Raw genomic sequence first — 55,186 nt, 5'->3', positions numbered from 1 at the left:
GTTGACCAAGGTAATGTGCCCGTCGACCAGCTGCGCCATGTCCTTGTCGCCGGTGGAAATCACCACCGGACGGTCGGCGGCCGCGCTGCTGCGGGCCAGGGTGCCGATCACGTCGTCCGCTTCGACGCCTTCGACGCACAGCAGCGGGAAGCCCAGGGCGATCACGCTCTGGTGCAGCGGCTCGATCTGCACGCGCATGTCATCGGGCATGCTCGCGCGGTTGGCCTTGTATTCGGCGTACAGCTCATCGCGAAATGTCCCGCCCTTGGCGTCGAACACCACCGCGAACGGACTGTTCGGGTATTGCTTGCGCAGGCTTTTGAGCATGTTCAACACGCCCTTGACCGCGCCGGTAGGCAGGCCTTTGGAAGTGGTGAGCGGCGGCAGCGCGTGAAAGGCGCGGTACAGGTAAGAAGAACCGTCCACCAGGACGAGGGGGGCTTGGCTCATGAGCAGGATCAACCTTTTCGGCGGGTCAGGCGCTAGAATAGCCGGACCAATGACGACAAAGGGACAAGGTTATCATGCGTACAGTAAATCGCTTGTTGTTGACCGGCTTGATTGCACTCACTCCGATGGTGGCCATGGCGGCAGATACTGCCCCTTCGGGCGACCCGGAAGTCACCATTCGCACGGAAGGCGACAAGACCATTCAGGAATACCGCCAGAATGGTTTCCTGTACGCAATCAAGGTGACCCAGAAAGGCTTTCCGCCTTACTTCCTGGTGCGCGCGGACGGAACCGATGCGAACTTCATCCGCTCTGACCAGCCGGATATGCTGATCCCGTCATGGAAGATCTTCGAATGGAAATGATTTCTTAACTTTAATCGGCGCTGCTCCCCGCAGCGCCCGTAACGGCAGTTTTAACCATGTCTGTGTTCACCCCCCTGGCTCGGCCCGAGCTGGAAACCTTTCTTGCCCCTTACGGGCTCGGCCGCCTGCTTGATTTCCAGGGGATTGCCGCTGGTAGTGAAAACACCAATTTCTTCATCAGCCTGGAACAGGGCGAATTTGTCCTGACCCTGGTCGAGCGCGGCCCCGTGCAGGAAATGCCGTTCTTCATCGAACTGCTGGACGTGCTCCACGACGCTGATTTGCCAGTGCCTTACGCCCTGCGTACCACCGACGGCGTGGCCTTGCGCGAGTTGGCGGGCAAACCGGCGCTGCTGCAACCGCGCCTGGCGGGCAAGCACATCAAGGACGCCAACGCCCAGCATTGCGTGCAAGTGGGCGAATTGCTCGGGCACCTGCACCTGGCCACCCAAGGCGAGAAGGTGTTGGAACGCAAGACCGATCGCGGGCTGGACTGGATGCTCAGCGAAGGCGCGCAACTGATTTCGCACCTCGACGCGGAACAACGCGGCCTGTTGCAAGCGGCGCTGGATGAGATCGAGGCGCACAAGGCGCAGATCCTCGCGCTGCCCCGGGCAAACATCCACGCCGACCTGTTTCGCGACAACGCGATGTTCGAAGGCACGCACCTGACCGGGCTGATCGACTTCTACAACGCCTGCTCGGGGCCGATGCTGTACGACGTGGCGATCGCCCTGAACGACTGGTGCTCGGACGCCGACGGCGTGATCGACGGCCAACGGGCGCGGGCGTTGCTGGGGGCTTATGCGGGCTTGCGACCGTTTACCGCCAAGGAAGCGGAGCTGTGGCCGACCATGCTGCGTGTGGCCTGTGTGCGGTTCTGGCTGTCACGCCTGATTGCGGCGGAATCGTTCGCCGGGCAGGACGTGCTGATTCACGACCCGCGCGAGTTTCAGGTGCGCTTGGCGCAACGCCAGCAGGTCAAGACCCCGCTGCCGTTCGCGCTGTAAAGATCGTACGCGATCAAAATGTGGGAGCGGGCTTGCTCGCGAATGCGGAGTTTCAGTCACCAGATGCGCTGGCTGATCCACCGCATTCGCGAGCAAGCCCGCTCCCACAGTGGTTATGCGGCGTCTGTCAGAGCGACTCCAGGCACCCAGCCAGGTCATTCCCCAGCTTCTCCAGCACCTGCTCATACCCCTGGGCGGAGGCCGGCGTGTAGCCGCCCAACGCATCCAGCTCCGCCAGCTTCACCGGCAAACCCGCCACCAGCGTTTCCGCAAGGCGCGGGCGCAACGGCGGCTCGCTGAACACACAAGTCTTGCCCACTTCCTGCAAACGCGTACGCATCGCTGCCACATGCTGGGCGCCCGGCTGCACTTCTGCGGCCACACTGAACACCCCGGTGTGCTTGAGGCCGTAGGCATCTTCGAAGTAATCGAAGGCTTCATGGAACACGAAGTACGGCTTGCCGGCGACGTCCGCCATACGTGCCTTCAAGCGCGCGTCCAGTGCATCCATACGGCCATCAAAGGCCTTCACGTTGCTCTGGTAACGCTCGGCGTTCGCCGGGTCGGCAGCGCTGAGATCCGCCGCCATGCGGTTCGCAATCACCCGGGCGTTGACCGTCGACAGCCACAAATGCGCATCCAGGCTGCCTGGGCGATGGTCATGATCATGTTCGTCGGCATCTTCAGCATGGGAGTGGCTATCTTCGGCGAACCGACGCAGTTTCATTCCCGGAAGGTCCTGCACCGCAACCGTCGGCAAGCTGCGGCCTTTCAAGACACGCGGCAGAAAGCTTTCCATGTCCGGGCCGATCCAATACAGCAGGTCCACCGACTGCACGCGCCGTACGTCGGAAGGGCGCAACGCATAGTTATGCGGCGAAGCGCCCGGCGGCAGCAATACCTCGGGAATCGCCACGCCATCCTGCACAGCAGCAGCAATCAGTTGTAACGGTTTGATACTGGTCAGCACCCGAACCTCCGCCTGAGCGGCACCGGCAAGCAGCAAACTGGTGACAAATACGACAAAAACGGGAAAAAGTCTGGACACGATGACCACTCAAGGAGGCAGGAACAGGTAACATAATAACGTCTCTCACAAATATCTGTCGCCGCTCATGCCTAAAACACCGCTTGCCAGCCGTCCCCATGACCACTCTCACTGCGTGCACAGCGCACTGTCAGAGGCCGACGCACTGTGCGCGCGCCAAGGGCTGCGCCTGACCGCCCTGCGTCGCCGGGTGCTGGAGCTGGTGTGGCAAAGCCACAAGCCGCTGGGTGCCTACGACATCCTCGGCGTGCTCAGCGAGCAGGACGGCCGCCGCGCCGCGCCGCCCACGGTGTACCGCGCGCTGGACTTCCTGCTGGACAACGGCCTGGTGCACCGCATCTCATCGCTCAACGCCTTTGTCGGCTGCAACCACCCGGAACACGCGCACCAGGGCCAGTTCCTGATTTGCCGCGAGTGCCACGCCGCCATCGAACTTGAGCAAAAAAGCATCAGCGACAGCATCATCAAGAGCGCCGGCGACGTCGGCTTCAAGGTCGAAGGGCAAACCGTCGAAGTCGTCGGTGTGTGCTCGGGCTGCCAGGGGGCTTGATGAGCACTGCGTTAATCCGCCTGGAGCAGGTCGGGGTCACGTTCGCCGGGCAAAACGTGCTGGACAACATCGACCTGAGCGTCGAGCCAGGTCAGATCGTCACGCTGATCGGCCCCAACGGTGCCGGCAAGACCACCCTGGTGCGCGCCGTACTCGGCCTGCTCAAGCCCGACAGCGGCAGCGTGTGGCGCAAGCCGAGGCTGCGGGTCGGCTACATGCCGCAGAAGCTGCATGTGGACCCGACCTTGCCCCTCTCGGTGCTGCGCTTCCTGCGCCTGGTGCCCGGTGTCGACCGTGCCCGCGCACAGTCCGCCCTCAAGGAAGTGGGCGCCGAACAGGTGATCGACAGCCCGGTGCAAAGCATCTCCGGCGGCGAAATGCAGCGAGTGCTGCTGGCCCGCGCCCTGCTGCGCGAGCCGGAATTGCTGGTACTGGATGAACCCGTGCAGGGCGTCGACGTCGCCGGCCAGGCCGAGCTGTACAGCCTGATCACCCGCCTGCGGGACCGCCATGGTTGCGGCGTGCTGATGGTCTCCCACGACCTGCACCTGGTGATGAGCACCACCGACCAGGTGGTGTGCCTCAATCGCCACGTGTGCTGCTCCGGCCACCCGGAACAGGTCAGCGGTGACCCGGCTTTCGTCGAGCTGTTCGGCAAGAACGCCCAGAGCCTGGCGATCTACCACCACCATCACGACCACGCCCATGACCTGCATGGCGCCGTAGTCGATGACTCCACCGCATCCCACACCCACGTTCATGGAGATAGCTGCAAGCATGGCTGATTTTCTGCTCTACGCCCTGCTGGCAGGCTTGGCTCTGGCGCTGGTGGCGGGCCCACTGGGCTCGTTCGTGGTCTGGCGGCGCATGGCCTATTTTGGCGACACCCTGTCCCACGCTGCGCTGCTGGGCGTGGCCATGGGATTTCTGCTGGATGTGAGCCCGACCATTGCCGTCACCGTCGGCTGCCTGCTGCTGGCTGTGCTGCTGGTGACCCTGCAACAGCGTCAGCCTCTGGCCTCCGATACCCTGCTGGGCATCCTGGCCCCAAGCACCTTGTCCCTGGGCCTGGTGGTGCTGAGCTTCATGCATGAAGTGCGCATCGACCTGATGGCCTACCTGTTCGGCGACCTGCTGGCGATCAGCCCCACCGACCTGGCGTGGATTCTAGGCGGCAGCGCGGCAGTGCTGGTGCTGCTGGTGACGCTGTGGCGCCCGCTGCTGGCGATCACCGTTCACGAAGAACTGGCCACCGTCGAAGGCTTGCCCGTGGCGGCGCTGCGCATGACCCTGATGCTGCTGATCGCCGTGGTGATCGCTGTCGCGATGAAGATTGTCGGCGTATTGTTGATCACATCGCTGCTGATCATCCCGGCTGCTGCGGCCCAGCGTCACGCCCGCTCGCCGGAGCAAATGGCGCTCGGCGCCAGCCTTCTGGGGATGCTCGCGGTGTGTGGTGGCCTGGCGCTGTCCTGGTTCAAGGACACCCCGGCCGGGCCGTCGATTGTGGTCACGGCGGCCGCCCTGTTTCTGCTGAGTTTTGTCCTGCCCCGTCGTGGGGTGTAGACTTGCTCGCTTTTTGCGCAATTAGAGAGTCGCAGGAATGAAGCTGTTCAACGCCCGTTATCTGCTCCTTGCCGCATTTTCCTTGCTGCTGGGCGCCTGCCAAAGCACCCCGCCCGCCGCCCCCCAGGCGCCGGACGCACGTGCTGCGGCCATCGCACAGCTGGAGCAAAACCTCGCCAGCAGTGAACTGGCCACCGCCGAAGACGAGCTGGCCGCCTTGCAGGCCCAGTCGCCCAACGACCCGGCGCTGGAGCCTTATCAGCGCCAACTGGCCGAAGCCTATTTGCAGCGCAGCCAGATCGTCCTGCAAAAGGGTGATGTCAACGCTGCCGCGACGGCCCTGAGCCGCGCACGGGCATTGATGCCCAAGGCTCCGGCGCTGACCGGTGGCGTCAACAGTGCGATCGCCCATGCCCGTAAAGTCGAGCTGGACAAAGCCGAGGCCGCCCTGAAAGCCGCCGAAGCCAAGCCGCCGGCCAAGGTCATCGACCCGGCAGCGCCAAGCACTACGGTTGCGCTGAACCTCACCGATATCGAGGCACTGCGCCATCAACTGGATGAGATCGCCACCGATGTGGTGAATTACCAGTGCGATGTCAGCATCCAGGCGCCGCGCACCGAAGATTACCCATGGCTGGCCACGTTGCTGACCAAACGGGTGAAGCGCATCGATTCGGGGTATGACCTGAAGATTCACCGGCAGATCCTGAAGAAGGTTCCGGCGCAGGTCGTGCTGATTCCGCGTAAGACTGAATAACGCCATTCGCGAGCAAGCCCGCTCCCACATTTAACCGAGTTCCAACTTTGGAATGCGGTCAAATGTGGGAGCGGGCTTGCTCGCGAAGGCGATCTAACAAACGACCGATACCTTAAGCCGGAACAGCTTTAGCCTTCGGCTCCCGATCCCAGACCCGATGCTGGGCAATCGCCGCAAAGAACGCCTTAAACGCCTTCGCGTCGCCGCCCACAATCAAGCCCGCATCCGCCTCAAGCTTCAGCACATCCAGCAACTGCTTCGCCTCACCGGCCAGGGCAATTGCCTTGAGGTGCTTGTACGCCTCCAGCAGGTAATGCAACGCCACACCATCAGCGCTCAACGCCTCAACCGACTTGGCGCCACCCGGCACAAACACCGCATCGAACGCCACCGAAGGCAAGCCTTCCATGGAAGCATCCACCGGCAGGCTCTTGCCATCCGCCGTCGTTACCGGCGCCGAGGTAGGCCCCAGCACCTTCGCATGCGCACCTGCAGCCTCAAGCGCCTTCTTCAAGGCATCAATCGCCGCACCATCAACACCGTTCGCCGCCAGAATCGCCACCTTGCGGGTCTTGATATCACCCGACAGCAAATTGGCCTGGCTCAACGCTGGCGAGCGTTCCGGAGACGTCTTGCGCTCTGGCACCGTACCTTTAGTCGGCGCTGGCAAGCCCAGGTTCTGCGCCACACGCTTGGCCAGTTCCAAGTCGATGTTGGCGAGGATCTCGTTCACCTGGCGAGCGCGAATAAACTCACGCTCCACCTTGCCCAGTTCAAAGCTGTAGGCGGCGATGATGTGCTCCTGCTCGTGCTTGCTCATGCTGCGGAAAAACAGGCGCGCCTGGGAGAAGTGATCACCGAACGACTCGCTGCGCTCACGGATCTTGTGGGCATCAATGCGCTCCGGATACGTCTCAAAACCACCGTCCTGCGCCGCAGGCGGAGTTTCTTTCGGCCAGCCGCCATCAATCGAGTTCGGCTCGTAGGACGCGCGGCCCTTGTCGATGGTGGTGCGGTGCATGGCATCGCGCTGGCCGTTATGGAACGGCGCTACCGGACGGTTGATCGGCAACTCGTGAAAGTTCGGCCCGCCGAGTCGGCTGATCTGCGTATCGGTGTAGGAAAACAGACGGCCTTGCAGCAGCGGGTCATTGGAAAAGTCGATGCCCGGCACGATATGCCCCGGGCAGAACGCCACTTGCTCGGTCTCGGCAAAGTAGTTGTCCGGGTTGCGGTTGAGCACCATCTTGCCCAACGGCGTGATCGGCACCAGCTCTTCGGGGATCAGCTTGGTCGGGTCGAGAATATCGAAGTCGAACTTATGCTCGTCCTCTTCGGCGATGATCTGCACGCCCAATTCCCACTCCGGGTAATCGCCACTTTCAATGGATTCCCACAGGTCACGACGATGGAAGTCGGTGTCTTTGCCCGCCAGCTTCTGCGCCTCGTCCCACACCAGGGAACAGGTACCGACAGTAGGCCGCCAGTGGAATTTGACGAAGTTGGATTTACCCTCGGCGTTCACCAGGCGGAAGGTGTGTACACCAAACCCCTGCATGGTCCGTAGGCTTTTTGGAATGGCCCGGTCAGACATGGCCCAGATCACCATGTGCGCCGACTCCGGCTGCAGCGAGACAAAATCCCAGAACGTATCGTGGGCTGAGCCGCCGGTAGGAATCTCGTTGTGGGGCTCAGGTTTTACCGCATGCACGAAGTCAGGAAACTTGATCGCGTCCTGAATGAAAAACACCGGCATGTTGTTGCCCACCAGGTCGAAGTTACCTTCGTCGGTGAAGAACTTCACGGCAAACCCACGCACGTCACGCACGGTATCGCCGGAGCCGCGTGGGCCCTGAACCGTGGAAAAGCGCGCAAATACCGGGGTTTTATGTTCCGGGTTACGCAGGAACCCGGCCTTGCTCAGCGCCGAATGATTTTCATAGGTCTGGAAATAGCCGTGGGCACCGGTGCCCCGGGCATGGACGATGCGTTCCGGAATCCGCTCATGGTCAAAGTGCGTGATTTTTTCACGCATGATGAAGTCTTCCAGCAGCGATGGGCCACGGGAGCCGACCTTCAAGCTGTTCTGGTTATCGGAAACCTTCACGCCCTGGTTGGTGCGCAGCGCCTGGCCCGTCGCGTCGGAGCGGAATGTTTCCAGGCTTTGCAGCTTGGCGTTGGTGTTGCCACGGTCCAGAGTGTCGGTGCCCGCAAGTTCGCTCTTGGGCGGGGTAACTGGCTTTTTAGTACTCATCAGACAAAAACTCCTCGTTTGCGTAGGCCAGAGCGATCCCCGGCTCTTCTTGAGCAAAACCCCAGGCACGGCACCTGGGAGTTTCGAGTTGCTTATGTAGTGACTGACACGGTTTTGTACCGTTCCTTTTTTATGACCTTTGATCGCGTTATTGCCAAATCGCTGGTCGGATGAGAAATAAATGCTAAGAAACGCTATACGGACAGGCTAAAATGCGCGCCCGGCTAACCGCTGATCCCTTTTTAATGCGCCCCACAAGGTTCGCTACGTGATCGAGTTTCATAACGTCCATAAAACCTACCGGGTCGCCGGTAAGGATATCCCAGCACTGCATCCCACCAACCTGCGCGTCGAAAATGGCCAGGTGTTTGGTCTGATCGGCCATTCCGGTGCGGGAAAAAGTACTTTGCTGCGTCTGATCAACCGCCTGGAGCAACCCAGCGGCGGCCAGATCAAGGTCGATGACGAAGAAGTCACCGCCCTCGACGCCAACGGCCTGCGCCGTTTCCGGCAACAGGTCGGGATGATCTTCCAGCACTTCAACCTGCTGGCATCCAAGACCGTTGCCGACAACGTGGCGCTGCCGCTGACTCTCGCGGGCGAACTTTCCCGCAAGGAAATCGACCTGCGCGTGGCCGAATTGCTGGCGCGGGTCGGCCTGTCCGACCATGCCAAGAAGTACCCGGCGCAGTTGTCTGGCGGCCAGAAGCAGCGCGTCGGCATCGCCCGCGCCCTGGCCACCAAGCCGAAAATCCTGCTGTGCGACGAAGCCACCAGCGCCCTCGACCCGCAGACCACGGCCTCGGTCCTGCAACTGCTGGCCGAGATCAACCGCGAGCTGAAGCTGACTATCGTGCTGATCACTCATGAAATGGACGTGATCCGCCGCGTGTGCGACCACGTGGCCGTGATGGACGCCGGCGTGATCGTCGAGCAAGGCACCGTCGCCGACGTATTCCTGCACCCCAAGCACCCGACCACCAAGCGCTTCGTGCAGGAATCCGAGCAAGTCGACGAAGGCGAACAGCGTGATGACTTCGCCCATGTACCGGGGCGCATCGTGCGCCTGACGTTCCAGGGCGAAGCGACCTACGCGCCGCTGCTGGGTACCGTCGCCCGCGACACGGGTGTGGACTACAGCATCCTCGCCGGTCGTATCGACCGCATCAAAGACATTCCCTACGGGCAACTGACCCTCGCCGTCACCGGCGGTGACATGGAGGCCGCCTTCGCCGCCTTCACCGCGGCAGACGTCCATATGGAGGTGCTGCGCTAATGGAAATCCTCTTGAGCTTTTTCTCGAACATCGACTGGTCGGAAATCCTGCTCGCCACCGGCGACACCATGACCATGCTGTTCGGCTCGCTGCTGTTCACCGTATTGCTGGGTTTGCCGTTGGGCGTGCTGCTGTTCCTGTGCAGCCCGCGTCAGCTGTTCGAACAAAAGAATGTTTATGCGCTGTTGTCGCTGGTGGTGAACATCCTGCGTTCGCTGCCGTTCATTATCCTGTTGATCGTAATGATCCCGTTCACGGTGCTGATCACCGGCACCTCGCTGGGTGTTGCCGGTGCAATTCCACCGCTGGTGGTGGGTGCCACGCCGTTCTTTGCGCGCCTGGTGGAAACGGCGCTGCGTGAAGTGGACCGCGGGATTATCGAAGCGACCCAGGCCATGGGCGCGACCACTCGCCAGATCATTACCAACGCGTTGCTGCCCGAAGCCCGCCCCGGCATCTTCGCGGCGATTACGGTGACGGCGATTACACTGGTTTCCTACACGGCCATGGCCGGTGTAGTGGGTGCCGGTGGCCTGGGTGACTTGGCGATCCGCTTCGGTTATCAGCGCTTCCAGACCGACGTGATGGTGGTCACCGTGGTGCTGCTGCTGATCCTGGTACAAATTCTGCAAACCGTCGGCGACAAGCTGGTGGTGCACTTTTCTCGAAAATAACGGCTATTGCCGGCGTTAAGCCGGCCAATTCCCGAACAAGGAGCTTGTTGAATGAAAAAACTACTGGTTGCTTTCGCCGCCGTTGCCGCGTTCTCCGCCCACGCCGCCGAAACCCTCACCGTGGCCGCGTCCCCGGTGCCGCACGCTGAAATCCTCGAATTCGTGAAGCCGGCTCTGGCCAAGGAAGGCGTGGACCTGCAGGTCAAAGTCTTCACCGACTACGTTCAGCCAAACGTACAGGTAGCCGAAAAGCGCCTGGACGCCAACTTCTTCCAGCACCAGCCGTACCTGGATGAGTTCAACAAAGCCAAGGGCACTCATCTGGTGAGCGTTGGCGCTGTGCACCTGGAGCCTCTGGGCGCCTACTCCAGCAAGTACAAGAAGCTGGAAGACCTGCCAAGCGGCGCCAACGTCGTGATCCCGAACGACGCCACCAACGGCGGCCGTGCGCTGTTGCTGCTGGCCAAGCACAACCTGATCACCCTGAAGGACCCGACCAACATCCTGTCGACCATCAAGGACATCACTGAAAACCCGAAAGGTCTGAAATTCCGCGAACTGGAAGCCGCCACCCTGCCGCGCGTGCTGACCCAGGTCGACCTGGCGCTGATCAACACCAACTACGCCCTGGAAGCCAAGCTGGACCCGTCCAAGGACGCACTGGTGATTGAAGGCAACGACTCGCCTTACGTGAACATCCTGGTGACCCGCGAAGACAACAAGGATTCGGACGCGGTGAAGAAGCTGGTAGCAGCCCTGCACACCCCGGAAGTGAAAGCGTTCATTCTTGAGAAGTACAAAGGCGCGATCCTGCCGGCGTTCTGATCCAAGGCCGAAACCCCGATCGAAAAAGCGGACGCAGAGCGTCCAGTGCGGCATTCCCACGCAGAGCGTGGGAACGATCCAAACCAATGTGGGAGCGGGCTTGCTCGCGAAGGCGGTGGTTCAGTCGATACATCTGTTGACTGACACACCGCCTTCGCGAGCAAGCCCGCTCCCACATTTGATTTGTGTCGCTCAGAAAATGGTCGGCAGGCTTATTTACGCTGCAACAACCCCGGGAACTGCGCTACCAGCTTCTGGTTGTTCAACGGCGCCCGGATAAACCCGCGCTGGGTGCCGTCCGGCCCGATCAGCGCGAGGTTGCCGCTGTGGTCGACGGTGTAGTTGGGCTTGCTGGTGTCTGCCGGAATAAACGGAATACTCACCGCATTCGAAACCTTCTGCACATCGTCCACACTCGCACCGGTCAGGCCCTCGAACTGTGGATCGAAGTAGCCCAGGTACTGCTTGAGCTGCGCCGGTGTATCGCGGTTCGGGTCAACGCTGACCAAAATCACCTGCAACTTATCCACAACGTCCTTGGGCAGCTCGCTCTTGATCTGCCGCAGCTGGGCGAGGGTGGTCGGACAGATGTCCGGGCAGAAGGTGTAGCCGAAGAACAGCACGCTCCACTTGCCTTTCAGCTCGTTGACCACCACCGGCTGGCCGTCCTGGTTGGTCATGGTCACCGGTGGCAACTGGCGGCTTTGCGGCAGCAGGATGATGCCGGCATCGATCAAGGCCGTCGGGTCGCCCTGGCCTTTGCCACTCAGGACTTTGTTGACGGTCAGGCCCATGATCAACGCGACAATGGCCACCAGAATGAAGACAGTTTTTTGAGTTCGAGTCATAGGTTCAACAATAGGTAATGGTCTACGAGCAGGGCGATAAACAGCATGAACAGGTACCCGATAGAGTACTTGAAGGTGTTGATCGCCGCGTGCGGCCGACTGCCACGGTACAGCACCCAGGCCCATTGCAGAAAGCGCCCGCCCAGAACCAGTGCGCACACCAGGTACAGCATGCCGCTCATGTGGATGACATAGGGCATCAGGCTGACCGCCAGCAAGGCGAAGGTGTAGAGCAGGATATGCACCTTGGTGTAGTGCTCGCCGTGGGTCACGGGCAGCATCGGGATGTCGGCCTTGGCATATTCCTCCTTGCGGTGAATCGCCAGAGCCCAGAAGTGCGGCGGGGTCCAGGCGAAGATGATCAGCACCAGCAACAGAGGCTCGGCGCTGACGTGGCCGGTGACGGCAACCCAGCCCAGCAACGGCGGCGCGGCGCCGGCGAGGCCGCCGATAACGATGTTCTGCGGCGTCGCACGCTTGAGAAAGCCGGTGTAGATCACCGCATAACCCAACAGCGAGGCCAGGGTCAGCCAGGCGGCCAGCGGATTGGTAAACGCCAGCAACAGCGCCAGCCCGGCCACCGCCAGCACCATCGCAAAAACAAGCGCCGCCACAGGCGATACGCGCCCTTCCGCCAGCGGGCGCTTATGGGTACGCGCCATCAGCGCATCGATGCGCCGGTCCACCACATGGTTGACCGCCGCCGCGCCGCCGGCACACAGCGCGATCCCCAGGTTGCCGAAAATCAGCACCGGCCACGGTACCCCGGCGCGGGTGGCGAGGAACATGCCCACCAGCGAGGTGATGAGCATCAGCACCACCACTTTTGGCTTGGTCAGCTCCAGATAGTCACGCCAGATCGCCTGGCTGTGACGCTCGCTGATCAAGGTCGCCATGGCATCTCTCCTTTAATGGTTATGAGGCCCGACACGTGTTTACGCGGGCTGAAGCGCCAGCCGAACGGCAACTGATGTCGCACCCGAACCAGGCTGGTACGGGCGTGGTAATTGACCAGCACCAGCGTCAGCAGCAACGCCGCGCCGCCGGCGTTATGCGCGACCGCAACCGGCAGCGGCAGGTGGAAGTACACGTTGCTCAGGCCCAGGCAGAGTTGCGCCGCCAGGGCGATCAGCAACAGGCCGGCCAGGCGAGTCATGCCGACCACCTTGAGCTGCCAGGCCAGGCCCAGCAACACGACAGTGACCAGCAGCGCGCCAATCCGGTGGGTGAGGTGAATCGCCGTGCGCGCATCACTGTCCAGTTGCCCGCCGAGGTAATTGGGGCCGATATGCTGGGTCAGGTGAAAGCCATTGGCGAAATCCGCCGCCGGCCACCATTGCCCGTGACAGGTCGGCAGGTCGATACACGCCACGGCTGCGTAGTTGGAGCTGACCCATCCACCCAGCGCGATCTGGCCGATCACCAGCACCAGCCCGGCCGTCGCCCAATACTGCAAACGCCTGGGCACGATCAGCGCCGGCAATACGCCGGACAATCGCAGCGTCAGCAAGAACAGCAGGCTCAACGTCGCAAACCCGCCCAATAAATGCCCGGTGACCACTTGCGGCCAGAGCTTCAGCGTCACCGTCCACATGCCAAACGCTGCCTGGGCGAACACCACCGCCAACAGGAACAACGGCAGTTTCAACGGCTGGCCCGGATGATGCCGATGGGTCCAGGCGCGCGCCGCCAGCAGCACGATCAACAGCCCGAGGGTGCCGGCGAAGTAACGGTGGGTCATCTCGTTCCAGCCCTTGTCCGCCTCGACCGGCGTGTCCGGGTAATGCAGTTCGGCATGGGCCAGCTGGGCTTCGCTTTTCGGCACGCTGATAAAGCCATAGCAACCCGGCCAGTCCGGGCAACCGAGACCCGCGTGGGTGAGGCGGGTATAGGCGCCCAGCAGCACCACGATCAGGGCCAGCAGGGTGGCAAACAGCGCGAGGCGAAATCCAGGTTTGGCCATGACGGTGTCCTTATCCGATGTTCGACAGTTTCAGCAGCAGGCGCAGGTCGTTGAGCAGGTCCTTGCCCTTGACCCGGGCGTCGTAGCGCAGCACCAGGTTGCCGTGGGGGTCGACGATCCACAGCTGGGCGTCGCCGCTGCCTTGGGCGGCGGCGTCTTTGTTGAAGGTCGACAGGTCCAGGGAATAGCGTTGCAGTTGCGGGTATTCGGCCTTGAGTTTGGCGTCATACGCGGTGCTGACCGGCTGCGCACTGGCCAGGGCGTGGCTGGCGCGGGAGGCATCACGGCCCAGGCCGATCTGGAGTTGGCGTGCGAGGTACACCAGTTGCTGGCAGTCGGCGGCGCAGGCGGTGGGCGCGGTGACCAGCAGTTGCCAGCGGTCTTCGTCAGCCTGAACGCCAATGTCGGCACGGGTCTGGCCATTGCCGATCATCTCGCCGTGGTAGCTGCGGCTGTCCGGCACCCAGAACTGCAATTTGTACATAAAGGTGGCGAGCACCATCGGGCCGACCACCATCAGCAGGATCAGGATCAGTTGCCAGCGGCCCTTGCGCCGATTGGGCGCTGCCGGCGTGTCAGACATGTTGAGTGGATTCATGGCCGCTCCCATGGCGCTTCTCCTTTTTTGTGTTGTGCCATCCGAGGTAGAGGTAAAGGCCGAACAGCGCCACCGCCATGGCGAACCACTGCACGGCATAGCCCAGGTGTTTTTCCGGGCCCATGGCGACCACGGGCCAGCTGGTTTCGAAAGTGCCAGGGCCCGCTTCAGCCCGCACTTCATAGGCGAATCCGCTGCGGCCCAGCTCAGCCCACAACGCCTCGGGATGCAGCGCGGTCAGCAATCGTGGCCACTGTGCGCCCGCCGGATCGGCATGCAACTGGAAGGTCTCGCCAGGCGCCACATAGACCCAGGCGTCGAGATTCAACAGTTGTTCGGGAGTGGTGAAAACCGGCGGTGCACGGCGGTCCGGCCAGGGCAGCCAGCCACGATTGAGCAACAGCCACTCGCCGCTGGCCTGATCATGGAAAGGTTGCAGTAGCTCCACACCGACCTTGCCGTCGCGAAAGCGGTTATCCAGCAACACGCTGTGCTCGGCATCGAACTGCCCGCGCAAATGCACACGACGGAACGCCGGATCTTCGGTGGCCTGTAGTTGCGTACTGCTCATGGGCTCGGCAGCGCGGCGCTCGGCGTAAGTGTCCAGCAGCGCCTGTTTTTCGTGACCGCGAGACAGCTGCCAAAAGCCGAGAAATACCAGTAACGGCAGCAGCACGAGTACCACCAGCGTCGGCGCGATACCGGGGCGAAAGGGTTTCATGGCATTGCCGCAGAGGTCGGTGCTGCGCTGGCTATACTGAATCTCATTGCTCGCCCCCTCCAAAAAAGAGCCCCGGAGCCCACCATGCTCAAAGCAGCCATTGCCCTGATGCTGATTGCTACCGTCGTGAGCCTGTTCAGTGGCTTGTTCTTCCTGGTCAAGGACGAGGGCAACTCCAACCGCCTCGTCACTGCCTTGACCGTGCGTGTGGTGCTGGCCGTGATCACCCTGGGGTTGATCACCTGGGGTTTCTTCAGCGGCCAGCTGGTATCTCATGCGCCCTGGTGAAACACCTCAAAGCACGTAAACGAAGAAAAACAGCCCGATCCACACCACGTCCACAAAGTGCCAATACCAACTGGCCGCCTCGAACCCGAACTGGTGTTCGTTGTTGAAATGCCCCTTCAGGATGCGCATCAGCATCACAAACAAAATGATCGTGCCGATGGTCACGTGGGCACCGTGGAAGCCGGTGAGCATGAAGAAGGTCGCGCCGTACACGCCGGAACCCAGGGTCAGGCCCAACTCCTTATAGGCATGGATGTATTCCTCGGCCTGGAACCCGAGAAACGCCCAACCCAGCAACACGGTGATCGCCAGCCAGATCTTCAGTGCGCCGCGATGGCCTTTGCGCAAGGCATGGTGGGCGATAGTGATGGTCACGCTGGAGCTGACCAGCAAGATCGTGTTGATCAGCGGCAAGCCCCACGGGCTGATGGTGCCCTTGGGCGCCGGAAACATTTTCGGGTCAGGATTGTTCAGCAGCGGCCAGGCAAATTCGAAGTTCGGCCACAGCATGTGCGCGATGCCCTTGTGGCCTTCGCCCGCCAACCACGGCGCCGACATGTGCCGCACATAAAACAGCGCACCGAAAAAAGCGATGAAGAACATCACTTCGGAAAAGATGAACCAGGTCATGCCCCAGCGAAAGGAGCGGTCCATCTGCGAACTGTACAAACCGGCGCGACTTTCCTTGATCACCGCGCCGAACCAGCCAAACATCATGTAGGCCAGCAGCAAGCCACCGACGAAAAAGATCAGCGGGCCGTGGGATTCCGGGCGTGCGGCCTTCAAATCGTTGAACCAGGTCGCCAATCCGAACACCGTGATCAGCATCCCCAACGTAGCAATTATGGGCCATTTGCTTTGCGCTGGTACGTAGTACGTATCATGAGTCGACATGTATTCGTTCTCCTAATCGAGCCCGCAAGCAACGCCTAGCCGCCGGTATGGACAGCCACGGGCGGTTGGCGCGCGGTGATATCGAACAGCGTGTACGCCAGGGTCAAATGCTTCACATCCTTGGGCATGTCGCGGTCGACAATGAAGCGCACCGGCATCTCTATGCGCTGACCTGGCTGTAGCACTTGCTGGGTGAAGCAAAAACACTCGGTCTTGTGGAAGTACATCGCCGCCTCGGCCGGCGAAATGCTCGGCACCGCCTGGGCGGTCATCGGCTTGTCGGTGGGGTTGTAGGCCACGAACAGCATCTCGGTGACTGCGCCGGGATTGACCACCACCTCGTCGGCCTTGGAGTGGAATTCCCAGACCATATCGATGGCATTGGTGGACAGGAACTGCACCCGCACCTGCCGCGTCGGGTCCACCACCTGCTCGCCTTCGTACTGCCCGGCGGTCTTGCCATTGATGCCGAACGCCTTGCACATCACGTCGTAGATCGGCACCAGGGCAAACCCGAAGGCGAACATCGCCACCACCAGGATCAGCAGGCGCGTGACCAGGCGCTTGATAGGCACGGACTCAAGCATGGCGGCCACCTGCGAATGAATGTTCTGCGAATGGCCTTTCTGTGGGAGCTGGCTTGCCTGCGATGCTGGCAACTCGGTCGTTCAGGTACACCGAAGTGATGCCATCGCAGGCAAGCCAGCTCCCACAGGATAGGGAGGTGTTCATTTGACCTCCGGTGGCGTGGTGAAGGTGTGGTACGGCGCGGGCGAAGGAATGCTCCACTCCAGCCCTTCGGCGCCATCCCACGGCTTGGCCGGCGCAGGCGGGCCGCCACGGATGCACTTGATGACGATGAACAGGAAGAAGATCTGCGTCGCGCCAAAGGTGAAGGCACCGATGGAAGAGACCATGTTGAAGTCGGCGAACTGCAGGTTGTAGTCCGGCACCCGACGCGGCATGCCGGCAAGCCCTACGAAGTGCATCGGGAAGAACGCCATGTTCATCCCCACGAACGACAGCCAGAAGTGCAGCTTGCCCAGGGTTTCGTCGTACATGTGACCGGTCCATTTCGGCAGCCAGTAGTAGGCCGAGGCGAAGATCCCGAAGATCGCCCCAGGCACCAGTACGTAATGGAAGTGCGCCACCACGAAGTAGGTGTCGTGGTACTGGAAGTCCGCCGGGGCGATGGCCAGCATCAGCCCGGAGAAACCGCCGATGGTGAACAGAATCACGAAGGCCACCGCGAACAGCATCGGCGTCTCGAAGGTCAGCGAGCCTTGCCACATGGTGCTGACCCAGTTGAACACTTTCACGCCCGTGGGCACCGCGATCAGCAGCGTGGCGTACATGAAGAACAGCTCGCCCACCAGCGGGATGCCCACCACGAACATGTGGTGCGCCCACACGATGAACGACAGGAACGCGATGCTCGCCGTGGCGTACACCATCGAGGTGTAGCCGAACAGCGGCTTGCGCGAGAAGGTCGGGATGATCGAGCTGACGGCACCGAACGCCGGCAGGATCATGATGTACACCTCGGGGTGGCCGAAGAACCAGAACACATGCTGGAACAGCACGGGGTCACCACCACCGGCGGCACTGAAGAAGCTGGTGCCGAAGTGGATGTCCATCAGCATCATGGTCACGCAGCCCGCCAGTACCGGCATCACCGCGATCAGCAGGAACGCGGTGATCAGCCAGGTCCAGACGAACAGCGGCATTTTCATCAACGTCATGCCGGGGGCGCGCAGGTTGAGGATGGTGGCGATGACGTTGATCGCGCCCATGATCGAACTGATGCCCATCAAGTGGATGGCGAAGATGAAGAACGTCACGCTTTCCGGCGCGTAAGTGGTGGAGAGCGGGGCGTAGAAGGTCCAGCCGAAGTTCGGCCCGCCGCCGGGCATGAACAGGGTGGAAACCAGCATCAGGAACGCCGCCGGCAACAGCCAGAAACTGAAGTTGTTCATGCGCGGCAGGGCCATGTCGGGCGCGCCGATCATCAACGGGATCATCCAGTTGGCCAGGCCGACAAACGCTGGCATCACCGCACCGAACACCATCACCAGGCCGTGCATGGTGGTCATCTGATTGAAGAACGCCGGCTCGACGATCTGCAAACCCGGCTGGAACAGCTCGGCACGGATCACCATGGCAAACGAGCCACCAAGCAGGAACATGCAGAAGCTGAACCACAGGTACATCGTGCCGATGTCTTTGTGGTTGGTGGTCAGTACCCAACGCATCAGGCCCTTGGCGGGGCCGTGAGCGTGGTCACCGGCATGACCGTGGTCATCGATCACAGCGCTCATGGCCTTTCTCCTGCGAACGAGTGGGCGGGACGGTTCAGGGAATATGCAATGAAGGAAGTCATTTGCTTTCCGCCTGTTTCAGAGCCAGCACGTCTTTAGGCGTGACCATGTCGCCTTTGTTGTTGCCCCAGGCGTTACGTTCATAGGTCACGACCGCCGCGATATCGACTTCCGACAGTTGCTTGCCGAACGCCGCCATGGCGGTGCCGGGCTTGCCGAAGTACACGCGGTGCAGGTGGTCTTCCTTGGGCCCGGTGGCAATAGGTGAGCCCTTGAGCGCCGGGAACATCGGCGGCAGGCCCTGGCCTTCGGCCTGGTGACAGGCGACGCAGGTGGTGTGGTAGATCTTGTCGCCACGAGCCACCAGCTCATCCAGGGTCCATTCCTTGGAGGTCAGCTCCTTGAGCTTGGCGGCCTCTTCCTTACGCTCGCCGAGCCAGGTGTCGTAGTCGGCCTTGGATTTGACCTCCACCACGATGGGCATGAAGCCGTGGTCCTTGCCGCACAGTTCAGCGCACTGGCCGCGATAGATGCCGGGCTTTTCGATGCGGGTCCAGGCCTCGTTGACGAAGCCGGGAATCGCATCACGCTTCACCGCAAACGCCGGCACCCACCAGGAGTGAATCACGTCCGCAGCGGTCACCAGGAAACGCACCTTGGCGCCCACCGGCAGCACCAGCGGCTGGTCGACTTCCAACAGGTAATGCTCGCCTTTGACGGCCTGGTTATGGATCTGCTCGGCGGGCGTGGCCAGGTTGCTGAAGAACTCGACATCCTGGCCCAGGTATTTGTAATGCCACTTCCACTGGTAGCCGGTGACCTGGATATCGATATCCGACTCAGTGCTGTCGTAGATGTTGATCAGCGTCTTGGTGGCCGGAATGGCCATCGCCACCAGGATCAGCAAGGGCACCACGGTCCAGAGAATCTCCACCGTCGTACTCTCGTGGAACTTGGCTGCCACCTGTCCCGTGGAGCGCCGGTGAACGATCATCGACCAGAACATCGCGCCAAACACGACGATGCCAATCGCCACACAAATCCAGAAAATGGTCATGTGCAGGTCAAACACGGCGTGACTGACTTCAGTGGCCCCTGGCGCCATATTCGTTGTCCAGGCGGCTTGCGCCTGGCCGAATACTGACCACAACAGGAGGCCCATCCAAACATGTGGATGTCGCGTCATTGCGGGTTCCCCTTATCATTCTTGTTATCCCGCCGGTTTGCACCTGCGGCCAAGGGAGCGGCTTCCATACTGCTTACAACCGCCAGGCCTTGCCTGCTCATGCAGTCGGGCGTCATCAGCTAATTGCGTACAAAATCGAGTATAGACAGCGACCGCCACCCCGCAATGTGATCGGGCAAATGAACGAAAATGAGGAAACGGACCACACAACAGGACCGGTGGCGCGCGTTATCCGACGAACGATGGCAATTTGATATAACGCCAGCGCATAACCATGAAATAATTATGACAAATGCGTCTTAGGCTCTCGTATAAACGAGCTACCTTATGCTCTCCCTATTTCCTACGCCTGCATCACTGGAGCTTTCATGAACACCGCCGCATTGCGCGAGCAGATTTCCCGTGCCCATCAACACGAATCCAGCACTGGCCAGCTTGCTCAGCAGCTGGAAGTTCAGTTACCGCACCTGCACCCGGCGATTTCCGTGCCTGACGTCGACGCCAAGGGCGTGATGACGCGTTTTGTAAGCGCCTACATCGACCAGGTCCCCGATCTGCTGGACGCGGCCAACGATGTCGCCCGCGAAGCCGGTATTGAAAGCCAGATCAAACCGGTGCTGAAAATCGCCGAGCATTTCTTCCTGCAGCCGCCGGCGATCCTGGCCGGGCATGAAGGCCTGGACGGTTTGCTGGATGAGGCTTACCTGGCGCATCGCCTGGTGGAAGAGGTCAACGATCTGTATATCAAGCACTTCGGCCAGCCGTTGATTCCGCTGGATACCACTGTGGCGAACGTGATTGCCCACCAATTGATCGGCGAGGCGTTTGCCAATCAGCTGGATGAGGCGGTGCACCACGCGGTGGATGAGATGCTTAACGAGGAGAGTTTTGCGCTGGAGTCGGTCGAAGCCTACCGCGACAAGCTCAAGAGCCCGGACACGGAAGCGGCTTGGAAGCGCTGGCCGTGCCTGTCGCGGCAGTTGGGCGTGGGTCTTGAGCTGGACCAGCCAGCTTAGATTTGCCGGCTTGCAAAGATCCAATGTGGGAGCGGGCTTGCTCGCGAAAGCGGTGTATCAGAAACACATTCAGTGACTGACACTGCGCCTTCGCGAGCAAGCCCGCTCCCACATTTTGATCCGATTTCGTCAGCCAACAGACGGCGCCGAGCCTATTCCGGTCGTCGTTCTTACCCGTCCTTCCAACCTGCGCTTCAACCCCCGCGCCTCGATCATCAGCTTCGAGCCCTTGGCCGCATTGGCCCGACCCCATTCCTCCAATAGCTCAAGGCAGGAGTGGTCGATATAACTCAGGTTACTGAGCGGCACATGCAAGGTGGTCCCGGCGGGTACCGTCGACAGCACCTGGGTCAATGCAGGCACCTTGAGAAAGGTCCCGGCCCCCGTCAATCGCAGCTCCATCTCGCCCTCCTGCGGCAGGTCGATCAGGCTTATCTTCAAGCGTGAGGCCTTGAACGCCAGCTTCACCAGCGTCAACCCGAAGCCCACCAACACACCCGTCAGCAGGTCGGTAAAGATGATCGCCAGCGCCGTCGCCGCGTAGGTAAACATCGGCATTCGCCCGTAGCGCGCCAGGCCACGAAACGCCTTCATGTCCACGAGCTTGATCCCGGTGTACACCAGCACACCCGCCAGGCTTGCCACCGGAATGCTTTGCAGCACACTGGACAGCAACAGCACGAACGCCAGCAGCCACAAGCCGTGGAACATCGCCGACAAACGCGTGGTAGCGCCGGCCTGGACGTTGGCCGAACTGCGCACGATCACACCGGTCATCGGCAGGGCGCCGACCAGGCCACACAGCATGTTGCCCACACCTTGTGCCGACAATTCCTTGTCGAAGTCGGAACGCTGGCCACTGTGCATACGGTCGACTGCCGCCGCCGAAAGCAGCGTTTCAGCGCTGGCGATAAATGCCACGGCGAAGGCCGCGATCAACAGATTGGGATCCGCCAGGTTCAGCAGGTCGCTGGGGCGCAGCCAATCGATGGCATCCGCGAGGTTTTCCGGCACCTCCACCCGCTTGACCTGCAACGCCAGCACCAGGCTGGTGACTGTCGCCAAACCCACGCCGAGCAGGGCGCCGGGGACGAAGCGCAGCTTTTGCGGGCGGAACTTGTCCCACAGCCACATCACCATAATCGTCGACAGCCCGAGCAAACCGGCCTGCCAGCCGAGCCCGCCGCCCAATGTGGGGATCGCCTGGATCAGTGCCGCAGGGAAGCCGGCGAGGTTATCCAGCCCCGAGGGCTTTGGCACACCGTCGAGCATCACGTGTACTTGCGACAGGACAATCAGCACCCCGATCCCCGCCAGCATCCCGTACACCACTGCAGGCGCAGTCACGCGGAACCAGCAGCCCAGGCGCAAACGCCCGGCCACCAATTGCAGGAAGCCCGCCAGCAACAGGATCGGCCCGAGCATGGCCATGCCATGCTGGCGAACCAGTTCAAACACCAACACCGCCAAACCTGCCGCCGGACCGCTGACTTGCAACGGCGACCCCGCCAGCCAACCGACCACCAGGCCACCGATGATCCCGGTGATCAAGCCTTTGGCCGGAGGCATTCCGGACGCGATGGCGATCCCCATGCACAGCGGCAGGGCGACCAGAAACACAACCACGGAAGCCAGCAGCTCCCGTGGCAGCACAGCTTTCAATTGAGCAGCACGCATGATGACTCTCCCGAGGCATTCGCCGGGCGTGGCAAGGCCTGGCTGCTCGAATGGCAGCCATCGCGTTACCCGACAGGGGATTGTTTTAGAAGCGCGCTTTAGGCGTCGCGGATGGAATCGGCTGGGTACCGTTCAAGGGCAGGAACGCTGCCTGATCCGCATCGTAGGCCCTGATTTCGCTGGTCTCGATGTCGTAGACCCAGCCATGGATAAACAAATGCCCGTTGGCCATGCGCGAGGCCACGGAGGGATGAGTGCGCAGGTGCTGCAGTTGGGCGATCACGTTTTCTTCGGTCAGCACGTGCATGCTTTCGTGTTCGTTGGCGCAATCGCAGTTGTCCTGGACCATGGTCTTGGCAACCTCGGCGTGGCGCAGCCAGGCCTTTACCGTGGGCATTTTTTCCAGGCTTTGGGGGTTGAGCACCGCGCGCATGGCGCCGCAGTCGGAGTGGCCGCAAATGATGATGTGCTGCACACCAAGGGCCAGTACCGCGTACTCGATAGCCGTTGAAACACCGCCGTTCATCTGCCCATAAGGCGGCACGACGTTACCGACGTTACGGGTCACGAACAAATCCCCAGGGGAGCTATGGGTGATCAGCTCGGGAACGATGCGCGAGTCGGCGCAGGTAATGAACATCGCCCGCGGGCTCTGGGCCGTGGCGAGTTTTTTGAAGAGCTCTTCCTGCTGGGGGAAGATCTCGTTATGGAAATGCAAAAAGCCTTCAACGATGTGCTGCAGCGCTGCATCGGCGGATTCCGCCTCGTGAGGGGCTGAAGCCGACGCAGCCAACGGCTGTTTATCCTTGTCACTCATAATTCATCCTCTTGGTTGGAGCAGGGGAGTTTTCCAGTGCGGCCGGCGCCCAAACTGAAGCGCCGACTCATTAGTCACTCGATGAACAAGGTACCCGCCGAAACTTAACTCAAACTGAATGAGCCGCTCTAGATCGGGGCTTTCAGTGATATCAAAACGCGACTATTCCTACAGAAAAGTACGCTTTTCCAGCAGTTTACAATAATGCCATCTGTCTGCCCGGCGGACAAAACGCCGTGCAATCCAGATTAAACCCTTCCCGCCGGTTGAGCCCCAATCGTTTGATCGCCTTGGCGAAACGTTGCGCCAGCAAATCGGCAAACGGCCCTTCGCCACGCATGCGTACACCGAAGCGGCTGTCGTAGACCTCACCGCCGCGCACCTGCCGCACCAGGCTCATCACATGGGCCGCGCGCTGCGGGTAATGGGCCGCCAGCCATTCCTCAAACAGCGGCGCCACCTCCAGAGGCAAACGCAGCATCATGTACGCCGCGCTCTGTGCCCCCACGGCATGAGCTTCGGCCAGCAGGCTTTCCAGCTCGCTGTCGTTGATCATCGGGATCATCGGCGAACACAGCACGCCCACCGGGATCCCCGCCTCACGCATCACCCGGATCGCCCGCAGCCGGGCCTTGGGCGCAGCCGTGCGCGGTTCGAGGATGCGCTTGAGTTCATCGTCCAGGCTGGTGAGGCTGATCATCACCGCCACCAGCCGCTGCTGCGCCAGCTCGGTCAGCAGGTCGAGGTCCCGCAGGATCAGCGAGCCCTTGGTAATGATCGTCACCGGATGACGGTAGCGCAGCAGCACTTCGAGGGTTTGCCGGGTGATCTTGTACTCGCGCTCGATGGGCTGGTACGGGTCGGTGTTGGAGCCCAGGTTGATCGGCGCGCAGGTGTAGCCCGGTTTCGACAGTTGCTGCTCAAGCACGTCGGCGGCGTTGGTCTTGGCGATCAGCTTGGTTTCGAAGTCCAGCCCCGGCGACAGGTCCCAATACGCGTGACTGGGCCGCGCATAGCAGTAGATACAACCATGCTCGCAGCCGCGATACGGGTTGATCGCCCGGTCAAACGGGATATCCGGCGAGCTGTTGCGGGTAATGATGGTTTTCGCGGTTTCGATACGGACTTCGGTGCCCTGGGTCTGTGGCACTTCCTGATACCAACCGTCGTCTTCCGCCACGCTGACGGTGGGCGCAAAACGGTTGTGCAGGTTGGTGGCCGTGCCGCGCCCGCGAGGCGGCAAAGGGACATTCATAGTCAGACCTCATAAACTGTATCCATATACAGTATTCGAGAAGATCGCTTTTCACCAGCACCACTGGGCGGCGCGGTCTAGCATCGACCTTCGCACGAACGGAATGACACCTTCCTACATGTAACCAAACAAGAAATAAATCGCGACATATGTGACATGGATAAAGTTATTAACACATCGCTATGATCACAACTTAACTCATTACCACCTACAGGATATTTATGTCTCAGGATGAACTACGCTTTACATGCGAAGACTTTGAAAAAGATAACAGCCCGGAAGTATTAATGGAGCGCTTTACCGACGGTAAACTGTCCTACGCCATGTATGCCTCTTCCTCCAACAGGGACGGGCACTACGACACCACTTCCTCCACCACCGACCTGGATAACGACGGCGACTTCGATGAACAGGACAAGACCATCTTCCTGAACATGGCGAATAGCTTTGTAAAAACCTGCGCCCCTCGATAATTAATCGGCTAGTTGCCAGGCTTATATATAAAACTATAAACCTGGCAACTGACACTACTTCTCTGAAGTTTGATCAGCTTCTGTAGTTACTGCATCTTTTCGCAAGTCTTTCACTTGCGAAGCCTTTACAGGCTCTCCCTTATTACCCCAACTGTCCCGAACGAAACTGACGACATCCGCCACTTCCTGATCCGACAGCCGCCAGGCAAACGCCGGCATGGTGAAGGTCGAAGGTGCCGTATGCGTCGCCGGCAACGTGCCGCCGTTCAACACGATGTTGATCAGCGATGTCGCATCCGCCGTCTGCAATACCGGGTTGCCCGCCAGCGCCGGGAACACGCGGGTGTAGCCGTGGCCGTCGGTACGGTGGCACGCCGCGCAGTTGTCGATGTACACCGAGGCACCCGGCTTGCTGTCATCGCCCTTCCACAGCGCGTCGGCGACTTGTTTGTCGTACTGGTGCGGCTGGTCCTTGGGATCCACCGCCGGCAGGGTCTTGAGGTAACGGGCGATAGCCGTCAGGTCCTCTTCCGACATGTACTGCATGCTGTGGACCACAACGTCGCTCATGCCGCCAAACACCGCGCTGCGATCACTGCGCCCGGTCTTGAGGAATTGCACCAGTTGGTCTTCGCTCCAGCTACCCAGGCCGTCCTTGTGGTCGCCCCGCAGGCTTTTGGCAATCCAGCCTTCCAGCGGCGCACTGCCGGACAGGAAAGCGCTGCCATCCGACGCACTCAGGGATTTTTCCTGCATGGTCAGGGCCCGTGGCGTATGGCAGGCACCGCAGTGGCCAAGGCCCTCTACCAGATAAGCGCCACGGCTGATCACCGGGTCGGCGCCCGCCTGGGCCTGGTAGTCCTCAACCTTGGGGGCGAACATCCAGCGCCACCCGGCCAACGGCCAACGCATGCTCAACGGCCAGGGAATGTCGCTGTCCTTGTTCACCTGCGCCACCGGCTCCACGCCCTTCATGAAGTACGCGTACAGCGCCTGCATGTCGCTTTCGCTGACCCGCGCGTAAGACGGGTAGGGCATCGCCGGGTAAAGCGTACTACCGTTCTTGGCGACGCCATGGCGCACGGCCTGGTCGAAGTCTTCGAAGCTGTAGTCGCCCAGGCCGGTTTTATCCGGGGTGATGTTGGTGGAGTAGATGGTGCCGATCGGGGTTTCCATCGGCAGGCCACCGGCGAACGGTTTGCCGCCCTTGGCGGTGTGGCAGGCCACGCAGTCACCGGCGCGCGCCAGGTATTCACCCTGTTTGACCAGATCGGTTTCAGCCGCACTCACCGAGCAGCTGCTGAACAAAGCCAGGGACGCGATAACAAATGCTTTCATGGTCATCGCTCCTTATGCCTGAACCAGTGGGCCGGGGTTTTTCAGGTACTGCTCGCGAATTGCCCGCGCCGACCAGTAGGTCAATGCCGCCACCAGGCCCGTAGGGTTGTAGCCCAAGCCTTGTGGGAACGCGGAAGCGCCCGGGACAAACACGTTGTGTACGTCCCAGCACTGCAGGTAGCGGTTCAAGGCACTGGTTTTCGGGTCGGTGCCCATGATCGCGCCACCGTTGAGGTGGGTGGTCTGGTAAGACGCGGTGTTGAAGTGCTCGCCCACCTTTTTGCCCAGCAAGGCAATCGCCTTGGGGTTCATCGCTTCGGCGATCTTGCTCATTTTTTCGACCATGAAGCGGTTCATCTTGATGTCGTTTTCCTGCCAGTCGAAGGTCATGCGCAGCAGCGGCAGGCCGTAGGCATCGCGGTAAACCGGGTCCAGGTCGAGGTAGTTGCCACGGTAGGATTGGTGGGCGCCATGGGCATCCATCGACACCTGATGGGTGTAGTAATCAGCCGTGGCGCGCTTCCACGCGCTGCCCCAGGCCGGCGTGCCCGGCGGGTTGGAGGTGCCCGCAATCGGCCGGCTGCCCGCCTGGTTGACCCACATCGGCGAGCCGCCCACAAAGCCGTGAGGCCCATGGTCGAAGTTGTCGGCGTTGAAGTCATCGACCGCCACGCCATTGCCGCCGGCACCGATAAAGTTGTTGGTGTGCACGTCCTTGTCGAAGAACGCCTTGATGGTGGCCATGTTCTGGTAGGCGAAGTTGCGGCCCACCACGCCCTCACCGGAGATCGGGTCGTAGGGTTTGCCGATGCCCGACAGCAGCATCAGGCGCACGTTGTTGAACTGGAAAGAACCGAGGATCACCAGGTCCGCCGGCTGCTCGCATTCTCGCCCCTGGGCGTCGACATACGTCACGCCGGTCGCCTTGCTCCTGGTGCTGTCGAGATTGACCTTCAGCACGTGGGAATTGGGCCGCAGTTCGAACTTGGGTTCCTGGCGCAAGGCCGGCAGGATGTTCACGTTCGGCGAAGCCTTGGAATACATGTAGCAGACATAACCGCTGCAGAAGCCGCAGAAGTTGCACGGGCCCATCTGGGCGCCGTAAGGGTTGGTGTACGGCCCCGATGTATTCGCGGAAGGCAGGTTGTAGGGCTTGTACCCCACGGCCGTGGCGGCCTTCTGGAACAGCTGTGCAGAGACGGTGTTCTTCTGCGATTCCAGCGGGAAGTGATTGGAGCGATCCGGTGCGTAAGGGTTGCCGCCCTTGCCTTCGCCCACCAACTGGCCTTTCACCGTCCAGGCTTGCCCGGAGGTGCCGAAGACTTTCTCGGCATAGTCGAAAAATGGCTCCAGCTCTTCATAGCTGACGCCGAAATCCTGGATGGTCATGTCCTTGGGAATGAAGTTTTTCCCGTAGCGCTCTTCGTAATGGCTACGCATGCGCAACTCGATCGGGTCCACCCGAAAGTGCACGCCGGACCAGTGCAGGCCTGCACCGCCGACACCGTTGCCAGGCAGGAAAGCGCCCAGTTGGCGGTTGGGCATCGCCACGTCATTCACGCTATGGCGAATGGTCACGGTTTCCTTGGAGATGTCCTGGAAGAGCTTTTTACGCACGCTATAGGTCAGTTCGTCGATGACCTGGGGATAGTTGCCGTCCGGGTAGGTGTCCTGCATCGGGCCGCGCTCCAGCGCTACCACGTTGAGGCCAGCTTCCGTCAGCTCCTTGGCCATGATCGCGCCGGTCCAGCCAAAGCCGACAATCACTGCATCCACTTTCTTCATGATGGTCGCCACGTTTACGCCCTCTCGCCACGGATCGAAACAGCCGGGAAGGGGTATTGCTCGTTGCGTTCAACCCAATCCATGAAATCGGCGCGGGCGCCGGGGAAGCCGATCATGGTCCAGCCGACCATGCCTTTGTTGCCACCGTGGACCGGGTCGCAAAAGAACCCTTCCTTGGTGTTTTGCAGCAACAGATTGAAGAAAATCTTCGGCGGGACGCTGTCGAATTGCGCGTCGCCGGCCTCCAGGCGCTGCAACAACTTTTCCTGGGTAGCGCTGTCTTGCTCGGCAAATAGCTTACCGTTCATCGCTTTCGACCAGGCATCCGTGGCAGCAATGCCCAGGCGATAGATCTCCTTGGGCACCAATTTGCTCTGCCAGCCCATTTCAGGCGGCGCGTCGGCATTGAACGGGCCTTGCATGAACCACAGGGCGCCAGCCGCGTACGGCGTGTTCATCTGACGGTCGATATATTCCGGCGCACCGGCTTCCAGGGCGCCTGGGCCCTGGTCGTCCGCCGGGATCAGGCGCGCAACGGCCGCGTTGATAAAGGCCCATTCCTCGGCAGTGAAATAGCTCGGCTCATAGGCCTTGCTGCTGACGGGCGCCTTCTCCGGGCTGGCTTGAGCCGGTTCGGGAACCGCCATCAGCATCGAACCGCCCAGGCCCGTGCTGGCGACAGTGACCACGGGGATCAAGGTCAAGGATTTGCGTAAAAACTCACGCCGGGGGTTGTCTTGATCTTGATCAGACATGGTGGCACCTCATCATGTGGTCACGGATTTATCAGCCGCTTCGAGGAACGACTTATAGTTTTGGCAGTAAATGGGATCCAAAGGACCCAAGGGGATAGAACACAGCAGCAATCAATAGTTACAAAGGATAGCAGGCTAAGGATTGGGGAAAATCGTTTCAGCGCGAAAAAATCTGCCCGGAGCCGGCTTATTCACGATTCTTTGACGAGTACCTCACACGGCATTGACCCCCTGTAGGCGAATCTGGGCCCCATCAGCCCCTTCCCTATTCGGTTACATCGCGCATGTTCAAGAATCAATTGCTGCCTGCCGTCAGCCTCGTGTTCATGGCGCTGTTCACCACCGCACCGTCCCAGGCCGAAGAGCTCACGCCCATTCGTTCGTTGGAATGGGCCCAGCCGGTGGGCAATCAATACAACCTGTATCAGATGACGCCCACGCTCTATCGCAGCGCGCTGCCGGATAGCGGTGCTGTTCCTGTATTGGAAAAGCTCAAGATCGGTACGGTGATCAACTTTCTGCCCGAGTCCGATGCCAAGTGGCTGAAATCACCCGGTATCAACCAGGTGCAATTGTCCTATCGCACCAACCATGTCGATGACGCCGATGTGCTCGCAGCGTTGCGTGCGATTCAGGATGCCGAAGCCAACGGCCCGGTGCTGATGCACTGCAAACACGGCTCCGACCGCACCGGCCTGGTGGCGGCGATGTATCGGGTGGTGATTCAGGGATGGAGCAAGGAAGATGCGCTGAACGAAATGACCTTGGGCGGCTTTGGCGCCAGTAGCGGCTTCAAGGACGGCGTTCGCTACATGATGAGGGCCGATGTCGACAAGTTACGCACCGCACTGGCCAACGGCGAATGCAGCACCAGCGCCTTTGCACTGTGCTCGATGAAAAGCTGGCTGAATACCGCGGACAACGCCAAAGACCCGGCCGAGGAAAAAACCGCCTGGGTGGTCGCTCCCTGAGCCATCAACCCAGGGAGCGCTTCACGATCAGTCTTTCTTCAGCTTCGGATTAGGGAAGAACTGCACCGCTTGCACCTTGGGGTCCGGTGCTTTCAACGCCGACGTATTGACCCGCGTACCCAATTCCTTGGGCACTGACAGACCTTGTTCATTCAGCGTGTCGGAATAGCCGCAAGCCACGCATTCGCGGTGCGGAACATCGTCCTCGCTCCACATCATCAACTTGTCCGGCTCGCTGCACGCCGGGCAGACTGCCCCGGCGATAAAGCGTTTTTTGGTTTTCACAGGTGCTTCACTCATGCTGCCGCGTCCTCACTCAGGCCGCTGTGGCGCAAGAGTGCGTCAATCGACGGCGCACGTCCGCGGAAATCGACGAACAGCACCATCGGTGCCTGGGAACCGCCACGGGCCAGGATCGCCTCGCGGAACGCCCGGCCAGTCTCGGCATTGAGCACGCCATCTTCTTCGAACTTGGAGAAGGCATCGGCCGACAGCACTTCCGCCCACTTGTAGCTGTAGTAACCCGCAGCGTAACCGCCAGCGAAGATATGCGCGAAGCTGTTGGGGAAGCGGTTGTAGGCGGGCGGACGCATCACCGACACCTCATCACGCACACCTTCAAGCACCTGCAGCACGCTGCGGCCATCGCCGTGGGTAGCGTGCAGCTCAAAGTCGAACAGCGAGAACTCCAACTGGCGAACCATCATCAGGCCGGACTGGAAGTTCTTCGCCGCGAGCATTTTTTCCAGCAGGTCCTGTGGCAGCGGCTCACCGGTTTCATAGTGACCGGAAATCAGCGCCAGGCCTTCCGGCTCCCAGCACCAGTTTTCCATGAACTGGCTCGGCAACTCCACCGCATCCCAGGCCACGCCGTTGATGCCGGACACGCCGGCGTGCTCGACACGGGTCAACAGGTGGTGCAGGCCGTGGCCGAATTCGTGGAACAGCGTGGTCACTTCATTGTGGGTCAGCAGGGCAGGCTTGCCGCTGTCGGCCGGGGTGAAGTTGCACACCAGGTTGGCCACCGGGCTTTGCAGCACGCCATCAACCGTGCGGCGACGGTCACGGGCGCCGTCCATCCAGGCACCCCCACGCTTGTTGGCGCGGGCGTACAGGTCGAAAAAGAAGCGGCCGACGTGCTGGCCGTTTTCCTTGATTTCGAACAGGCGAACATCCGGGTGCCAGGTGTCGAAGCCTTTCTGCTCGGCGATCTCGATGCCATACAGGCGTTGCACGATGGCGAACAGGCCGCTGAGTACCTTGTCGATCGGGAAGTAGGCGCGCAGGGCTTCCTGGGAAACGCTGTAACGCTGCTCACGCAGTTTTTCGCCGTAGAAACCGCTGTCCCAGCTTTGCAGGTCCGCGCAGCCTTGTTCGGCGGCATAGGCCTTGAGCTGTTGCAGGTCCTGGGTGGCAAACGGCTTGCTGCGCTTGGCCAGGTCCCGCAGGAAGCTCAGCACCTGGTCGCTGGACTCGGCCATTTTGGTGGCCAGGCTCAGCTCGGAGAACGAGGCGAAGCCCAGCAGTTGCGCCAGCTCCTGACGCAGGTCGAGGATCTGTTCCATGACCGGGCCATTATCATTCTGACCGGCATTCGGGCCTTGGTCCGACGCGCGGGTGCAGTAGGCTGCGTAGATTTCTTCACGCAGGGCGCGGTCGTGGGCGTAGGTCATCACCGCGTAGTAGCTCGGGAATTCCAGGGTGATCAGCCAGCCGTCGAGGCCCTTGGCCTGGGCAGCCGCAGCCATTTGCGCCTTGGAGGAATCGGTCAGGCCGGCGAGGGTTGCTTCGTCAGTGACGTGCTTGGTCCAGGCCTGGGTGGCATCGAGCAATTGGTTGGAGAACTTGCTGCCCAGTTCGGAGAGCTTGCTCTGCACTTCGGCATAACGCTTTTGCTGCTCAGGCGGCAAATCGATACCCGACAGACGGAAGTCCCGCAGGGAGTGTTCCAGGATGGTTTTTTGCGCCACGTCGAAGCCGGCGGCTTCCGGGCTGTTGGCCAGGGCGTCGAAGGCCTGGAACAACTCGCGGTTCTGGCCCATCTCGGTGGAGTAGGCGCTCAGTGCCGGCAGGCACGCCTCGTAGGCTTCCCGCAGTTCGGCGCTGTTGCACACGGCATTCAGGTGGCTGACCGGGCTCCAGGCGGCACCCAGGCGGTCATTGAGTTCGTCCATGGCCAGGACCAGCCCGGCCCAGGTCGGATTTTTACCCTGGCTTTGCAGGATGCCTTCGATGGCGACGCGGTTGTCGGCGAGGATCTGTTCAATGGCCGGCTGCACGTGCTCGGCACGGATCGCCGAGAACGGCGGCAGGTCGTAGGACTGCAGAAGAGGGTTGTTCGCGCTCACGGTTGGCACCTTGGCTGAAGAAACATGTAAGAACAAAGATGGGGCCATCTTAATTACAATCAACGCCCACCGCAGCTATCAGCAGAAGAGAGAGAGCCTATCGTGACCCTTCGCACCTACCAGAATCACACGCCGGCCCTGGCCGCCGGGGCTTTCGTCGATGCATCGGCGGTGGTGATCGGCGACGTCGAAATCGGCACCGACAGCTCGGTATGGCCGCTGACGGTGATTCGCGGCGACATGCACCGCATCCGCATCGGTGCGCGCACCAGCGTGCAGGACGGCTGCGTGCTGCACATTACCCACGCAGGCCCCTTCAATCCTGATGGTTTCCCGCTGCTGATCGGCGACGATGTGACCATTGCCCACAAGGTCATGCTGCATGGCTGCACGGTAGGCAGCCGGATCCTGATCGGCATGGGCAGCATTGTGATGGACGGCGCCGTGGTGGAAGACGAGGTGATCATCGGCGCCGGCAGCCTGGTGCCGCCGGGCAAGAAACTTGAGAGCGGTTTTTTGTATGTTGGCAGCCCGGTTAAACAAATCCGCCCGCTGACTGACAAGGAACGGGCATTTTTCACCTACAGCGCCGCGAACTACGTAAAGCTCAAAGACCTGCACCTGGCCGAAGGCGTCGACCAATGACAAGGACACCCATGCATTACCAGACCGTTTTGTTCGACCTCGATGGCACCCTCACCGACCCGCGCGAAGGCATCACCCGCTCGATCCAGTACGCCCTCGCCAAACTGGGGATCGATGAGCCGGACCTGACCAAACTTGAGCACTTTATCGGCCCGCCGCTGCTGCAAGCGTTCATGCAGTTTTATGGCTTCGACGAAGCCAAGGCCTGGGAGGCGGTGAATTTCTACCGCGAGCGCTTCAAGGTCACCGGCCTGTACGAAAACCGCGTGTTCGACGGCGTGATGCCGCTGCTTGAGGAATTGAATGGCCAGGGCCGTCAGCTGTATGTAGCCACGTCCAAGCCTTGGGTATTTGCCCGGGAAATCGCCCGGCATTTTGATTTCGCCAAGCACTTCAAGGTGATCTACGGCAGCGAGCTGGACGGCACGCGCACCAACAAGGTCGAGTTGATCGCCCACCTGATGGCGCAAGAAAGCCTGGACCCGGCCAGCACCTTGATGATTGGCGACCGCAAGCACGACCTGATCGGGGCCCGCAGCAATGGGCTGGATTCGGCGGCGGTGGGTTATGGGTTTGGCAGCCGTGAAGAGCTGAGTGCCGAGGCGCCGACCTGGCATTTCGAAACGTTGGCCGAGCTGCATCAGGCGTTTTTGCAACGGCCTTGAATGCGCTATCGCAGGCAAGCCAGCTCCCACATTTGATCACGGTCGGCCAAGACAACTCAGTCAAATGTGGGAGCCGGGCTTGCCCGCGATGAGGCCCTACCGGCCAACCACTTGCCCGGATCCCTCCAACGCCCTCAGGGCCGCCTTGCGCTGATCCACCGGCAACCCGCCCAGCTTCTCCACCGCCGCAAAGAACTTCGGCCAATCCCCGCCTTCCTGCCGGAACAACGCGACGAACGCCGGCACCCACTGGTCATACAGCCCAAACGGCAGCAACCTTGCGTTGTTCATCGGCAGGTTGACCCAGGCGTCATAACGCTTGTCGCCACCCCACTGGCTATCGCGCATGTGCCGGTAGTCACTGCGCAGGCGCTCGAATTCAGCGGCCTTGGCCTGGCGCATGGCATCTGCCGTCAGCGGCTGCGCATACAACTGCTCCAGGCGTTTGCGGGTATCGAGCACCAGCCGGGTGAACTGGTCGCGCTGTTTCAACGCTGACTCGCTGGCAGGCGGCAAGCCTTGGGCGGCGCGCCATTGCCGGGTACCTTCCTGCTCGACGAAGGTGGCGTACGACTCGTTGAACTCGGTGTCGTCCTTCACATAAAACCGCTGGTGCGCCAGCTCATGAAAAATCAGCGTGGCCAGGCGCTCGTCCCCCCAGCTCATCATCGAACTCATGATCGGGTCGTTGAACCAGCCGAGGGTGGAATAGGCCTCCACGCCGCCAATCGACACATCCATCCCTTGCTGCTTCAACAAAGCCGCCTGGCCGCGTGCGGCGCCCTGGTTGTAGTAGCCGCGATAGGCCACGCAACCGGCAATCGGGAAGCAGTGGGTTTGCGGGGACAGGGAAAATTCAGGCGTGGCGAACACGTTCCAGACCACGTAAGGACGGCCGATATCGGCATACAGCCGGTAACTCTGGTTATCCGGCAGGTGCAGGTGTTCGCTGGCGAAGGTGCGGGCTTTCTGCGATTGCGCCAAGTGCTCGCGCAGCACCTGTGGCCGGGACGGGTCGGCGACGACCGCGGAGACTGGCTCCCGGGCACGCAGCAATTGCCATTGGCCGTCTGCCAGTTGGCTGTAATAACTGACGCTGGAACAGCCACTGAGCAACAGCAGCATCAAGCCGGGAAGCAAACGCCTGACCATTAAAACCTCTCGCCGGTAACCATCCCGCCAGACTATCTCGCCTGTGGGGAATTTTTCCATGGCGTGGCGTGTTTATACTCATAGGGAGCGTGCTGCCGAACGCAGCCGTTCAAAAAACCATTCCTACAGTTGAGTGCTTAACATGCGTCAGCTACTGCTTCCCGTCGCCGCGATTTTTCTCAGTGCCTGTGCGTCGACGCCACTACCGCCGGTTGATCCACACCAGGCCTGGGTCGACTTCGCTACCCCGACACCCGGCGCCAAGCTGGTAATGGCGCAACGCCTGGACGGGAAAAACCTGAACGACGGGCGCTTCTTCCAGGTGCCGCCTGGCAGCCATGAGCTGATGGTACGTTTTGATTTCGAGGTGCCTACCGGCGGCAGTTTCGGCGGGTTTGGCCAAACCACTGACCGTACCTGCTTCATGACCCTGCAATACGACCGTTTCGAGGCGGGCCAGCGCTATCGCCTGGAAGGGCGCTCACTGGGCTACAACCCGAATATCCGGCTGTACAACAAAGCGGGTCAATTGCTGGCCGAAGAACGTAGCGTCAACTGCATCTGATCAGTCGTTGTTCTTCTGGTAGACGATGGCTTTGGTGCCATTCTCACAGCTGCCGACAACCATGGCGCTGTCGTGCTTGTCAGCTTCTTCCTTGGTGACGATTTCGAGGGTGTAGGACGGAACGGCATTCGCCTGGATTTTGACCTCGATCTCCTTCCTGAGCTCTTCACAATCTTTTGGCGCCGCCAGCGCCGACGTGGCCAGTGCACAGCAGATAACCGCCAAGGCAATACGTTTCATGTGTGAAGCTCCCTGAATGCACGCGCACGGGTGTGCGCTGAGTCTGCAATCGGCTATTCGACCACATTTGCACCTGCAGGGGCGAGCAAGCTCACCCCTGCAAGGGGGTTGCATCAACTAACCAGCGTGCCATCCAGGGTAATGGTTGCATTCAGTACCTTGGACACGGGGCATCCTTCCTTGGCCTTTTTGCTCAGCTCATCGAACTGCGCCTGGCTGGCGCCCGGGATCTTCGCCTTGAGGGTCAGGTGCACGGCAGTAATCGCAAAGCCACCGTCCACTTGGTCCAGGGTCACTTCGGCCTGGGTGTCGATGCTGTCGGCCTTGAGCCCGGCATCGCCGAGAATCATGGAAAACGCCATGGAGAAACAACCGGCATGGGCTGCGCCGATCAGTTCTTCAGGGTTGGTGCCCTTGCCACCTTCGAAACGGGCCTTGAAGCCGTAAGGCGCTTCACGCAGAACGCCGGTTTCGGTGGAAATGGAACCCAGGCCAGTCTTCAGGTCGCCTTCCCAATGCGCGGATGCTTTTTTAACAATACTCATAGCGGTCTCCTCGAACGGTGGTTTTGCGTCAGTAAGGGTTCTGAGGATAGACGCCACGGCAAAGTTCATCTTGTCGGAGAAACCTAGCGATTAAGTAGGAAATTTCACCATCGCTATTGAATCTCGGGTATATGCCCTCATTGCATAGGACATGCACATGAAGCGGCAGGTTTTGGTTCGTCTAAGAAGCCTGCGCCCCCATTGGAGAAGCAGGCTTATGAAATCGCTGTCCGACGTAAAGTTCTCGACCCTCGACCTCGTGCCCGTGCGCGCCAACGGCAGCCCGGCGCAGTCGCTGCGCAATTCCCTGGACCTGGCCCAGCACGTGGAAAAATTCGGCTACAACCGTTTCTGGGTCGCCGAACACCACAATATGGACGGCATCGCCAGCTCGGCGACCTCGGTATTGCTGGGTTACCTGGCCGGCGGCACCTCGACGATCCGTGTCGGTTCCGGTGGCGTGATGCTGCCCAACCACGCACCGCTGGTGATCGCCGAGCAGTTCGGCACCCTGGAAAGCCTGTACCCGGGCCGCATCGACCTGGGCCTTGGCCGCGCACCAGGCTCCGACCAGATGACCGCCCGCGCGCTGCGTCGTGAACGCTCCGGCAGCGCCGATGACTTCCCGGAAGACGTGGCTGAACTGATGGCCTACCTCGGCCCGCGCACTCCGGACCAGCGCGTGATCGCCGTACCCGGCACGGGCACCAATGTGCCTGTGTGGCTGCTGGGCTCAAGCCTGTTCAGTGCACAACTGGCAGGCGAGCGCGGTTTGCCTTACGCCTTTGCCTCGCATTTCGCACCGCGCCTGATGCATGAAGCGATTCGCGTCTATCGCAACCACTTCAAGCCTTCGGCTGTGCTGGACAAGCCCTATGTGATGCTCGGCATCCCGCTGGTGGCCGCCGACACCGATGAGCAAGCCGACTACCTGGCCACCTCGGTGTACCAGCGAATTCTCGCGCTGATGCGTGGGCAAAGCCTGGTGCAGCGCCCGCCGGTCAAAACCATGGACGGCCTGTGGCTGCCCCATGAGAAAGACGCCGTGGGCAGTTTCCTCGGCCTGGCCATGGTGGGCAGCCCGCAGAAGATCCGCGCCAAGCTGGAAGTGCTGGTGGAGCAGACCGGCGCGGATGAGCTGATCTTCACCTGTGACCTGTACGAGCATGCCGACCGGATTCATTCCTACGAGCTGCTGGCGCAGGTCATGAAGGGCTGAATCCAGGAGTGAGGCGGGACGCAGAGCATCCCAGGCTTCATTCCCACGCGGAGCGAGGGATCGCAGGCAAAAAAAAAACCGACGCACTCGCGTCGGTTTTTTACGTCTGCAACACGGGATCACCCGCGCTTGTAGGCGATTTCCTTGGTACCGGCTTCACAACTGCCGACAACCGTGTGGTCACTAGGTGCAGCACCTTTGTCCACGATTTCCAGGGAGTAGCCCGAAGCGCCTTTAGCGTCGATTTTCGCCGCAATCTCGCTTTTCAGCTCTTCACAAGGCTTGCCCGCCGCCAGGGCCGTGCCCGCAATGCTCAACAAACCTACCGCCAACAAAAAGTTCTTCATCCGTCACTTCCTTGGGTTGATCGAAAGGAAGCACGTCGCCGCTCGTCACGTCGACGTGCCTAAAGGTTGTAGCGGAGTTTATGGCAATCGGCCAGCGCGCAAGTTCAACCGGCTCAATCAACTACTGGCAATTCGGAACCCCACCTTGAGGGTGACCTGGAAATGCGCAGCCTTGCCGTCCTTGATGTGGCCACGGGTTTCGGTCACTTCAAACCACTCCAAGTGCTTGATGCTCTTGCTGGCTTCAGCCAGGGCATTGTTGATGGCCTCCTCGATGCTGGTCGCGGAAGAGCCCACCAGTTCGACTTTCTTGTAGGTGTGATGATCACTCATAAGTTTTTCTCCTGGGGTCGTTAATCAAGACTAGCAGTGAATTCTCGTACTGCTTCTGGCGGCTATTGCGATGTGAAAGTTCAGATTTACTGCACTTTCTGAAACCGCCGCAGTCGGAAACAACACACGCCACTCAATCACTCCAGGAGAGCCCACATGGCCAACACCTCTTTACGCAAAGCGTCATTGGAAAGCATGGAAGCCGAGATTTCGAGCCTGCTCAAATCTTTGGAAAGCCTCAAGGACGATGCGTCTGACGAGTCGCGCAAAACCCTGAAGGCCCTGAAAAGCAATGCCGAGAACGCTCTCAAGCATTCCCGCCACCTGATCAGCGATGCCTACGAAGAAAGCAAAGTCAAAATCCGCGAAACCGGTGTTGCAACACGGGACTACGCGCAAGAGCATCCATGGACTACCGCCGGTGTTGCCGTCGGCGCGCTGGGTCTGCTGGCGGCCTACTTGCTGTGCAAACGCGGCGACTAAACGTCCTGGCGCGCAAGCTCAGCCTTGAGCCACTGCGCCAGTTGCCCGGCGCGCCCATCTGCGGCGCGCTTGGGTAGCCACAACGCCAGTTGCGCCGGGGTTTCACTGAAACCCCACGGCGCAACCAGGCGACCCGCTCGCAGGTCCTCTGCCACCAGCGGCTCAGGCGCAATTGCTACCCCCAGCCCGGCCACCGCCGCCTCCAGCAAATAATACAAATGCTCAAACCCCTGACCGTACTTCAACGCGCCAGCGTCGATCCCATGGTGCTGCGCCCAGCTGGGCCAGGCTTGCGGGCGTGAGGTAGTGTGCAACAGGGCCTCATTCAGCAGCGCCTCGGGAGGCGCCTGGCGCAATCGCTCGTAATGGGCAAAACGCGGGCTCATGACCGGGCCGATGCGTTCGCTGGCCAATTCGTACACCTGCATATCCGCCGGCCATGGGGGTTCGGCGAACACCAGCAGCGCGTCCAGGCCGGGGCGACGCGGGTCAAGATCGCCTTCACCCGCCGACAGATGCAGGCGCAAATCCGGCAACTCGGCGTTCAGGCGCCCCAGACGCGGAATAAACCAGCGCGCCAGCAGGCTGCCGGAGCAGCCGAGCACAAACGGCGCATCGGCACTGCTTTGCGTGAGCTCGGCGCAAGTGTCCCTCAGTCGCTCGAAGGCCTCGAAACTCGCATCTCGCAGGCGAATGCCGGAATCTGTGAGTTTGAGGCCGCGCCCGTCCTTGGCGAACAGGCTTACACCAAGGTGTTCTTCCAACACCTTCAGCTGCCGGCTGACCGCACCATGGGTCACGTGCAGTTGCTCAGCGGCCTGGCTAACGCTGTTCAGGCGCGCAGTCGCCTCAAAAGCGCGCAAGGCATTCAGCGGTGGGAGGTCTCGGCTCATCTGTGAGTTTTCCTGACAGGTTGTGGCGATCTTATCGGTTTTCACGCGGAAGCGTCAGGGGTAGAGTGACCGTCATTGCCTCTTACACATTTTCTACCTGGAGCGTCCCATGACTCAGACCCAGACCGATTTACGCAACGGCCCGGATGCCAATGGCCTGTTTGGTTCGTTCGGCGGCCGCTACGTGGCGGAAACCCTGATGCCGTTGATCCTTGACCTGGCCCGCGAATACGAAGCGGCCAAGATCGATCCGGCCTTCAACGAAGAACTGGCCTACTTCCAGCGCGACTACGTCGGACGCCCAAGCCCGCTGTACTTCGCCGAGCGCCTGACCGAGTTCTGCGGTGGCGCCAAGATCTACCTCAAGCGCGAAGAGCTGAACCACACCGGCGCCCACAAGATCAACAACTGCATCGGCCAGATCCTGCTGGCGCGGCGCATGGGTAAAAAACGCATCATCGCCGAGACCGGCGCCGGCATGCACGGTGTGGCCACGGCCACCGTCGCCGCGCGTTTCGGCCTGCAATGCGTGATCTACATGGGCACCACCGACATCGAGCGCCAGCAGGCCAACGTATTTCGCATGAAGCTGCTGGGCGCTGAAGTGATCCCGGTAGTCGCCGGTACCGGCACCCTGAAAGACGCGATGAACGAAGCGCTGCGTGACTGGGTCACCAACGTCGACAGCACCTTCTACCTGATCGGCACCGTGGCCGGTCCGCACCCGTACCCAGCCATGGTTCGCGACTTCCAGGCCGTGATCGGCAAGGAAACCCGTACCCAACTGCAGGCCCAGGAAGGCCGTCTGCCCGACAGCCTGGTGGCGTGCATCGGCGGCGGTTCCAATGCCATGGGCCTGTTCCACCCGTTCCTGGATGACACCAGCGTCGAGATCATCGGCGTTGAAGCGGCCGGCTACGGCATCGAGACCGGCAAACACGCGGCCAGCCTCAACGGCGGCGTACCGGGTGTGCTCCACGGCAACCGTACCTTCCTGTTGCAGGACGACGATGGCCAGATCATCGACGCCCACTCGATCTCCGCGGGCCTCGACTACCCGGGCATCGGCCCTGAACACGCCTGGTTGCACGACATCGGCCGCGTCCAGTACACCTCGGTGACCGACGACGAAGCCCTCGACGCCTTTCACAAATGCTGCCGCCTGGAAGGGATTATTCCTGCACTGGAAAGCGCCCACGCCTTGGCCGAAGTGTTCAAGCGCGCGCCGACCTTACCGAAAGATCACCTGATGGTGGTCAACCTGTCCGGCCGTGGCGACAAAGACATGCAAACCGTGATGCACCACATGGAACAGTCCCAGCAGGAGAAACACTGATGAGCCGCCTGCAAACACGTTTTGCGCAACTGAAAGAACAAAACCGCGCCGCCCTGGTGACCTTCGTCACCGCCGGTGACCCGGGTTATGACACCTCGCTGGCGATCCTCAAGGGCTTGCCGGCGGCCGGCGCCGATGTAATCGAGCTGGGCATGCCGTTCACCGACCCGATGGCCGATGGCCCGGCCATTCAACTGGCCAACATCCGCGCACTGACCGCCAAGCAGAACCTCACGAAAACCCTGCAAATGGTTCGCGAGTTCCGCGAGGGCAACAGCGACACGCCGCTGGTGCTGATGGGCTACTTCAACCCGATCCACATGTACGGCGTGCCACGCTTCATCAGCGATGCGAAAGAAGCCGGCGTCGACGGCCTGATCGTGGTCGACATGCCGCCGGAACATAACGGCGAGCTGTGCGACCCGGCCCAGGCTGCCGGTATCGACTTTATCCGCCTGACCACGCCGACCACCGACGACGCGCGCCTGCCGACCGTGCTCAACGGCAGCTCAGGGTTTGTGTACTACGTCTCGGTGGCCGGTGTGACCGGTGCCGGCGCCGCGACCCTGGAACACGTCGAAGAGGCCGTGACCCGTCTACGTCGGCATACCGACCTGCCGATCAGCATCGGTTTCGGCATACGCACCCCGGAGCAGGCCGCTGCAATCGCCCGCTTGGCAGACGGTGTGGTGGTGGGGTCGGCACTGATCGACCACATCGCCAACGCCAGCAATGATCAACAGGCCATCGACGGTGTATTGACCCTGTGCTCGGCGCTGTCGGAAGGTGTACGCAACGCCCGTAAGTAAGCGGCTCGTAAGCGGTAGGTAAAGTTCCTGATACAGAGGAATCATGCTGGCAAATCAGCACCTAAGCTAACAAGACCAAGGGATTTCGAACCCGGTTCGAAATCCCTTTTTTGTTCGTGCAGTACTGAGGAAACAGCCCCATGAAAATCCCCAAACGTTTGATTGCAGGTGTAGGCGTGCTGGTGCTTGGCGCCAGCGCCCTGGTCCAAGCTGCGCCCTATGATCAGGGTGGCGGACCTGACCGTGGTGGCCCACAGGGCCAGCACGATCAACGTGGCGATGACCATCGCGGGCCGCAGGACAACCACCGTGGCGGGCCGCCTCAGGACTTTGGTCCTGTGAGACAGGTCATCCGCGACAACCATGGCGACTTCCGCCGTGGCGCGCCGCCGCCTCCCGGCATCCACCTGGTGCGCGGCCAGCGTCTGCCGCCAAACTACTATGGTGAGCGTCTGGACCCACGGGCGCTGGGCCATCTGCCGCAATACCCTGGTTATGAATGGCGCCGTTCGGGCGGGGACATCGTGTTGATCGCCGTTGGCACCAGCATCGTCTATCAGATTCTGGATGGCGCGCTGTACTAGAGCCGCACTGCTTTTGTGGTGAGGGAGCTCCCTCGCCACAGCAAGCCCCCTCGCCGCAGCAGTCGCCTAAATCTCGATACGCTCGACCTTGCCGACCAACAAGATGTAGGACAACGCACCCAACAACGCCAGCACCGCGATATACGTAATCGCCGGTGCAAACGAATCCCCTGTCGCCAGAAAGCCAATCACGATCGGCGTGGTAATCGCCGACAGATTGCCGATGAAGTTGAACACCCCTCCGGTCAGCCCCAGCAGCCTTGCCGGCGCCAGGGTCGACACCAATGACCAGGTGATCGACGCCAGACCATTGCCGAAAAATGCCACCGCCAGAAACGCAATCACCCACGCCGTGGAATCAACAAAGTTGGCGCCGATGATCGCCGTGGAAATCAACAGCCCGCCAATGATCGGCAACTTGCGCGCAAACCCCACGGACGCTCCCCGGCGAATCAGCCAATCGGAAAACAGCCCCGAACACAGCACCCCGACAAACGCCGCCAGAAACGGCAGCGACGCCAGCAGGCCGGACTTGATGAAGTCCATGCCGCGATATTTCACCAGGTAGGTGGGAAACCACGTCAGGAAAAACCACAACGTGGAATTCAGGCAGAACTGCCCCAGGTAGATCCCCCACAGCTTGCGCTTGCTCAACACGATGCCGAGGTCGACCCAGCTGAACGGTGCCTTGGCCGCCTGCGCCTGGATGTCCACCAACCCGCCGCCTTCGCGGATCAGCTCGATTTCCGCCGCATTCGCGCCTTTGAAATCCCGTGGCTCGCGGTACACCGCGTACCAGATCAACGCCCACACAATGCCCACGCCGCCGGTGGCGACAAACACCATATGCCAGCCAAAAGTGTGTTGCAGCCAGGCCAACACCGGCGTGAGAAACGCCAGCCCGACAAATTGCCCGGAGGTATAAACGCCGATCGCCGTGGCCCGTTCACGCTCGGGGAACCAAGTGGTGACCACGCGGCTGTTGATCGGGTAGGCCGGGGCCTCCAGGGCGCCCACCGCCATGCGCAATACGAACAGCGCGATGAAGCTGGCGGCGAAACCGAGCATCACCGTGGCCACCGACCACAGCAGCAGGGCGACGCTGTAGAGAATGCGCGGCGGCACCCGGTCCACCAGCCAGCCGCCGGGAATCTGCATGGCCGCGTAGGTCCAGCCGAACGCGGAGAAGATCAACCCGACATGCACCGGGTCGATCCCCAGCTCGCTGGTCAGGGCCGGAGCGGCAATCGACAGGTTGCTGCGGTCCAGGTAGTTGATCACCACGGTGATGAACAGCAGCACCATGATGAAGAAACGCTTTCGGCTGGGCGTGACTAAAGAAGCCTGCCCGGTGAAGGACTCGGATTGCATGGGGGTTGCCTCTTCTTATGGTTATTGAGGACAGGTCTTACTGAAGAAACCGAATCAAATGTGGGAGCGGGCTTGCTCGCGAAAGCGGTCTACCTGCAGCGGATGTGTTGACTGACACTCCGCCTTCGCGAGCAAGCCCGCTCCCAAATTGATCGGGTTTTCACCTCAAATTCGCGGTGTTTACCACTCCGCGAAGCTGCCGTCGGCATGCCGCCAGATCGGATTGCGCCAGCGATGCCCGATGGCCGCGCGTTCGATCACGTATTCCTCGTTGATCTCGATGCCCAGGCCTGGCCCATTGGGGATTTTCACAAAGCCCTGGTCGTAGTCGAAAACACCCGGATCGCGCACGTAATCCAGCAGGTCATTGCTCTCGTTGTAGTGAATGCCCAGGCTCTGTTCCTGGATGAACGCGTTGTAGCAAACCGCATCCAGCTGCAGGCACGCTGCCAGGGCAATCGGGCCGAGCGGGCAGTGCAGGGCAAGGGCCACGTCGTAAGCTTCGGCCATGTTGGCAATCTTGCGGGTTTCGGTGATACCGCCGGCGTGGGAAGCATCCGGCTGGATGATGTCGACGTAGCCTTCGCTGAGCACGCGCTTGAAGTCCCAGCGCGAGAACAGGCGCTCGCCGAGGGCAATCGGGGTGCTGGTGAGCGGCGCCAGCTCTTTGAGCGCTTCGTAGTTTTCGCTGAGCACCGGCTCTTCGATAAACATCAGTTTGTAGGGGTCGAGTTCCTTCATCAGCACCTTGGCCATGGGTTTGTGCACCCGGCCATGGAAGTCGACGCCGATGCCGACGTTCGGACCGACCGCATCCCGCACGGCGGCGACGTTGGCCAGGGCCTGGTCGACTTTTTCGAAGCTGTCGAGAAATTGCAGCTCTTCGGTGCCGTTCATTTTCACCGCGGTAAAACCACGGGCCACGGCTTCCTTGGCGGCGCGGGCAGTGTCGGCCGGGCGGTCGCCACCAATCCATGAATACACGCGGATCTTGTCGCGCACCTGGCCACCTAGCAGGTCGCTGACCGACACGCCGAGGGCCTTGCCCTTGATGTCCCACAGCGCCTGGTCGATACCGGCGAGAGCGCTCATATGGATCGCGCCGCCACGGTAGAAACCGCCGCGATAGAGCACGGTCCAGATGTCTTCGATATTGCGTGGGTCCTTGCCGATCAAGTAGTCGGACAATTCTTCGACCGCGGCAGCCACGGTATGGGCGCGGCCCTCGACAACGGGCTCGCCCCAACCAGTCACGCCCTGGTCGGTTTCAACCTTGAGGAAGCACCAGCGCGGCGGGACGATGAAGGTGGTCAGTTTGGTGATTTTCATCTTCTTATCTCTCTTGTAGATGGAGAACGCTGATCAGCCCAAGGCATGCCAGGCCGCGACGTAGGCCTGGGCGTTGCTCGCCACTTGGGCGACGCTCATGCCCGGCTTGAATAACCCGGAGCCCAGGCCGAAGCCTTTGACGCCCGCGTCGAAAAATACCTGCATGTTGTCCGGGGTGATGCCGCCCACCGGCAGCAGCACGGTGCCGGCGGGCAGTACTGCGAGCCAGGCCTTGACCACCGCCGGGCCCATTTGCTCGGCCGGGAACAGCTTCAGCACGTCGGCGCCTTCGGCCAGCGCGGCAAACGCTTCGGTGGGCGTGGCCACACCCGGCGACAGATACAGGCCCGCGGCCTTGGCGGCCCGCAGCACCTTGGCATCGCTATGGGGCATGACGATCACCTGGCCGCCGGCGGCTTTGACTTGATCGACCTGTTCCGGGGTCAGCACCGTGCCGGCGCCGATCAGGCAATCGGCGGGCAGGCTGTCCCGTAGGATGCGGATGCTGGAATAAGGATCCGGCGAGTTCAGCGGCACTTCGATCACCCTGAAGCCCGCCGTGTACAACACCTCGCCGATCGCCAGCGCCTCCTCCGGTCGCAGGCCGCGCAGGATCGCGATCAAACCGTTGTGTGTCAGTGCTTGCTTGAGCATGTCGGGCCTCTCGTCAGGTTGCAGGCAGCAGCCCCGCCGCCATGGCCAGCTGCCAAAGGCCACGCTCGGTAGCCTCCTGCGCCAGGGTCACGTGGGGGAAGCCACAGAGTTGGAGTGCACGCTGGTAGCGGGTGCAGAGTTGGGGTGTGCCGACCAGGACGATGTCGCGCTGCTGGCTGGGCTTGCGAGTGCACAGGCCGGTCAGTTCGTGGCCGATCAACAGCCCGGACAGATAGTCCGGTTGCTCGTCAGGCGCCAGCTCGCCGGTCAATCCCAGGGAGCGTGCGCTGAACAAGTTCGACAACAGGCCCGTTTGGCCGTCTGCCGACAGCGCAACCTGAACACCGCGATCAAAAGCGGCCACCTGAAACTGTTCGGAAGGGCGCTGGGTGCGCCCCAGAATGCTGTGTTGACTGAGCACGGCGAACAACTCGCCGGTCATGAAAGTATCGAAGTGAGTGATGCAGCCTTCCACCACCTCCACCCACTTGGAATGGCTGCCCGGCAGGCCGATCAATACGTCGCGCCCGGTATGGGCAGCCAGGCTTTGCAGCACGCCGAGCACCTGGGTTTCTTCACCGCGCATCACATTGGGCAACGCGCCGCGTTGAATCACGCCGGGCACGATGTGCACCGCTGCGCCCCGCAGGCTGCGCACCACATGCAGCGCCTGGCCGAGGGTAGAGACGTCGGCCGGGGTGTCGCGGTAAGCCGCTTCGCTCCAACCCTGGGCGCTGCCGACCATGCCGCAGGCGATAACGGGAAGGTCGGGCTGGGTGTCGAGCCAGTCACCGCAGGCTGCGTCGAATGCCAGCTCGAACCCGTTGCTGCAGCGAACACCGGCTATTTCCCGGGCTTCGGTCGGCAGGTGCATGATCCCCGACGCCAAGGTGCGCCGTTCGATCACGACGCCTGCCGGGCCGAGCTTGTAAGCACGAAGGGAACTGGTTCCCCAATCGAGCGCGATCAATTGCGCCTGCATCGCTTCACCTGAGTGTTCTGAGCGGATGAGGCGAATATAAACCCAAGACCGGCAAAGTCTCAATATATAAATATCAGTCCCATATATAGGGAAATTGAAGGCTTAAAATATTGACAGATCCAGCGTGCGCATCGCCCCCATCCAGATCGCGTGTTCGGTGTGGTCCTTGAGGTCATCACCGGTGGTCGGGTGCAGGAACACCACCAGGCCGTTGCGGTTGAGGGCCAGCCAAGGCAGCACGACGCCGATGTATTCAGGTTCGAATGCCAGCTGGCAGCTCCAGTCCGGGTGCGGGCCCACCGGGCGTTCATGCACGCGGCCCATGCGCAGCGGAAACAATTGCGCGGCGTCTTCGCAGAGTTTGCGCGCCTGGTCGATGGTGTTGGCGTCGAAATAGATATGGGCGTGGTAGCCCTTGATACGTTGCATGACAGGCTCCGGGCTCATTGATCGGCAAATCCTAGACCGCAATGGACGGCAGGGCCAGACCGGTCAGCGATTGTGCGCTGCTGGCCTGTTCGGTCATCAGCCAGTCGACGAAACGCTCGATCAACTGGCTGCGGCGTTTGCGCTGGGGCAGCACCACGTAATAGCCGAAGCGCGAGATCACCGTGTCGCCAATCGGCCGGCACAGCCATTTTTGCTCCAGCAGGTTATCCACAAGGTTACGCCAGCCGATGGCCACGCCCTGGCCCGCGATCGCGGCCTGGATCAACAGCGTGTAATTGTCGAAACGCAGTTGGCCCGGGGTGGGCGCAGTGGTGATGCCCAGTTCGCGAAACACCCCGCTCCAGTCGAACCACTGGTTGTTGTTTTGCTGGCGCAGGTGCAGCAAGGGGAACTCCAGCAGGCTCTGCACCGACAGTGGCGCGACTCGGTCCTGGAGTAGCTGCGGGCTGCACACCGGGAACACTTCCTCGTTGAACAGCCACAGGCTGTCGCCCTGTTTGAAGCGGCCGTCACCGAACAGCACCGCTACGTCGATATCGCTGCGCAACGTGGCGTGGTTACGCTCGCTGGTGACCAGGCTCACGTCCACCTGCGGGTTGGCTTCATGGAAACGATGCAGGCGTGGCATCAGCCAATACGCGGCGAAGGCAAAGTCGGTCGCCACCTGCAGGACTTCATGCTGGTCCTGCTCGGCAATCGCGCTCAGGCCCTGGTTGATGCTCTGCAAACCGGCCTGTACCTGCTCGAATAACAAGGCGCCCGCGTCGGTCAGCTCGATGCCACGGTAGATGCGATCAAACAGGCGCACCTTCAGCTGTTCTTCCAGGCGCTTGATCTGCTGGCTGATGGCCGGCTGGGTGGTGCCCAACTCCATCGCCGCTGCCGTAAAGCTGCGTTGGCGCGCTGCGGATTCAAAGGCACGCAGCAGGTCGAGTGACAGGTGACCGAGGGATTCATACATAAGCTGGGCTTATCCTAGACATTGCTTCTCATGGGCTTTACCACAATTTCCATGGCCTGCATGCTCATTCGCATAAACATCGACTATGGAATGCCGCGAAACCATGAAGCGCAAGAACATTCTTTTTATCATGGCCGATCAAATGGCCGCGCCGATGCTTCCGTTCTACGGTCCTTCGCCTATCAAACTGCCAAACTTGAGTCGCCTCGCCGCTGAGGGCGTGGTGTTCGACGCCGCTTACTGCAACAGTCCGCTGTGTGCGCCATCGCGCTTTACCCTGGTGAGTGGGCAGTTGCCGAGCAAGATCGGCGCCTACGACAACGCGGCCGATTTCCCCGCCGACGTGCCGACCTATGCCCACTACCTGCGCCGCCTCGGCTACCGCACCGCGCTGTCGGGCAAGATGCATTTTTGCGGCCCCGACCAGCTCCACGGCTATGAAGAACGCCTGACCAGTGACATCTACCCGGCCGACTATGGCTGGGCCGTGAACTGGGATGAGCCGGACGTGCGCCCCTCCTGGTACCACAACATGGCGTCGGTGCTGCAGGCCGGGCCGTGCGTGCGCACCAACCAGCTGGATTTCGACGAAGAGGTGGTGTTCAAGGCCCAGCAGTACCTGTTCGACCATATCCGCGAGGATGGCGACCAGCCGTTCTGCCTGACCGTGTCGATGACTCACCCACACGACCCTTACACCATTCCCAAACCGTTCTGGGACCTGTACGACGACAACGACATTCCGCTGCCTGCAACACCGCCACAGGCTGACCTCGACCCTCACTCCCAGCGCCTGCTCAAGGTCTATGACCTGTGGGACAAGCCGCTGCCGCTGAACAAGATCCGCGATGCACGCCGCGCTTACTTCGGCGCGTGCAGCTACATCGACAGCAACGTCGGCAAGCTCCTGCAAACCCTGGAAGACACGGGCCTGGCCGACGACACCATCATCATCTTCTCCGGCGACCACGGCGACATGCTCGGCGAACGCGGGCTCTGGTACAAAATGCACTGGTTTGAAATGGCCGCCCGGGTGCCGCTGCTGATCAGCGCGCCGGGGCAGTTTGCGGCCGGCCGGGTGACCGCCGCCGTGTCCACCGCCGACCTGCTGCCTACCCTGGTGGAACTGGCCGGCGGCGAGCTGGACCCGAGGCTGGCGCTGGACGGCCGCTCGCTGGTGCCTCACCTGCAAGGGCAGGGCGGGCACGACGAAGTGTTCGGTGAGTACATGGCCGAGGGCACCATCAGCCCGCTGATGATGATTCGCCGTGGCGCCTACAAGTTCATCTACAGCGAGGACGATCCTTGCCTATTGTTCGATGTGCACAACGACCCGCACGAGCGGGAGGACCTCAGCCAGTCACCGGAACACCGGCCACTGTTCGAGGCGTTTTTGCATGAAGCGCGGGCCAAATGGGACATCCCTGCGATCCACCAGCAGGTGCTCGCCAGCCAACGCCGTCGCCGCCTGGTGTTCGAGGCGCTGACCCAGGGCAAGCTGAAGAGCTGGGACCACCAGCCACTGGTAGACGCCAGTCAGCAATACATGCGCAACCACATCGACCTCGACGATCTGGAGCGCAAGGCACGTTTTCCACAACCCTGCCAAAACCAATAAAACTGAGGGGAAGGCCATGCAAAAGTTATCCACCGTGTTGAGCGTTGCGCTGCTGGCATTGAGCAGTGCCGGCGTCTACGCGGACACCAGCTGCGACACCGTGAAGATGGCCGATCCGGGCTGGAGCGATATCGCCGCCACCAATGCCATTACCGGTTTCCTGTTGAACGGCATGGGCTACAAGGCCAAGGTTGATACCCTTGCGGTGCCGATCACCTTTGGCGGGCTCAAGGACGGCCAGGTGGATGTGTTCCTGGGTAACTGGATGCCGGCGCAGCAAGGCTTCTACGACAAGTTCGTGGCCAATGGCGATGTGGTGCAACTGGCGAAGAACCTTGACGGCACCGAGTTCACCCTGGCCGTGCCGGACTATGTCTGGGACGCCGGGGTGCATGACTTTGCCGACCTGAACAAGTTTGCCGACAAGTTCGACAAGAAGATCTACGGCATCGGTTCGGGTGCGCCGGCGAATCTCTCGTTGCAGGAAATCATCAAGAAAAACGACTTCGACCTGGGCCAGTGGAAGCTGATCGAGTCCAGTGAACAGGCGATGCTGGCCGAAGTGTCCCGGGCGGTGAAAAAGCAGAAGTTCGTGACCTTCCTCGGCTGGACGCCGCACCCGATGAACGTGCAGTTGAAGATGCATTACCTCAAGGGTGGGGAGAAGTACTTTGGTGACACCGGCAGCGTGTATACGTTGACCCGCAAGGGCTATGCACAGGCGTGCGCGAATGTGGGGAAATTGCTGACCAACCTGAGTTTCACCCAGGAGATGGAGAACGCCATCATGGCTGAGGTGGTGAACAAGAAGGTCAGTAATGCGGACGCGGCGAAGGCGTGGATCAAGGCGAACCCGGCGGTGCTGGACAAGTGGCTGGACGGGGTTAAAACCGTGGACGGCCAGGATGCACTGGCCGCTGTAAAAGCCAAACTCTGATGCACTGATCGTTCCCACGCTCTGCGTGGGAACGCATCCGGTGACGCTGCGCGTCACGACTCAAGAGCGGACGCAGAGCGTCCAGGACGGCATTCCCACGCAGAGCGTGGGAACGATCATCATGAGCCTGATACTCTGATTCAAACCTCTTCAACCGAGTTTCCAATGCCCTGGCCCAACCGCCATACACTCTTCCCCTTCCTCAGCTGGCTCCCGCGCCAAACCCGCGCCAGCGTCGGGCGAGATGCAATCGTTGGCCTGAGCGGTGCAGTCCTGGCATTACCCCAGTCCATTGCCTACGCGCTGATCGCCGGTCTCCCACCGGAGTATGGTCTGTACGCCGCGATCATCCCGGTATTGATCGCCTGCTTGTGGGGTTCTTCCTGGCACCTGATCTGCGGCCCCACGGCAGCCATCTCTATCGTGCTGTACGCCAGCGTCAGCCCGTTGGCCGTGCCCGGCTCCCAGGACTACATCACACTCATCCTGTTGCTGACATTCCTGGCCGGCGTCTTCCAATGGCTGTTGGGCATGCTGCGCTTCGGCGCCCTGGTGAATTTCGTCTCGCATTCAGTGGTGCTCGGCTTCACCCTCGGCGCTGCGGTGGTGATCGCCCTGGGCCAACTGCCCAACCTGCTGGGGCTGGACCTGCCCAGCCAGGCCACGGCGATCAACAGTCTGCTGGCGCTGATCAACCATGCCGGGGAGTGGAATCGTCCTTCACTGGTGCTCGGGCTCGGCACCTTGCTGGTGGGGGTGCTGCTGAAACTCTGGGTACCGCGCTGGCCAACCCTGTTGATCGCGCTGGCCCTGGGCAGCCTCATCCCGTGGCTGTGGCCGACGATGTTCGGGGAGGTGGCGCGGGTCAGTTCATTTGTCGGCAAGCTGCCACCGTTCAGCCCGCTGCCGATGGACCTGGACATGGTCCTGCGCCTGCTGCCGAGTGCCGTGGCGGTGGGCATGCTGGGGCTGGTGACCAGCCTGTCGATTGCGCGCTCACTGTCGGCCCGCTCCCAACAGTTGCTCGATGCAAATCAGGAAGTTCGCGCCCAGGGTTTATCCAACATTGTCGGCGGATTTTTCTCCGGGTACTTGTCGGCGGGTTCCTTCACACGGTCGGGCCTGAGTTATGAGGCAGGCGCCTGTTCGCCGCTGGCGGGGGTGTTTTCCGCATTGTGGGTGGCGTTGTTCGCGCTGTTCGGTGCGGCATTGATCGCGCATATCCCGATCCCGAGCATGGCCGCCAGCATCCTGCTGATTTGCTGGGGGTTGGTCGACCATCGTGGTATTCGGGCGCTGTTCCGGGTCAGCCGCGCAGAGTTCGTGGTGATGAGCCTGACCTGCATCGCCACGCTGTTGCTGGAGTTGCAAACGGCCATTTACGCCGGTGTGCTGGCGTCGCTGTTTTTCTACCTCAAGCGCACCTCACAGCCGCGGGTCCAGCAATGGCGTGACGGAGAGGACGATGTGCTGCGGGTCGGCGGGTCGATCTTTTTCGGCGCCAGCCATTACCTGCAGGTGCGGCTGCAAAGCCTGCACGGCCAGCGGGTGGTGATCGAGGCGCAGCAGATCAACTTCATCGACTATTCCGGGGTGGAGATGCTGCACCAGGAGGCGCGCCGATTGAATGGAGTGGGGCGCAGCCTGGCGTTGCGCAAGGCCCGGCCACAGGTGGTGGAGGAATTGAAGAAATTGGAAGGGGCCGACCAATGCCCCATCCATTTCGAAGACTGAATGCGGTTGAAGCTGTGGGAGCGGGCTTGCTCGCGAATGCGGTGTGACAGTCGCCGTATGTATCGACTGATCCACCGCATTCGCGAGCAAGCCCGCTCCCACATTTGGATTGCGTCAGGCCAGTTGGCTACGCAATTCAGCCAGCACCGGCGCGGAGTCCGGTCGAACGCCGCGCCACAGGAAGAACGCTTCCGCGGCCTGTTCCACCAGCATCCCCAGGCCATCCATTGCCACCGCCGCGCCCTGCTCACTGGCCCAGCGGCAGAAAGCCGTAGGCTCTTTGCCGTACATCATGTCGTAGCAAAAAGTCTTTCCGGGTTCGATCAGGCTGCCGGCAATCGGCGGTACATCGCCTGACAGGCTGGCGGACGTGGCATTAATGATCAGGTCCACCGGTTCACGCAGCCAGTCGAAACCGCTGGCGGACACCGGGCCGAGATCGTCGAACAGCTCGGCGAGCAATTCCGCTTTTTCCACGGTGCGATTGGCAATGATCAGCGAAGCCGGCTGCTCAGCCAGCAACGGCTCCAACGCGCCGCGCACCGCACCACCGGCACCCAGCAGCAGGATACGTTTGCCTTGCAGGCTGAACCCGGCATTCACCGTCAAATCCCGCACCAGGCCGGCGCCGTCGGTGTTGTCTCCCAACAGGCTGCCATCGCCGAGCTTGCTCAGGGTATTCACCGCGCCGGCCCGTTGGGCGCGTTCGGTCAGGGTATTGGCCAGGCGATAGGCCTCTTCCTTGAACGGTACGGTGACGTTGGCGCCACGGCCTTGTGCGAAAAATGCTTTTGCACAGCCGGTGAAATCCTCCAACGGCGCGAGCAAGGTGCTGTAGTCCAGTTGCTCGCCGGTCTGTTCGGCGAACAGACGGTGAATCAGCGGCGACTTGCTGTGGCCGATGGGGTTGCCGAAGACGACATAACGATCCATCAGACCGCCGCCTTGGGCAGCACACCCAGCCAGTCGCGGTCTTGCAGGAAGTAGTCGGTTAGGCGCGCTTCTTCGCTGTCGGGGGCGGCTTTCCAGTCATAGCTCCAGCGCACTTGTGGTGGCAGCGACATCAGGATCGACTCGGTACGCCCGCCCGATTGCAGGCCAAACAAAGTGCCACGGTCGTAGACCAGGTTGAACTCGACGTAGCGGCCACGGCGGAATTCCTGGAATTCGCGCTGCTGCTGGGTATAGGCCATGGCCTTGCGGCGCTGGACGATTGGCAGATAGGCGTCGATGTAGGCGTCGCCAATGGCGCGCATGAAGGCGAAACTGGTGTCGAAGTCCCACTCGTTCAAATCATCGAAGAACAAACCGCCGATGCCACGCGGTTCGTTGCGGTGCTTGATGTGGAAGTAGGTGTCGCACCAGGCCTTGTAGCGTGAATAAACGTCCGGGCCAAACGGCGCGCAGGCCTGTTCGGCGACGCGGTGCCAGTGGATGCAGTCTTCTTCGTTGCCGTAGTAGGGCGTCAGGTCGAAGCCGCCGCCAAACCACCACACCGGCTCTTCGCCTTCTTTTTCAGCGATGAAAAAACGCACATTGGCGTGGGAAGTCGGCACATGCGGGTTGTGCGGGTGGATCACCAGCGACACGCCGAGGGCTTCAAAACCGCGACCGGCCAATTCCGGGCGATGGGCACTGGCGGACGGTGGGAGGCCGCTGCCAAACACGTGGGAAAAGTTAACGCCGCCTTTCTCGATTACCGAACCGTTTTCGATCACACGGGTGCGACCGCCGCCGCCGGCAGGCCGGGTCCAGGCGTCTTCGATGAAGCGAGTGTCCGTCTCGAAGGTTTCCAGGGCGCTGCAAATGCGGTCTTGCAGGTCAAGCAGGTAGGCTTTGACAGCCTCGGTGCGGGTAGTCATGACATCACCTTGAATCGGGCAACGCTACACGAGGCCATTGGGCATCGGCGGCAAATGGGCGCACAGGATACCACTGCACCCACTGCTGCCACAGTTGACGAAGATCAAGCTTAGGAGTCCGATAGGGGGCTACGCGAAATGACTTAAGGAGAGTGCAGATGGCCAAACGTATCCAGTTCCGTGCCCATGGCGGCCCCGAAGTGCTTGAGTATGTGGACTACACCCCGGCAGAACCCGGCCCGCAGCAGGTTCGCGTGCAGAACAAGGCCATTGGCCTGAACTTCATCGACACCTATTTCCGCAGCGGCCTATATGCACCACCGGCCTTGCCGTCGGGCCTGGGCGCAGAAGGTGCCGGCGTGGTTGATGCGGTGGGCAGCGAAGTCACTCAATTCAAGGTCGGCGATCGCGTGGCCTACGGCAGCGGCCCGCTGGGTGCCTACAGCGAATTGCATGTGTTGCCGGCTGCCAACCTGGTGCACCTGCCGGACGACATCAGCTTCGAACAAGCCGCCGGCGCGATGCTCAAGGGCCTGACGGTGCAGTACCTGTTGCGCCAGACCTATGAGTTGAAAGGCGGCGAAACCATTCTGTTCCACGCCGCTGCCGGTGGCGTCGGCTCCCTGGCTTGCCAATGGGCCAAGGCCTTGGGCGTGAAGCTGATCGGTACCGTGAGTTCGCCGGAAAAAGCGGCGCTGGCCAAATCCCTCGGCGCCTGGGAAACCATCGACTACAGCAAGGAAAATGTCGCACAACGCGTGCTGGAACTGACTGACGGCAAGAAGTGCCCAGTGGTGTACGACGGCGTAGGCAAGGACACCTGGCTCACCTCCTTGGATAGCGTTGCGCCACGCGGATTGGTGGTGAGTTTTGGTAATGCTTCGGGGGCGGTGGATGGGGTCAACCTGGGGATTCTGGCGGCCAAGGGCTCGCTGTATGTGACCCGGCCGACATTGGCGACCTATGCCAACAACCCGGAAAACCTGCAGGCGATGGCGGATGATCTGTTTTCGATGATCATCAGCGGGAAGCTGCAGATTGATATTAACCAACGGTTTTCGTTGGGGGATGCGGCGAAGGCTCAGGCAGAGTTGTCGGCGCGGCGCACGACTGGGTCGACCATTCTGCTGCCATAGGGCGTTGGATTTTCAGCGGCTTTGAGGGCCTCTTCGCGAGCAAGTCGAATCGTCGCACCGCCGCTCCCACATTTGTCCGCGTTCCAAAAGTTGGACTCGGTCAAATGTGGGAGCGGCGGTGCGACGATTCGACTTGCTCGCGAAACCGGTGCGCCAGCCCCTACATGTTTGACTGATACACCGCTTTCGCGAGCAAGTCCGCTTCCACATTCGATTGTTGTTGCTTCACAGAAAGCGCTCTGCCACAGGCTTGATAAACTCGCGCTCGCCCTCCTTCGACGCGAGCTTCCATCATGCTCCACGTGCTATT

The 55,186-nt window shown here is 61.1% G+C and carries 59 protein-coding genes (1 of these 59 cut by a window edge); 25 read left to right on the top strand and 34 right to left on the bottom strand.

Annotated features, from left to right (window positions below):
- A protein-coding gene (gene polA / locus HX786_RS03065) for a DNA polymerase I (protein WP_178911704.1) crosses the window boundary here: on the bottom strand, positions 1-450 show its beginning. It extends 2,343 nt beyond the left edge of the window; the window shows 450 of its 2,793 coding nt (coding positions 1-450); the start codon lies at positions 448-450; its stop codon lies beyond the left edge, outside the window.
- Between the two features lie 74 nt (positions 451-524).
- On the opposite strand from polA, the gene HX786_RS03060 reads away from it, so the two are divergent.
- Both HX786_RS03060 and HX786_RS03055 read left to right on the top strand, forming a co-directional pair.
- Positions 525-815: a DUF2782 domain-containing protein gene (locus HX786_RS03060; protein ID WP_003214814.1), complete on the top strand. Its 291-nt coding sequence runs from the start codon at positions 525-527 to the stop codon at positions 813-815.
- Positions 816-871: 56 nt separating this feature from the next.
- A complete protein-coding gene (locus tag HX786_RS03055; RefSeq protein ID WP_102367835.1) occupies positions 872-1,825 on the top strand; it encodes a homoserine kinase in 954 nt (317 codons plus the stop codon).
- 127 nt (positions 1,826-1,952) lie between these two features.
- Here HX786_RS03055 and HX786_RS03050 read toward each other — a convergent pair whose 3' ends face one another.
- The gene (locus tag HX786_RS03050; RefSeq protein WP_008439631.1) at positions 1,953-2,882 is read right to left on the bottom strand and encodes a zinc ABC transporter substrate-binding protein; all 930 of its coding nucleotides are present in this window, start codon (positions 2,880-2,882) and stop codon (positions 1,953-1,955) included.
- Between the two features lie 58 nt (positions 2,883-2,940).
- Here HX786_RS03050 and HX786_RS03045 point away from each other — a divergent pair, with 58 nt between their 5' ends.
- From HX786_RS03045 to HX786_RS03030, 4 genes are read left to right on the top strand one after another with little or no spacing between them, the layout of a single operon-like run.
- Positions 2,941-3,423: a Fur family transcriptional regulator gene (locus HX786_RS03045; RefSeq protein ID WP_003214819.1), complete on the top strand. Its 483-nt coding sequence runs from the start codon at positions 2,941-2,943 to the stop codon at positions 3,421-3,423.
- Entirely contained in the window at positions 3,423-4,208 is a 786-nt protein-coding gene (znuC, locus tag HX786_RS03040) for a zinc ABC transporter ATP-binding protein ZnuC (protein ID WP_177009003.1), read from the top strand. The genes HX786_RS03045 and znuC overlap by 1 nt, the downstream gene beginning before the upstream one ends.
- Positions 4,201-4,989 (top strand): zinc ABC transporter permease subunit ZnuB, encoded by a 789-nt coding sequence (gene znuB / locus HX786_RS03035; protein WP_003214823.1) that lies wholly within the window; start codon positions 4,201-4,203, stop codon positions 4,987-4,989. The genes znuC and znuB overlap by 8 nt, the downstream gene beginning before the upstream one ends.
- Positions 4,990-5,026: 37 nt before the next feature.
- A complete protein-coding gene (locus HX786_RS03030) occupies positions 5,027-5,746 on the top strand; it encodes a PA5502 family lipoprotein (RefSeq protein WP_003214825.1) in 720 nt (239 codons plus the stop codon).
- Positions 5,747-5,858: 112 nt separating this feature from the next.
- Here HX786_RS03030 and katE read toward each other — a convergent pair whose 3' ends face one another.
- A complete protein-coding gene (gene katE, locus HX786_RS03025) occupies positions 5,859-8,000 on the bottom strand; it encodes a catalase HPII (RefSeq protein ID WP_178911703.1) in 2,142 nt (713 codons plus the stop codon).
- A 268-nt stretch (positions 8,001-8,268) separates the two neighbouring features.
- On the opposite strand from katE, the gene HX786_RS03020 reads away from it, so the two are divergent.
- From HX786_RS03020 to HX786_RS03010, 3 genes are read left to right on the top strand one after another with little or no spacing between them, the layout of a single operon-like run.
- The gene (locus HX786_RS03020) at positions 8,269-9,276 is read left to right on the top strand and encodes a methionine ABC transporter ATP-binding protein (protein ID WP_003214829.1); all 1,008 of its coding nucleotides are present in this window, start codon (positions 8,269-8,271) and stop codon (positions 9,274-9,276) included.
- Positions 9,276-9,950: a methionine ABC transporter permease gene (locus tag HX786_RS03015; protein WP_003214831.1), complete on the top strand. Its 675-nt coding sequence runs from the start codon at positions 9,276-9,278 to the stop codon at positions 9,948-9,950. Before HX786_RS03020 ends, HX786_RS03015 begins: the two co-directional genes overlap by 1 nt.
- 51 nt (positions 9,951-10,001) lie before the next feature.
- Entirely contained in the window at positions 10,002-10,775 is a 774-nt protein-coding gene (locus tag HX786_RS03010; protein WP_003214835.1) for a MetQ/NlpA family ABC transporter substrate-binding protein, read from the top strand.
- A gap of 212 nt (positions 10,776-10,987) precedes the next feature.
- On the opposite strand, the gene HX786_RS03005 is transcribed toward HX786_RS03010, so the two are convergent.
- The 5 genes from HX786_RS03005 to HX786_RS02985 are packed head-to-tail and all read right to left on the bottom strand — an operon-like array spanning position 10,988 to position 14,905.
- On the bottom strand, positions 10,988-11,623 hold the full coding sequence (locus HX786_RS03005; protein WP_008439627.1) for an SCO family protein: 636 nt from the start codon (positions 11,621-11,623) through the stop codon (positions 10,988-10,990).
- Entirely contained in the window at positions 11,620-12,519 is a 900-nt protein-coding gene (gene cyoE, locus HX786_RS03000; protein ID WP_003214839.1) for a heme o synthase, read from the bottom strand. The genes HX786_RS03005 and cyoE overlap by 4 nt, the downstream gene beginning before the upstream one ends.
- Positions 12,507-13,586, bottom strand: a complete 1,080-nt coding sequence (locus tag HX786_RS02995; protein ID WP_087694554.1) for a heme A synthase — start codon at positions 13,584-13,586, stop codon at positions 12,507-12,509. The genes cyoE and HX786_RS02995 overlap by 13 nt, the downstream gene beginning before the upstream one ends.
- 10 nt (positions 13,587-13,596) lie before the next feature.
- Positions 13,597-14,196, bottom strand: coding sequence for a hypothetical protein (locus tag HX786_RS02990; protein ID WP_023659276.1), 600 nt, complete (start codon positions 14,194-14,196; stop codon positions 13,597-13,599).
- Positions 14,162-14,905, bottom strand: a complete 744-nt coding sequence (locus HX786_RS02985; RefSeq protein WP_087694606.1) for an SURF1 family protein — start codon at positions 14,903-14,905, stop codon at positions 14,162-14,164. Before HX786_RS02985 ends, HX786_RS02990 begins: the two co-directional genes overlap by 35 nt.
- 84 nt (positions 14,906-14,989) lie before the next feature.
- Between HX786_RS02985 and HX786_RS02980 the strand changes: the two genes are divergently transcribed.
- Positions 14,990-15,193 (top strand): twin transmembrane helix small protein, encoded by a 204-nt coding sequence (locus HX786_RS02980; RefSeq protein WP_010168612.1) that lies wholly within the window; start codon positions 14,990-14,992, stop codon positions 15,191-15,193.
- A gap of 6 nt (positions 15,194-15,199) precedes the next feature.
- On the opposite strand, the gene HX786_RS02975 is transcribed toward HX786_RS02980, so the two are convergent.
- From HX786_RS02975 to coxB, 4 genes are all read right to left on the bottom strand, one after another.
- Positions 15,200-16,087, bottom strand: coding sequence for a cytochrome c oxidase subunit 3 (locus tag HX786_RS02975; RefSeq protein ID WP_003214849.1), 888 nt, complete (start codon positions 16,085-16,087; stop codon positions 15,200-15,202).
- 35 nt (positions 16,088-16,122) lie between these two features.
- Complete coding sequence (locus HX786_RS02970; protein WP_008439615.1) at positions 16,123-16,674, bottom strand: cytochrome c oxidase assembly protein; 552 nt, start codon at positions 16,672-16,674, stop codon at positions 16,123-16,125.
- Between the two features lie 141 nt (positions 16,675-16,815).
- Entirely contained in the window at positions 16,816-18,405 is a 1,590-nt protein-coding gene (gene ctaD, locus HX786_RS02965) for a cytochrome c oxidase subunit I (RefSeq protein WP_003214853.1), read from the bottom strand.
- A gap of 58 nt (positions 18,406-18,463) precedes the next feature.
- The gene (gene coxB, locus HX786_RS02960; RefSeq protein WP_003214854.1) at positions 18,464-19,591 is read right to left on the bottom strand and encodes a cytochrome c oxidase subunit II; all 1,128 of its coding nucleotides are present in this window, start codon (positions 19,589-19,591) and stop codon (positions 18,464-18,466) included.
- 368 nt (positions 19,592-19,959) lie between these two features.
- Here coxB and HX786_RS02955 point away from each other — a divergent pair, with 368 nt between their 5' ends.
- Positions 19,960-20,607 carry a hypothetical protein gene (locus tag HX786_RS02955; RefSeq protein WP_003214855.1) on the top strand — a complete coding sequence of 216 codons (648 nt, stop codon included), beginning with the start codon at positions 19,960-19,962 and terminating at the stop codon, positions 20,605-20,607.
- A gap of 129 nt (positions 20,608-20,736) precedes the next feature.
- On the opposite strand, the gene HX786_RS02950 is transcribed toward HX786_RS02955, so the two are convergent.
- The 3 genes from HX786_RS02950 to HX786_RS02940 all read right to left on the bottom strand — a co-directional run bounded on the left by HX786_RS02950 (position 20,737) and on the right by HX786_RS02940 (position 24,356).
- Positions 20,737-22,284: a SulP family inorganic anion transporter gene (locus tag HX786_RS02950; RefSeq protein WP_008439613.1), complete on the bottom strand. Its 1,548-nt coding sequence runs from the start codon at positions 22,282-22,284 to the stop codon at positions 20,737-20,739.
- 85 nt (positions 22,285-22,369) lie between these two features.
- Entirely contained in the window at positions 22,370-23,101 is a 732-nt protein-coding gene (locus tag HX786_RS02945; RefSeq protein ID WP_003214859.1) for a carbonic anhydrase, read from the bottom strand.
- Between the two features lie 196 nt (positions 23,102-23,297).
- Positions 23,298-24,356, bottom strand: coding sequence for a PA0069 family radical SAM protein (locus tag HX786_RS02940; RefSeq protein WP_178911702.1), 1,059 nt, complete (start codon positions 24,354-24,356; stop codon positions 23,298-23,300).
- A 287-nt stretch (positions 24,357-24,643) separates the two neighbouring features.
- Between HX786_RS02940 and HX786_RS02935 the strand changes: the two genes are divergently transcribed.
- Positions 24,644-24,829 (top strand): hypothetical protein, encoded by a 186-nt coding sequence (locus tag HX786_RS02935; RefSeq protein WP_177040934.1) that lies wholly within the window; start codon positions 24,644-24,646, stop codon positions 24,827-24,829.
- Between the two features lie 54 nt (positions 24,830-24,883).
- Here HX786_RS02935 and HX786_RS02930 read toward each other — a convergent pair whose 3' ends face one another.
- From HX786_RS02930 to HX786_RS02920, 3 genes are read right to left on the bottom strand one after another with little or no spacing between them, the layout of a single operon-like run.
- A complete protein-coding gene (locus HX786_RS02930; RefSeq protein WP_178911701.1) occupies positions 24,884-26,167 on the bottom strand; it encodes a cytochrome c in 1,284 nt (427 codons plus the stop codon).
- A 12-nt stretch (positions 26,168-26,179) separates the two neighbouring features.
- Positions 26,180-27,964: a GMC family oxidoreductase gene (locus HX786_RS02925; RefSeq protein WP_003214867.1), complete on the bottom strand. Its 1,785-nt coding sequence runs from the start codon at positions 27,962-27,964 to the stop codon at positions 26,180-26,182.
- 2 nt (positions 27,965-27,966) lie between these two features.
- On the bottom strand, positions 27,967-28,707 hold the full coding sequence (locus HX786_RS02920; protein ID WP_003214869.1) for a gluconate 2-dehydrogenase subunit 3 family protein: 741 nt from the start codon (positions 28,705-28,707) through the stop codon (positions 27,967-27,969).
- 284 nt (positions 28,708-28,991) lie between these two features.
- On the opposite strand from HX786_RS02920, the gene HX786_RS02915 reads away from it, so the two are divergent.
- Positions 28,992-29,678, top strand: coding sequence for a tyrosine-protein phosphatase (locus HX786_RS02915; RefSeq protein WP_003214870.1), 687 nt, complete (start codon positions 28,992-28,994; stop codon positions 29,676-29,678).
- Positions 29,679-29,705: 27 nt separating this feature from the next.
- Here the strand turns inward: HX786_RS02915 and HX786_RS02910 are convergent, their stop codons facing one another.
- Together HX786_RS02910 and prlC are read right to left on the bottom strand one after the other, a co-directional pair.
- A complete protein-coding gene (locus HX786_RS02910) occupies positions 29,706-29,978 on the bottom strand; it encodes a YheV family putative zinc ribbon protein (RefSeq protein ID WP_003214872.1) in 273 nt (90 codons plus the stop codon).
- Positions 29,975-32,074 (bottom strand): oligopeptidase A, encoded by a 2,100-nt coding sequence (gene prlC / locus HX786_RS02905; protein ID WP_173406107.1) that lies wholly within the window; start codon positions 32,072-32,074, stop codon positions 29,975-29,977. Before prlC ends, HX786_RS02910 begins: the two co-directional genes overlap by 4 nt.
- 54 nt (positions 32,075-32,128) lie before the next feature.
- Here prlC and HX786_RS02900 point away from each other — a divergent pair, with 54 nt between their 5' ends.
- Both HX786_RS02900 and HX786_RS02895 read left to right on the top strand, forming a co-directional pair.
- Entirely contained in the window at positions 32,129-32,671 is a 543-nt protein-coding gene (locus tag HX786_RS02900) for a gamma carbonic anhydrase family protein (RefSeq protein WP_178911700.1), read from the top strand.
- An 11-nt stretch (positions 32,672-32,682) separates the two neighbouring features.
- Positions 32,683-33,336, top strand: coding sequence for an HAD family hydrolase (locus HX786_RS02895; protein WP_177020350.1), 654 nt, complete (start codon positions 32,683-32,685; stop codon positions 33,334-33,336).
- 96 nt (positions 33,337-33,432) lie between these two features.
- On the opposite strand, the gene HX786_RS02890 is transcribed toward HX786_RS02895, so the two are convergent.
- Positions 33,433-34,488, bottom strand: coding sequence for an aminopeptidase (locus tag HX786_RS02890; RefSeq protein WP_177035387.1), 1,056 nt, complete (start codon positions 34,486-34,488; stop codon positions 33,433-33,435).
- Positions 34,489-34,630: 142 nt separating this feature from the next.
- On the opposite strand from HX786_RS02890, the gene HX786_RS02885 reads away from it, so the two are divergent.
- Positions 34,631-35,053, top strand: coding sequence for a hypothetical protein (locus tag HX786_RS02885; protein WP_032899915.1), 423 nt, complete (start codon positions 34,631-34,633; stop codon positions 35,051-35,053).
- On the opposite strand, the gene HX786_RS02880 is transcribed toward HX786_RS02885, so the two are convergent.
- Together HX786_RS02880 and HX786_RS02875 are read right to left on the bottom strand one after the other, a co-directional pair.
- Positions 35,054-35,293, bottom strand: coding sequence for a DUF1161 domain-containing protein (locus HX786_RS02880; protein ID WP_003214887.1), 240 nt, complete (start codon positions 35,291-35,293; stop codon positions 35,054-35,056).
- Positions 35,294-35,406: 113 nt separating this feature from the next.
- Complete coding sequence (locus HX786_RS02875) at positions 35,407-35,838, bottom strand: OsmC family protein (RefSeq protein ID WP_008439587.1); 432 nt, start codon at positions 35,836-35,838, stop codon at positions 35,407-35,409.
- 217 nt (positions 35,839-36,055) lie between these two features.
- On the opposite strand from HX786_RS02875, the gene HX786_RS02870 reads away from it, so the two are divergent.
- Positions 36,056-37,057, top strand: a complete 1,002-nt coding sequence (locus HX786_RS02870; RefSeq protein WP_087694564.1) for an LLM class flavin-dependent oxidoreductase — start codon at positions 36,056-36,058, stop codon at positions 37,055-37,057.
- Between the two features lie 119 nt (positions 37,058-37,176).
- Here the strand turns inward: HX786_RS02870 and HX786_RS02865 are convergent, their stop codons facing one another.
- Entirely contained in the window at positions 37,177-37,404 is a 228-nt protein-coding gene (locus HX786_RS02865) for a DUF1161 domain-containing protein (protein WP_003214893.1), read from the bottom strand.
- A gap of 117 nt (positions 37,405-37,521) precedes the next feature.
- Positions 37,522-37,737 (bottom strand): dodecin, encoded by a 216-nt coding sequence (locus HX786_RS02860; protein ID WP_008439585.1) that lies wholly within the window; start codon positions 37,735-37,737, stop codon positions 37,522-37,524.
- A 156-nt stretch (positions 37,738-37,893) separates the two neighbouring features.
- Between HX786_RS02860 and HX786_RS02855 the strand changes: the two genes are divergently transcribed.
- Positions 37,894-38,220 (top strand): YqjD family protein, encoded by a 327-nt coding sequence (locus HX786_RS02855; protein WP_003170746.1) that lies wholly within the window; start codon positions 37,894-37,896, stop codon positions 38,218-38,220.
- On the opposite strand, the gene HX786_RS02850 is transcribed toward HX786_RS02855, so the two are convergent.
- Entirely contained in the window at positions 38,217-39,113 is an 897-nt protein-coding gene (locus tag HX786_RS02850) for a LysR family transcriptional regulator (RefSeq protein WP_177022427.1), read from the bottom strand. The genes HX786_RS02855 and HX786_RS02850 overlap by 4 nt on opposite strands.
- Positions 39,114-39,222: 109 nt before the next feature.
- On the opposite strand from HX786_RS02850, the gene trpB reads away from it, so the two are divergent.
- The 3 genes from trpB (at position 39,223) to HX786_RS02835 (ending at position 41,842) form a co-directional block, all read left to right on the top strand.
- The gene (trpB, locus tag HX786_RS02845; RefSeq protein WP_010168558.1) at positions 39,223-40,449 is read left to right on the top strand and encodes a tryptophan synthase subunit beta; all 1,227 of its coding nucleotides are present in this window, start codon (positions 39,223-39,225) and stop codon (positions 40,447-40,449) included.
- Positions 40,449-41,258 carry a tryptophan synthase subunit alpha gene (gene trpA, locus HX786_RS02840; protein WP_003214901.1) on the top strand — a complete coding sequence of 270 codons (810 nt, stop codon included), beginning with the start codon at positions 40,449-40,451 and terminating at the stop codon, positions 41,256-41,258. The genes trpB and trpA overlap by 1 nt, the downstream gene beginning before the upstream one ends.
- 140 nt (positions 41,259-41,398) lie before the next feature.
- Positions 41,399-41,842: an anti-virulence regulator CigR family protein gene (locus tag HX786_RS02835; RefSeq protein ID WP_003214903.1), complete on the top strand. Its 444-nt coding sequence runs from the start codon at positions 41,399-41,401 to the stop codon at positions 41,840-41,842.
- A 66-nt stretch (positions 41,843-41,908) separates the two neighbouring features.
- Here the strand turns inward: HX786_RS02835 and HX786_RS02830 are convergent, their stop codons facing one another.
- The 6 genes from HX786_RS02830 to HX786_RS02805 all read right to left on the bottom strand — a co-directional run bounded on the left by HX786_RS02830 (position 41,909) and on the right by HX786_RS02805 (position 47,589).
- Entirely contained in the window at positions 41,909-43,213 is a 1,305-nt protein-coding gene (locus HX786_RS02830; RefSeq protein ID WP_003213647.1) for an MFS transporter, read from the bottom strand.
- 180 nt (positions 43,214-43,393) lie between these two features.
- The gene (gene dgoD / locus HX786_RS02825) at positions 43,394-44,542 is read right to left on the bottom strand and encodes a galactonate dehydratase (protein WP_003213645.1); all 1,149 of its coding nucleotides are present in this window, start codon (positions 44,540-44,542) and stop codon (positions 43,394-43,396) included.
- A 33-nt stretch (positions 44,543-44,575) separates the two neighbouring features.
- Entirely contained in the window at positions 44,576-45,196 is a 621-nt protein-coding gene (locus HX786_RS02820) for a 2-dehydro-3-deoxy-6-phosphogalactonate aldolase (RefSeq protein WP_003213643.1), read from the bottom strand.
- A 13-nt stretch (positions 45,197-45,209) separates the two neighbouring features.
- Positions 45,210-46,178, bottom strand: a complete 969-nt coding sequence (locus tag HX786_RS02815; RefSeq protein WP_178911699.1) for a 2-dehydro-3-deoxygalactonokinase — start codon at positions 46,176-46,178, stop codon at positions 45,210-45,212.
- 102 nt (positions 46,179-46,280) lie between these two features.
- Positions 46,281-46,607: a DOPA 4,5-dioxygenase family protein gene (locus HX786_RS02810; protein WP_003213639.1), complete on the bottom strand. Its 327-nt coding sequence runs from the start codon at positions 46,605-46,607 to the stop codon at positions 46,281-46,283.
- A 31-nt stretch (positions 46,608-46,638) separates the two neighbouring features.
- Complete coding sequence (locus tag HX786_RS02805) at positions 46,639-47,589, bottom strand: LysR family transcriptional regulator (RefSeq protein ID WP_178911698.1); 951 nt, start codon at positions 47,587-47,589, stop codon at positions 46,639-46,641.
- Between the two features lie 103 nt (positions 47,590-47,692).
- Here HX786_RS02805 and betC point away from each other — a divergent pair, with 103 nt between their 5' ends.
- The 3 genes from betC to HX786_RS02790 all read left to right on the top strand — a co-directional run bounded on the left by betC (position 47,693) and on the right by HX786_RS02790 (position 51,878).
- Positions 47,693-49,207: a choline-sulfatase gene (gene betC / locus HX786_RS02800; protein ID WP_178911697.1), complete on the top strand. Its 1,515-nt coding sequence runs from the start codon at positions 47,693-47,695 to the stop codon at positions 49,205-49,207.
- Positions 49,208-49,223: 16 nt separating this feature from the next.
- Positions 49,224-50,144, top strand: a complete 921-nt coding sequence (gene choX, locus HX786_RS02795; protein WP_178911696.1) for a choline ABC transporter substrate-binding protein — start codon at positions 49,224-49,226, stop codon at positions 50,142-50,144.
- A gap of 165 nt (positions 50,145-50,309) precedes the next feature.
- A complete protein-coding gene (locus HX786_RS02790; protein ID WP_178911695.1) occupies positions 50,310-51,878 on the top strand; it encodes a SulP family inorganic anion transporter in 1,569 nt (522 codons plus the stop codon).
- Between the two features lie 114 nt (positions 51,879-51,992).
- On the opposite strand, the gene aroE is transcribed toward HX786_RS02790, so the two are convergent.
- Both aroE and hemF read right to left on the bottom strand, forming a co-directional pair.
- On the bottom strand, positions 51,993-52,811 hold the full coding sequence (gene aroE / locus HX786_RS02785) for a shikimate dehydrogenase (protein WP_102367811.1): 819 nt from the start codon (positions 52,809-52,811) through the stop codon (positions 51,993-51,995).
- Entirely contained in the window at positions 52,811-53,740 is a 930-nt protein-coding gene (gene hemF / locus HX786_RS02780) for an oxygen-dependent coproporphyrinogen oxidase (RefSeq protein WP_178911694.1), read from the bottom strand. The genes aroE and hemF overlap by 1 nt, the downstream gene beginning before the upstream one ends.
- Before the next feature lie 158 nt (positions 53,741-53,898).
- Between hemF and HX786_RS02775 the strand changes: the two genes are divergently transcribed.
- On the top strand, positions 53,899-54,876 hold the full coding sequence (locus tag HX786_RS02775; protein WP_008439566.1) for an NADPH:quinone reductase: 978 nt from the start codon (positions 53,899-53,901) through the stop codon (positions 54,874-54,876).
- The last annotated feature ends 310 nt before the right edge of the window (positions 54,877-55,186 follow it).

The sequence above is a fragment of the Pseudomonas sp. 21615526 genome (genome assembly GCF_013386245.1).
Taxonomy (GTDB): Bacteria; Pseudomonadota; Gammaproteobacteria; order Pseudomonadales; family Pseudomonadaceae; genus Aquipseudomonas.
Note: the sequence above shows the minus strand (reverse complement) of the source record. Positions and strands in the feature narration are given on the sequence as shown.

Coding starts and splice junctions, on each gene's coding strand:
- HX786_RS03060 (WP_003214814.1), top strand. CDS start 525: ATGCGTACAGTAAATCGCTTGTTGTTGACCGGCTTGATTGCACTCACT.
- HX786_RS03055 (WP_102367835.1), top strand. CDS start 872: ATGTCTGTGTTCACCCCCCTGGCTCGGCCCGAGCTGGAAACCTTTCTT.
- HX786_RS03045 (WP_003214819.1), top strand. CDS start 2,941: ATGCCTAAAACACCGCTTGCCAGCCGTCCCCATGACCACTCTCACTGC.
- znuC (WP_177009003.1), top strand. CDS start 3,423: ATGAGCACTGCGTTAATCCGCCTGGAGCAGGTCGGGGTCACGTTCGCC.
- znuB (WP_003214823.1), top strand. CDS start 4,201: ATGGCTGATTTTCTGCTCTACGCCCTGCTGGCAGGCTTGGCTCTGGCG.
- HX786_RS03030 (WP_003214825.1), top strand. CDS start 5,027: ATGAAGCTGTTCAACGCCCGTTATCTGCTCCTTGCCGCATTTTCCTTG.
- katE (WP_178911703.1), bottom strand. CDS start 8,000: ATGAGTACTAAAAAGCCAGTTACCCCGCCCAAGAGCGAACTTGCGGGC.
- HX786_RS03015 (WP_003214831.1), top strand. CDS start 9,276: ATGGAAATCCTCTTGAGCTTTTTCTCGAACATCGACTGGTCGGAAATC.
- HX786_RS03010 (WP_003214835.1), top strand. CDS start 10,002: ATGAAAAAACTACTGGTTGCTTTCGCCGCCGTTGCCGCGTTCTCCGCC.
- HX786_RS03005 (WP_008439627.1), bottom strand. CDS start 11,623: ATGACTCGAACTCAAAAAACTGTCTTCATTCTGGTGGCCATTGTCGCG.
- cyoE (WP_003214839.1), bottom strand. CDS start 12,519: ATGGCGACCTTGATCAGCGAGCGTCACAGCCAGGCGATCTGGCGTGAC.
- HX786_RS02995 (WP_087694554.1), bottom strand. CDS start 13,586: ATGGCCAAACCTGGATTTCGCCTCGCGCTGTTTGCCACCCTGCTGGCC.
- HX786_RS02990 (WP_023659276.1), bottom strand. CDS start 14,196: ATGGGAGCGGCCATGAATCCACTCAACATGTCTGACACGCCGGCAGCG.
- HX786_RS02985 (WP_087694606.1), bottom strand. CDS start 14,905: ATGAAACCCTTTCGCCCCGGTATCGCGCCGACGCTGGTGGTACTCGTG.
- HX786_RS02980 (WP_010168612.1), top strand. CDS start 14,990: ATGCTCAAAGCAGCCATTGCCCTGATGCTGATTGCTACCGTCGTGAGC.
- HX786_RS02975 (WP_003214849.1), bottom strand. CDS start 16,087: ATGTCGACTCATGATACGTACTACGTACCAGCGCAAAGCAAATGGCCC.
- HX786_RS02970 (WP_008439615.1), bottom strand. CDS start 16,674: ATGCTTGAGTCCGTGCCTATCAAGCGCCTGGTCACGCGCCTGCTGATC.
- ctaD (WP_003214853.1), bottom strand. CDS start 18,405: ATGAGCGCTGTGATCGATGACCACGGTCATGCCGGTGACCACGCTCAC.
- coxB (WP_003214854.1), bottom strand. CDS start 19,591: ATGACGCGACATCCACATGTTTGGATGGGCCTCCTGTTGTGGTCAGTA.
- HX786_RS02955 (WP_003214855.1), top strand. CDS start 19,960: ATGAACACCGCCGCATTGCGCGAGCAGATTTCCCGTGCCCATCAACAC.
- HX786_RS02950 (WP_008439613.1), bottom strand. CDS start 22,284: ATGCGTGCTGCTCAATTGAAAGCTGTGCTGCCACGGGAGCTGCTGGCT.
- HX786_RS02945 (WP_003214859.1), bottom strand. CDS start 23,101: ATGAGTGACAAGGATAAACAGCCGTTGGCTGCGTCGGCTTCAGCCCCT.
- HX786_RS02940 (WP_178911702.1), bottom strand. CDS start 24,356: ATGAATGTCCCTTTGCCGCCTCGCGGGCGCGGCACGGCCACCAACCTG.
- HX786_RS02935 (WP_177040934.1), top strand. CDS start 24,644: ATGGAGCGCTTTACCGACGGTAAACTGTCCTACGCCATGTATGCCTCT.
- HX786_RS02930 (WP_178911701.1), bottom strand. CDS start 26,167: ATGAAAGCATTTGTTATCGCGTCCCTGGCTTTGTTCAGCAGCTGCTCG.
- HX786_RS02920 (WP_003214869.1), bottom strand. CDS start 28,707: ATGTCTGATCAAGATCAAGACAACCCCCGGCGTGAGTTTTTACGCAAA.
- HX786_RS02915 (WP_003214870.1), top strand. CDS start 28,992: ATGTTCAAGAATCAATTGCTGCCTGCCGTCAGCCTCGTGTTCATGGCG.
- HX786_RS02910 (WP_003214872.1), bottom strand. CDS start 29,978: ATGAGTGAAGCACCTGTGAAAACCAAAAAACGCTTTATCGCCGGGGCA.
- prlC (WP_173406107.1), bottom strand. CDS start 32,074: ATGGCCCCATCTTTGTTCTTACATGTTTCTTCAGCCAAGGTGCCAACC.
- HX786_RS02895 (WP_177020350.1), top strand. CDS start 32,683: ATGCATTACCAGACCGTTTTGTTCGACCTCGATGGCACCCTCACCGAC.
- HX786_RS02890 (WP_177035387.1), bottom strand. CDS start 34,488: ATGGTCAGGCGTTTGCTTCCCGGCTTGATGCTGCTGTTGCTCAGTGGC.
- HX786_RS02885 (WP_032899915.1), top strand. CDS start 34,631: ATGCGTCAGCTACTGCTTCCCGTCGCCGCGATTTTTCTCAGTGCCTGT.
- HX786_RS02880 (WP_003214887.1), bottom strand. CDS start 35,293: ATGAAACGTATTGCCTTGGCGGTTATCTGCTGTGCACTGGCCACGTCG.
- HX786_RS02875 (WP_008439587.1), bottom strand. CDS start 35,838: ATGAGTATTGTTAAAAAAGCATCCGCGCATTGGGAAGGCGACCTGAAG.
- HX786_RS02870 (WP_087694564.1), top strand. CDS start 36,056: ATGAAATCGCTGTCCGACGTAAAGTTCTCGACCCTCGACCTCGTGCCC.
- HX786_RS02865 (WP_003214893.1), bottom strand. CDS start 37,404: ATGAAGAACTTTTTGTTGGCGGTAGGTTTGTTGAGCATTGCGGGCACG.
- HX786_RS02860 (WP_008439585.1), bottom strand. CDS start 37,737: ATGAGTGATCATCACACCTACAAGAAAGTCGAACTGGTGGGCTCTTCC.
- HX786_RS02855 (WP_003170746.1), top strand. CDS start 37,894: ATGGCCAACACCTCTTTACGCAAAGCGTCATTGGAAAGCATGGAAGCC.
- HX786_RS02850 (WP_177022427.1), bottom strand. CDS start 39,113: ATGAGCCGAGACCTCCCACCGCTGAATGCCTTGCGCGCTTTTGAGGCG.
- trpB (WP_010168558.1), top strand. CDS start 39,223: ATGACTCAGACCCAGACCGATTTACGCAACGGCCCGGATGCCAATGGC.
- trpA (WP_003214901.1), top strand. CDS start 40,449: ATGAGCCGCCTGCAAACACGTTTTGCGCAACTGAAAGAACAAAACCGC.
- HX786_RS02835 (WP_003214903.1), top strand. CDS start 41,399: ATGAAAATCCCCAAACGTTTGATTGCAGGTGTAGGCGTGCTGGTGCTT.
- HX786_RS02830 (WP_003213647.1), bottom strand. CDS start 43,213: ATGCAATCCGAGTCCTTCACCGGGCAGGCTTCTTTAGTCACGCCCAGC.
- dgoD (WP_003213645.1), bottom strand. CDS start 44,542: ATGAAAATCACCAAACTGACCACCTTCATCGTCCCGCCGCGCTGGTGC.
- HX786_RS02820 (WP_003213643.1), bottom strand. CDS start 45,196: ATGCTCAAGCAAGCACTGACACACAACGGTTTGATCGCGATCCTGCGC.
- HX786_RS02815 (WP_178911699.1), bottom strand. CDS start 46,178: ATGCAGGCGCAATTGATCGCGCTCGATTGGGGAACCAGTTCCCTTCGT.
- HX786_RS02810 (WP_003213639.1), bottom strand. CDS start 46,607: ATGCAACGTATCAAGGGCTACCACGCCCATATCTATTTCGACGCCAAC.
- HX786_RS02805 (WP_178911698.1), bottom strand. CDS start 47,589: ATGTATGAATCCCTCGGTCACCTGTCACTCGACCTGCTGCGTGCCTTT.
- betC (WP_178911697.1), top strand. CDS start 47,693: ATGAAGCGCAAGAACATTCTTTTTATCATGGCCGATCAAATGGCCGCG.
- choX (WP_178911696.1), top strand. CDS start 49,224: ATGCAAAAGTTATCCACCGTGTTGAGCGTTGCGCTGCTGGCATTGAGC.
- HX786_RS02790 (WP_178911695.1), top strand. CDS start 50,310: ATGCCCTGGCCCAACCGCCATACACTCTTCCCCTTCCTCAGCTGGCTC.
- aroE (WP_102367811.1), bottom strand. CDS start 52,811: ATGGATCGTTATGTCGTCTTCGGCAACCCCATCGGCCACAGCAAGTCG.
- hemF (WP_178911694.1), bottom strand. CDS start 53,740: ATGACTACCCGCACCGAGGCTGTCAAAGCCTACCTGCTTGACCTGCAA.
- HX786_RS02775 (WP_008439566.1), top strand. CDS start 53,899: ATGGCCAAACGTATCCAGTTCCGTGCCCATGGCGGCCCCGAAGTGCTT.